Genomic DNA, 57,361 nt, shown 5'->3' with positions numbered 1-57,361 from the left:
TCTTGTGCGTAATCATCTTCTTCATGCTCAAGGGCAAAGCTCAGGTCCACAGCGCTGACTACCGACAATCTGCTAGTCAGATAGATAGGGAAGTCGCGCAGGGAAAGCCTTTGAATCAACCGTCTTGGCTGAAAAACGACGACAAAGAAAGGCTGTTCACGAACGGCGTGCTTATGTTGATTCGCCGAACTTCGGTGCCCCTCGCATTCGCCGTTAGGGGGTTCATGTCTCCTGAGTCGTCTGCGGTACTGTTCGCGCTAGTCGCGAAGATGGAGGCGCAAGGTGCCTCTTTCGCCGGCCAGCAAACCGCCGCTGCGAGATACATTGAGGAGTCGTGGAATGACTTGCTTTCCAGCGACCAGGAAGATTTTCGAGCGGCGACCGTACTAGAAGAGGTTCGGTACAAGTCGGAATTCAAGTGACCGAGTCGCTTGCCCACTGAACCGGCCGGAATGCATCTCCGGGCGATGCCTGTATCAGTTTCGCCCGAGTCGCATTCTGAATGGCACATTCATGGGGCGTAGTCCGTGCAGGCTTACCCCATTCTTCTTACCGCGCCAGCCAATCAGCGGGCTGGGCACACGCCCCGCCGGTGGCGTGTGGCCTGTCTGCTGATTGCGGACGCGCGTGATGACGCAAACCAGGCCCGGTAAGCCAAGGTTTCAGAGCGACGACTAGGCGAAAGCCATCCTGACCGTGATGACCAGGGTGACCGGGTTTCAGCCGAAACTGACGCACAAAAAGCAATGCCCCCTCCGAATGCCTTCGGCTGGGGCAATGCCCAATCCTCTTTTTCATGCGGCGACCGCGATGCTTTCAGCAACGTGCATTCCGCACGACTACCGCTTCCGAATTAAGAAGCCGTGGCCAAGGAGTTCACGAGTACAAGCGGTACGGTCTGCTCCGCAGGTACATCACCGTTCATGGCCTCGCTGACGCGTGGACCGGGTTCGCTGCCCCGTCGTCAGGAAAAGACGATGTCCTCGAATCTGTATAGCTCCGTTGAGAAAGTGATGAGCGCATCGAGCGCACTTTTTTTCCAGCCCTTTGCAACTAGGTCACGCGTGAGCTTCGCACGGAATGGACGCGTGCAGACGAAGATGACTTTGCCCCATTTCAAGCCATTGCCCAGCAGCTTCGAGCCCGCGATACTGGTCACATCGGCGGCAACGCAATCGAGCCATTTCAGCAACCTGGCATATTCTTTCGCGTTTTTTCTCGAACGCTCGATTTCAACGAGCCACAGCTTGCCATCTGCCCCACGCAACAGAACGTCCGGTTTCTTCCCCGCGATGCCCTCGACGCCACCGAGGCCCTTGCCTTGCGAGAGCTCGCGCTCCGTCGATACCTTGTAGCCATCCCGGAGCGCGCGAATGGCAACCATATTTGCAATCGTGCGGTGCCGGAAATAAGCAGAGCTAAACGCCCGCACGAGGTCCTTTCCTGTTGATGCCGTAATCCCCGCGTGTTGCAACCGGCGCGCCCCCGCCTCTGACAGCGAGTAAATCACACTGCCGTCCGGTCCCTGTCCGCGCAGTACCTGCCGGGCATCGAAAAGCCGTCTCAGCGTGCGTTGTGCCATTCGCACATCCGACGCCGTGGCGACCGGCGCTTCCAGCCTTGGCTCGCTGGTCGCGCCGCTGGACCAGACCGCCCTCAAGGCAGCGCAATCCCGGGTTCTCAAGAACCCAAATCTGTTGAGCGAAATTAACAGTCGTTGCTCCTGCTCCCTGGCGATGATGCGTCCGTCGCGGGCCTTCACGAAGTATCTCCAAAAAAGGTGTCGATATTTCGTATAGCGCCAGGACGTTGCATACCCGTGTTCGACCTCCCAGACGGCGGAGGGCGAACACGGAAGACGAAGCCGCTATCGCGGCGAGCCACCATGCCCTTTTCACAAAACTGGACGTTTTGCCGGGCATTTTCGCTACTGAACGTAGCGCATGTCCTAAACGGCGGGCGCCCCACGCTGCGCGCGGGTAAGGGGCCTGCCCGTTGCCGCTGGACGCGACGCCGGCTTTGGTCTGCGCTGTGCTTGACTCAGCCTCCTTACCCGCGCGCTGCTCGGGGCGCGGGGCATGCTGCCCCCCATCGCTCTGCCGGTCGGTAGGCCGACCTCTCGTGTCTGGGGACACGAGCGAGCGACGGCTCCCCCCAGCAGCCCATCGACCAGCCTGGGGGCCGGTGCGCTGACCTGGGCAGCGGGCTGGACGCCCTTGCCCCACGCCATGCCCTTCGGTCACGTCGCGGCTCCTCTACGTCTTCGCGCTTTCTCGCTCCGACTGCGCGCCTCTGGCTTGCAGGCCACACGCGGCTAGCGCGCATAGGTCGCGGCCTGTGGCCGCGACAGCGTCTGCGTCGTCAGGTTGGTGCTTGCACCGTCCTTCCTGATTTCGCCGCCACCCAACCGGCGACCGTACCCCAGGCGGTCTGCATGGCAAGGGCCTCCAGCGCTCCGCGCACGTCCTCACCCGGTCCCCTGCGGGGCTGCGGCTTCTGGGCGTGCCCTTGCCATCCAGCCTTCTCGCCTGGTGTCCCGGCACGCCAGGGCGACGAACTCAGGACGGACGGTAGCAAAACGGCAGCACCAACCCCACGCCGCATCCGGGAACGTGAGGGGGCTCGGAATCTTGGAACCCGGTCAGTTTGGAGAACGCATTATGGAAAAACGAGACGGTCTGAAAGACATTTTTGGTGAGGTCATTTCCGTGTATACGCGCGCGCAGGCAATCGGGGATGGCACGTTGATGGACGCGACAGCAGAAGCGAACGAAGCGGGCTTCAAAGTCCCGGTCGCAATCACGGCTGCGGTCTGGGCAGAGGTGGTTGCATGGTCAGACGAAGACAGCGCCCGACAAATCCACCAAGACGAGACCGCGCGCTTGAACGACCTACTGTGGGCTGCCATTACCCTGGCTCGCCATCACACGGGAAACCGCATGCCTTTTCAGCACCATCGCGTGCCGCGCGGTGGGGATGAGGTGTGTCGCACTCCGATAACGCTGCTGATGGTCATTGGACCGGGAGATAACGGTGAGCCAGTCGTGACTTTCATGCTCCCGAGCGACGACTGATTTCTTCCGCCCCGCTGATTTCGGCGGGGCATTTACCTACTGCTCAATAGGAGAGCAATCATGTCACATCCCCCGATTAACCCCGCAACCGGTCTGCCGATGACCGGTGACTGTTACGGCGGCGTCGACGTCGGCGGCAGCCCATACGGCACCGACATCCACACGCACCATAACCCCTGGTTGTCAAACGATTATGGCTGGATGGGCGATGGTATTTAAGCCTGCCTGGCTGTACCGCTGAACTGCGCCTCGGCGAATGAATGACCGCTCCACGCCGAGGCGCTATCATCTGAGGTTAGTCAGATGACCAGCGATGGCAAAAAGGAGCCCCGGTGAGCGACACGTCAGCCCAATACCAGCATAAACAAGAAGCGGTGCAACGTCCTGACGTAGGTGTTCAGGACCAGTTCAGCGTCAAGAGGCCGAACCGGGTCTACAGCTACGACTCCAGTCTTGACCCGGCACTGTCGTGGGACGAGAACCGCGAACGCGAACTCGGCGAGTGGCTGATGGCCTGGTTGCCCGCTGCGCGGAGGAGGGCGAGGCGGCGGTCTTTCAGTCTCCGCAAGTCTGGAAAGGAGGCGGAGTTCAGGTGCAGTCTCTCCAGGCGGCGGCGGGCCTGTGAAGCGCACCGGGAACCTCGGAGACCGTTTTGCTGGAGTTAAGCAGCCATCGGCATTCCAGCGAGTTGCTCATAGTAACGAGCTTCCGCCTCGGCCGGTGGGATGTTGCCGATAGGTTCAAGCAGACGTCGGTGATTGAACCAGTCCACCCAACTAAGTGTCGCCAGTTCGACGGCTTGCACATTGCGCCACGGGCCGCGGCGATGAATGACTTCTGCCTTGTAGAGGCCGTTAATCGTTTCGGCGAGTGCGTTATCGTATGAATCGCCTACGCTTCCAACTGACGGTTCAATCCCTGCTTCAGCTAGCCGGTCCGTGTACCGAATAGAAACGTATTGCGACCCGCGGTCCGAATGATGTACCAAACGGTTACCTTCGGCTGGTCGGCGCTCATGTAGGGCCTGCTCCAGCGCATCCAGTACGAAATCGGTGCGCGCTGAACTTGACACTCTCCAACCCACGATGCGTCGCGCGAACACGTCAACGATGAAGGCAACATACGCGAAGCCTTGCCAGGTCGCGACAAGGGTAAAGTCGGACACCCACAGTGCGTTGGGCTTTGACGCCTTGAACTGACGCTGAACATGATCAAGCGGACAAGGTGCGTTTTTATCGCTGACGGTGGTTCGCATCGACTTACCCCGCCGTACACCCTGCAGACCTAGCCGCCTCATCAACCGTTCAACGGTGCAACGCGCAATTCTGAAACCTTCGCGCAGCAACTGTCGCCAGATCTTACGCGCACCGTACACTCGAAAGTTCTCTTCCCAAACGCGACGGATATGCTGACACAACAAAGCATCACGCTGCTGCCGCGCTGGTAGCCGACGAGGATCGGCGCGGCGGGAGGCGTACAGGTAGTAAGTCGACGGGGCGATCGGCAATACTCTGCAGATCGGCTCGACCCCGTAGACCGATCGGTGATCGTCGATGAAAGCGATCATCACTTCGGTCGGCGGTCGAGCTCCGCCTGTGCGAAATACGCCGAGGCCTTGCGCAGGATCTCGTTCGCCTGGCGCAGTTCCCGGACCTCTCGTTCAAGCTCGCGAATTCGATCTTGCTCTTGCTTCGAGGGGCCTGCTCGCACACCACGATCACTCTCAGCCTGACGGACCCAATTTCTAAGAGTCTCGCGCGAACAGCCCATCTTCGCGGCGATCGACTGGATCGCTTCCCACTGCGTAGCGTATTCCGAACGGTGCTCGAACACCATGCGAACCGCGCGCTCGCGAACCTCGGTCGGATACTTCGGCGCAGTCTTGCGTTTTGCTTTGTCGATGCTTTCCATTTCCTCATTCTCTCAGGAGTTGAGGTCTCCGGAAAACCCGGTGCGCTTCACTGTTGCGCACTCTCTCAAAGCCCTTTCTGAACTGGGCGGGGAAAGCTGAGCGGCATCAACTTAGCGTGCCGACCACTCCACTGTTTGTACACGAGCGGCATTCGACCAAAGCCATCTTGGACGGCATCAAGAGCCGCAAGGCCAAAGGTACCAATCTCGACCTTTTCGGCGACCCCCAGTTGGACGTGACCGACCGGCTGGACGCCTATGAACACAAAGGGCCATGGCAGAATCGTATGATTCTGGGCGATAGCCTCCAAGTCATGAATTCGATGCTGGAATTCGAGGGCGTGGGCGGGCAAGTGCAGATGGTGTTTATCGACCCGCCCTACGGCGTCAAGTTTGGTTCGAACTTCCAGCCCTTCGTGCGCAAACGCGAGGTGAAGCATGGTGTCGATGAAGCGATGACGCGTGAACCGGAAATGGTTAAAGCATATCGGGATACGTGGGAATTAGGGCTGCATTCGTATCCGACTTATTTGCGTGACCGTCTTTTGTTAGCAAAAGAATTGTTGGCGGACAGCGGCAGCATATTTGTTCAGATTTCTGACGACAATCTGCACCACGTCCGCGAGGTCTTGGACGACGTATTTGATAAAGATAATTACTGCGGCCTCATCATTTTTAGAAAAACCGGCGGTCAAAGTGCGGAACGTCTAGGGTCGGTCTCTGACTTTCTGCTTTGGTACGCCAAGGATATTACGAAAGTAAAATTCAATAAGCAGATTCAGATTTCGCATATCCCTCCTGCGGACGAACCAAACTACGTTTGGCTGGAGCTTCCTGATGGGTCATATCGTCGAATGACGCCCGAAGAGCGACGCAGAGAAATTGCTCTTCCTGACGGGGCGAAAATATTTCGTCACGGCCCGATTGTCTCGTCGGGTGCGACAAATCAGCCGCAACTATTCAAATTTAATGGGAAGTCATACCTTCCTCCCGCCAATAATCATTGGAAGACCCACTTAGAAGGGATGGAAGAGCTAGCTAGGCAAGGACGGATTATTGAATCCGGTAATGGATTGGCATACAAGCTATATTGGGCTGACGCGCCCGAACGTTTGTCCAATGTTTGGGAGGACACTCAGTCTGGTGGATTTGTTGGTAAGCAGCTTTACGTGGTCCAGACCACGACCAAGGTAATTCAGCGCTGCATTCTAATGACCACGGAACCAGGCGACCTTGTGTTTGACCCGACTTGCGGCTCCGGCACGACGGCTTATGTTGCCGAGCAGTGGGGCCGCCGCTGGATTACCTGCGACACTTCTAGGGTGCCCTTGGCCTTGGCTCGCCAACGCCTGTTGACCGCCACGTTCCCTTACTACGACTTAAAGGAGCCGAAACTCGGCCCAGCAGGTGGCTTCGCCTATCAGCGCAAGCAAAACCGCAAGGGTGAGGAGGTGGGGGGACTTGTCCCGCACATCACGTTGAAGTCAATTGCGAATGGGGAACCGCCGGCAACGGTCGTATTAGTAGACAAGCCGGAAGAGCGCAAGGACGTGGTGCGGGTTGCCGGTCCCTTTGTGGTCGAAGCGACCATTGCTCCGGCGCAGGCAGTAGAGACGCCGGACAGCACGACCGGGGTAAAGGGCGAAAATGCAGGGCAGCCCGTCAGCGAAACTGTCGGCGGGTATAGCGACGCAGCTACCCACATCGAACGTATGACCCAGGTGCTACGCCAGTCCAAGACCGTGCGCCTGCCGGGCAACCGGGAGCTGGTGCTGGAGCAGATTCGTCGCACCAGCGACAGTGACATCCTGCACGCAGAGGCCACTGACGCAGACGGTAAGCGTATCGCCATAGTCTTTGGCCCCGAATCCGGCGCTATCTCGGCTGATATGGTATTCGAGGCTGCGCGCGAAGCCCACTTCCTGCGTTACGACCAACTGTATTTTTTCGCCTTCGCCATTCAGGCAAAGGCGCGTGAACTCATCGAAGAGCGCAACAAGGACGGCGCACCCAAGTTACGAATTCATTGCACCTACGTGGCTGTGACGCCGGACGTGGCAATGAGCGACCTGCTCAAGACCACCCGCGCATCGGAAATCTTCTCGGTGACCGGCCTGCCAGACGTGAAGCTGACCAAACTCTCGCAGAAGAACAGCGTGGGCGAAGCGCTCTATCAGGTGAATGTGATGGGTCTAGACATCTTCAATCCCGCCAACATGAAACAAGATTCGGTGGAAGGAGAAAATCTGCCGTGCTGGATGCTGGACACCGACTACGACCCGTCGGGCTCCTTTTATGCCACCCAGGTTTTCTTCCCCAAGACCGGCGCTTGGGACAATCTGCAGAAATCTCTGAAGGCTGATTTCGATGAATCGGTGTGGGCACATTTGGCAGGAACCACGAGCGAGCCGTTTGTGCTCGGCGAGCGTCGCCGTATCGCAGTCAAGGTGATTGACGAGCGTGGTAACGAGCTGATGCGCGTTATTGAACACATTGCCTAAGGAAGCGAGCAATGTCCCAAATCAACGCCGTCGAAGCACCCATCATCAATTCGCCATTCGAGGAGCCGAAGTTACACTGGCACATCGAGGAAGGGAAGCAACCACAAAAACGCGAAGGCCGTCGCCCTGCCAGCTACTTCTTCCGAGTTCCAGAGCATGCCGGCCGTGGAAAGAAGGCCAAGAAGCAAACCGTCCTCTTCGACCAGGATGCAAAAGGCAATGAGTACCTGCTCGATATACCTAACCTCATCCGTCAGCGCCTCAAGGAATGGCGTGCTCGTGAATACAGCGGCGCGACGAAAGTCACCAGGGAGCTGATAGCTCTGTGGCGCTCGACCGACCGCAAGCAGCGACTTTTCTTCGCCCAGCTTGAGGCGGTCGAAACTGTAATCCTTATCGTAGAAGGGCCGGACGACCTCAAACAAGGCGTCCGCATTCCCACCGATGAGCCCGGCGACGATGCCAGGGCAGCCGGGTACAAGGCATTCATCCGCTACGCGGTTAAGATGTGCACTGGGTCGGGCAAGAGCACGGTCATGGGCATGCTGGCCGCGTGGTCGATTCTTAACAAGGTGGCAGATTCCACCAATCCGAATTACTCGGACACGGTGCTTATCGTCTGCCCGAACGTCACGGTCCGCGACCGGCTGCACGAACTCGACCCTAGTCTGGACGAAATCAGTCTCTATCGCACTCGTGAGCTGGTCCCATTGCATCGCATGCCCGAGCTACGTCGGGGCGAAGTGTTCGTCACTAACTGGCACAACCTCGAACGCCGCGAGCTTTCCGACGTCAACGGTACGTCAGCCAAGGTGGTAAAGCGGGGCACGCCTGTAGAAAAGCGTCGCACGGTCAAGTTGGGTGGCAAAGACCAACTGACTGAGGCCGACATCCGGCAGCAGGCGGTGACGGGTGCTTTTGAAATCATCGGTGAGATTAAAGACCGCCACGGTGTTCTGACGGCTTTCGAGGTCAAGGAAACCAAATACTACGAGAGCGACACTGCATTCCTGCGCCGGGTGCTAGGCAATCGCAAAGGGCGCGGTTCCGCCATCATGGTGATGAATGACGAGGCCCACCACGCCTACCGGCGCGGCAAGGCTGAACTCGACGATGATTACGCACTTGACGAGGAAACCGCTGAGGCCGATGCACGCGAGGCCACCGTCTGGATTGAAGGCCTGGACCGCATCAACAAGGCATTGAATGGACCAAAGAACGGCGTGCGCCTCTGCGTAGACCTGTCTGCCACCCCGTTCTTCATCCAAGGCTCCGGCAACGAAGTGGGCAAGCCCTTCCCTTGGGTGGTATCCGACTTCAGCTTGCTGGAGGGCATTGAAGCGGGACTGGTAAAAATCCCGCAGTTGCCAACCCAGGACATCACTGGTGGCGAGACGCCCGCCTACTTCAACGTGTGGCGCTGGGTCCAAGAGCGCATCGAACAAGACGGCGGCGGCAAGGCGAAGCTCACACCGGACATGGTGATGCGCTATGCGACTACGCCCGTCACGCAGCTCGCCGACGAATGGCGCAAGACACTGGATATGTGGAAAGCCCAATTCAAAGAGGGATTCCGCAAAACCGATGTGCCGCCTGTCTTTATTGTTGTATGTCGCGATACAGCGCTGGCCAGGGAATTGTATGAGTGGCTGGCCAATGGTAAGCCGGACTACGGCCAGTCGCCGATTGAGTTCCGCAACTCGCCCGGCCAGGAAAATACCATTCGCGTGGATAGCAAGATAGCGGAGGACATCGCCTCAGGTGCGAGCGGTAGCGACGAAGCTCGGCGCTTGCGTTTTGTGCTGGACACTGTCGGCAAAACTGTCTGGCCTGGTGGCCATATCCCCGAGGAATACGAAGCACTCGTCGAGAAACACAACCGCAAGGCGTTGGACGATGAAGACAGCGGCTTAATGACAATAGACGCCAGCATTCCGCCTGGACGCGACGTGCGGTGCATCATCAGTGTGGCCATGCTGTCGGAGGGCTGGGACTGCAACACAGTGACCCACGTCGTTGGCCTGCGACCGTTCGGCTCCCAACTGCTATGCGAGCAGGTCGTCGGGCGTGCCCTGCGCCGCACGTCATACGCCATTGACGAGGCCACTGGTTTCTTCCGGGAAGAGACTGCCAAGGTGTTCGGCGTCCCGTTCGAGCTGATTCCATTCAAGGTGGAAGGCGATGGCGCACCACCTCCAACGCCGCCGTCGAATCAGATATACGCTGACCCAGCCAAGGCAGAATTTGAAATCACGTTCCCCGTGGTCGAAGGCTACACTGACCCCGGCATCACTCGAATTTCGTTGGATTGGGCCAAGGTTCCCACGCTTACGCTGGACCCGCTTGAGGTGCCGGACACAACGCTCATGATGGGGCTAGCAGGGGCTGATGGCCGCCTTGCCGCGTATGGGCCGGGTGCAGCGGAACTGGTGACGTTGGAAGCCTGGCGAGCACGTGTTCGCGTACAGCAGGTCGCCTTCACCCTTGCAAGCACACTCGTTCAACAGTGGCAGAAAGAAAAAGGCGATAGTATTCCTACGCATCGCCTCTTCCCGCAGTTACTGGCTTATGCGCAGCAGTTCCTTGCGACCAAGCTCGTCTGCAAGGGAAACCGCGCGCCTCAGGATGTAGCGTTGAACCCGTATTTCAGCAAAGCGGTCGGCTGCATCATTGACAACGTGCAGGCCGTCGATGAGAGCGGACAGGCTCAGGAGCGGCCTAATATCCCGGCAGGCGCAGCGGGTATGCGTTCGACACGCTTTGTTGAGTTCGCCACTGGCCGCGACCTATGGCCTGTCACCCGCAGCCACTTGAACGCGATGGTGGCGGATACCAAGAAGTGGGAGCAGAGCGCGGCCTATTGCCTCGATACGCACCAGCGGGTCCGAGCTTGGGTCAAGAACGACCATCTCGGCTTCATCGTTCCGTATCGGAAAGACGGCAACAAGCGGAGCTACTTGCCCGATTTCATCGTCGAGCTGGCGTCCGGTGAAAAGCTGGTGGTCGAAATCAAGGGGCAGGTGATTGACGACGCCCTCGTAAAAGAAGCGGCAGCCAAGCGGTGGTGCGAGGCCGTCAATCGCGAGGGTCAATTCGGTCGCTGGAGCTATCACTTGATGAAGCATCCGGCTGACCTGATGCAACTGCTCGACCACTTGGACTGAGAGAAATCCCGGTCAAGCTGGTCAGTCTGGTTAGGCGGCCACGGAACCCGCCGTTTCCGTGGCCTTTCGACTCAGGTCGTTGGGCATGGGGCGGCCCGTTTGGGGAGCCACTGCTCGCGTGGCGGCTTTCTCGCGAGCAAGCGGCGTTCAATGCAGCGACGGAGCAACCCCTTTAATATGCGTCAGCAAGAACCGAGCAGCGGCCTCGCGGGCACGCAGCTCATCAATGCCGTAATGCTGACGACAAATGCTCCCGACCGTCAGGTCGAGACAGTATGGCGCGGGACTGAACCGGGTCGGCTTGTGGTTAAGGATACGACGCAGCTTCACGGTGACCGTGGCTTCGCTGACTTCCGACGCAACCGAGAATTCTTCTAGGGTTTCGAATTCCGGCATCATGGACGCCGGTCTGTTGGATGTGCGCATATTTCTGTCCGGTCGTGTAGTGCCAACGAGAATCAGAGAATCGGTTGTTCCGGCGGCTCAACGCCGATGTCGGCGGCGAGGAGGGGCAATCATACTCAGGTCCATGGAGTCGTTTGGAAGTGGCCGATTAGGCGGGTGCATCGGCTCGCCAGCCTTTTGCGGCTTCGCGCGATTCGTACTGCAATTCCATCACGACATCCTTGTAGAGGCCGCCACGGAGGTTGGCGACCAAGTAGCCGATGCGGCGAGCACCCTTCGCCGTCACGACGAACGGCACGTTTCCGAGGCCCCAAACTCCGTCGTTTCGCTCGTTGATGGCCCGTTCAGCTCGTTTAGAAGCAGGCCGCAGGTATCCGCGCTTTACCAGGCCCAGGATGCCGACTTCCGCGAGGATGTCGCACTCCCGTTTGCTGAACGAGCGGTATGTAAAGCGAAGGTGACTATTAAAATGTTGGCTGTTGTACGTCCGTTCCAGGCACATCAACCCGAGCACCATAGTCTCCATCGGCGGGAGCGCTTCGACTTCTTTTCGACCGGAATACGGTGTGACCTCATCAGTAAAAAAGAGGCTCATCATCGTTTGCATGAAAGAGGCGCTCGGGTCGTTCTGTTTTTCTTGCGTCAGCATAGTCATTTCTCCAGCGGCAGTTTTGATAGTCAGGTTCGCGTGTGCGTTTCGCTTTTCATGGCGTCGCTTCACGGTATTGAAATCATCAGGTGGGTTGCTAGTCGGCGCGCAAGAGTGGGGTGGTGGGGTATTTGCACCCCACTGCCGGGAGAAAATCGCTTGATGGCGCATGACGGTTGCGGCCGGACTGACTGGTTTGTGCGAGAAATCGTGGGGAATGGATTGCTGTCGCAGCGTGGGGCGCAAGAACGTGTAGCCGTCTAAGCTGAGCAAGTTGCGGGTCCAAGCTGGTCAGCTTGAAGTTCTGCCGCACAAGCAAGCGTGGCGCTCGTTGGCAAAACCAGGCCATTCGTGGCGCTCACAACTTAATGGGGCGCGCCCTGTGCCCTGTATTGACGCGTGTTGACCAAATTGGGTTACACAGCGGTTACATGGAGCTGGGAAAAGAAAAAGGGTTACAAGCAATGTGCTTGTAACCCTTTGAATTCTTTGGTGGGGCGTGAGTGACTCGAACACTCGACCTACGGATTAAGAGTCCGCTGCTCTACCAACTGAGCTAACGCCCCCAACAGAAGCGAAATTATAGCGGGAGTATTTCGAAAAGCGCAAGCGTCTATCGCAAAAAATTTACGCTCACGAACGCCGCGCGGACCGCAGGGCAAAAGCCCCAAGCCGGTATCATGACGCGTCCCCCAACCGCACAAAGCCCAAAGAAATGGACGAAGCCGCCATCCGCGCGTTGCTCAACGACATCCTCGCGCCGTGGGTCCGTGAGTTGTCGCTCGCGCCCGAATCCATCGGCGATGATCGCGTCACCTTGCGTCTGCCGTACTCGGATCATTTGCGGCACGCGGGCGGCGTCATTTGCGGTCAGGTCTTCATGGCTGCCGCCGATACCGCGATGGTCGTCGCCATCTCGCACACCATGGGCGGCTTCTCGCCAATGACCACCGTCTCGCTCAACACCACGTTCATGCGTCCGGTCAAAACCGGCGACGTGCTGGTCACGGCGCGCGTCATGCGCCGGGGCCGCAATCTCGTGTTCGGCGAAATCGACATGCACGACGCCAACGGCGAACTCGCCGCCCACGCCACGACAACCTACGCACTCGTCAGCAAATAAATGTTCGATCAGGTCGTATTCGCCGGCGGCGGCAACCGCTGCTGGTGGCAAGCCGGTTTTTGGGACGTCATCCAGCCGGAATTGAGGCTTAAGCCGCGCATCATCGCGGGCATCTCGGCGGGCGCGGCCACCGCGTGCATGCTCTACACCAACGACGCGCGCTGGGTCATGAACTACTACGCGCAAGCCCTGCGCGGCAACACGAAGAACGCCTACTGGGGCAACCTGCTGCGCGGGCAGTCCGTCTTCCCGCATTACCGCATCTATCGGCAGGCACTGCTCGACATCTTCGCGGAGCGTTTCCATGAACTCGCTTCCGCGCCGGAGATTCGCATCGGCGTGTCGCATCTGCCGCGCTGGCTCGGCGCGCGCAGCGCCGTCGCAGCCGGGCTGATCGCGTACAACATCGAGAAGTACGTGCGCAAGACGCTGCACCCGACGCTCGGTCAGGCGCTCGGCTTCCATCCCGAGTTCGTGACGGCGCAGGAATGCGCGAGCATCGAAGACCTCGCGGATCTGATCCTGCAATCGTCGAGTACGCCGCCTTTCACGCCGATCCTCCGACGCAACGGCCGCCCCGTGCTCGATGGCGGCATGGTCGACAACGTGCCGGTCTCCGCGCTCGATGCATCGGCGGGGACGGTGCTCGTCATGGTCACGCGGCTTTATCCGCGCGAGCGCACGTTCGTCGTGCCGCACGGCGAGCAGCGGCGCATCTACGTGCAGCCGTCGCGCAAGGTGCCGATATCGAGCTGGGACTATACGAGCCCGTCCCAGATGCAGCATGCTTATGACCTGGGCCGCGCGGACGGCGAAGACTTTCTCGAGCGCCTTCCGCATCTGATGGATGCCGCATCGCACATTGCCTAGCCAGGCAAAAGGAGCGCGCCATGCCGAAGCAGCACACTTACGAACTCACCGTCGCATGGACGGGCAATCGCGGTTCCGGCACCTCCGCCTACGACGCCTACTCGCGCGACCACGTCGTGCGCGTCGCGGGCAAGGCCGCGATCGAGGCATCGAGCGATCCCGCTTTTCGCGGCGATCCCACGCGCCACAATCCGGAGGAACTGTTCGTGGCGTCGCTGTCGTCGTGTCACATGCTTTGGTATCTGCACTTGTGCGCGGTCAACAAGATCGTCGTGACCGGCTATGTCGACGGGGCCATCGGCATCATGCAGGAGGACGCGAACGGTAGCGGCCGTTTCGCCGATGTGCTGCTGCGCCCGCGCGTGACCATCGGCGCGGGCGGCGACACTGCGCTCGCGACGCGCCTGCACGAAGAGGCGCACCGCTTCTGCTTCATCGCGAACTCGGTGAATTTTCCGGTGCGCTGCGAGCCGTCGATCGACGTCTCGACGGCCTGACGCATCGACCGCTCAGCGGCGGCGCGCGTGCTGCAGCGCTTCGGGATTCGACACGCTCGACGTATCGCCGGCATCGAAGGCGAGGATGTTGCTGAACGCCGCGCTGAAGTAAAGCTCGTAGCTCTCGCGCTCCACATAGCCGATGTGCGGCGTGCAGATCACGTTTTCCATGCGCAACAGGCCGTAGCCCTGCAGGATCGGCTCGCTCTCGTAGACATCGACCGCGACCATCCCCGGCCGGTTGTGATGGAGCGAGTTCAGCAGCGCGTTCTCTTCGAGCAGCTCGGCGCGGCTCGTGTTGACGAACAGCGCAGTCGGCTTCATGCGCATCAGATCTTCCGTCCGGACGATGCCGCACGTCTCGTCGTTCATACGCAAATGCACGGTGAGCACGTCGCTCTGCTCGAAGAGCGCCTCGCGGGTTTCCGCAACGGCGAAGCCATCCTCGCGCGCCGCCGCCAGCGAGTGCTCGCGGCCGTGCACGAGCACGTTCATGCCGAACGCCTTGCCGTAGCCCGCCACCAGCTGGCCGATCTTGCCGTAACCCCAGATGCCGAGCGTCTGCCCGCGCAGCACTTGCCCGAGGCCGAAGTTCGGCGGCAGCGCCGACGTCTTCAGCCCCGACTGCTGCCACGCGCCCTGCTTCAGGTTCGCGACGTATTGCGGAATGCGACGCTGCGCCGCCATGATCAGCGCCCACGTCAGTTCGGCCGGCGCGACCGGCGATCCGGTGCCTTCCAGCACGGCGATGCCGCGTTCCGTACATGCATCGATATCGATATGACCGCCGCCTGCCCGGCCCGTCTGGCTGATCATGCGCAGTTTCGGGCATTTATCGAGGAGTTGCGAACTGATGCGCGTGCGTTCGCGGATCAGCACGAGCGCATCGACTTCCGACAGTCTGCTAGCCAACTGTCCGAGTCCACGCACCGTGTTATTAAAGACTTTCACTTCGTGATCATCGAGAAGATGGAAGCAGTCGAGCTTCCTTACGGCGTCCTGGTAGTCGTCGAGAATGGCGATTTTCATGGGCATTGATTGGCTTTTTGTAGGCATCGAACATGCTGCATTTTTGGTCCGGCTTGCGAAATAGAGCGGATTAACTTCGGGTAATTACCAAGAAAGCCGCACTAAATCGCAGGAACTGTAATCTCACTGCGCAGCATCAAAGCAGGGCTGCATGGCGGTGTTAAGCTTGATTTCCTCGTTTCCGAGCAAATAACCCGCTCGAGAAACAAAAAAATGCGGCGCCATTGCGGAAAACACGGTAATCCGCAAGGGGACAGGCCGCTTAGTATCTCTTTTTAACAGTTTGTTCCTTAGCGACGCAAGCCGCCTGGCGCTACGTCGCAGGGATCAGGCCCGATGACGCCGCAATCGGCAAAGGGAACCGTCTTTCGTGCGACGAATATCTTTTGAAAATGCACGGCGGTTCCGGTCGCAATGCCTCTCGCATGCAGCGTCAGGGCTCACGGTTTTCATTGCAGAAACGGAGACAACTCGATGAACCAGCCCGCAGTAGCCGAAGAAAATAAAAACAACGTCGTCGACGTCCAGGCGCCGGCCTATGTCCGGCACCGACGATTGATCCAATGGGTTCAACGCGTCGCCGCGCTGACAAAACCCGATCGCGTCGTCTGGTGCGACGGCACGCAAGCCGAATACGACCGGCTCTGCGAACAGATGGTCGCCGCCGGCACGATGAAAAAGCTCAATCCCGCCAAACGCCCCAACTCCTTTCTGGCTTGCTCCGATCCCTCGGATGTCGCGCGCGTCGAAGACAGAACGTTTATCTGCTCGGAGCGCCCGGAAGATGCCGGCCCCACGAACAACTGGATCGACCCGCAGGAAATGCGCTCGACGCTCGACGGCCTCTTCGACGGCGCGATGCGCGGCCGCACGATGTACGTCGTGCCGTTCTCGATGGGCCCGCTCGGGTCGCCGATCGCGCATATCGGCGTGGAATTGTCGGATAGCCCGTACGTCGTCACGAACATGCGGATCATGACGCGCATGGGCCGCGAGGTGTACGACGTCCTCGGCGAGGAAGGCGAGTTCGTGCCCTGCGTGCATTCGGTCGGCGCGCCGCTCGCCGATGGCCGCAAGGACGTGCCGTGGCCGTGCAACGACACGAAGTACATCGTGCATTTTCCCAAGACGCGGGAAATCTGGAGCTTCGGCTCAGGCTACGGCGGCAACGCGCTGCTCGGCAAGAAGTGTTTCGCGCTGCGCATTGCGTCGACCATGGGCCGCGACGAAGGCTGGCTCGCCGAACACATGCTGATTCTCGGCGTCACGTCGCCCGAGGGGCGCAAGCACCACGTCGCGGCGGCGTTCCCGTCGGCGTGCGGCAAGACCAACTTCGCGATGCTGATCCCGCCGCAAGACCTGAACGGCTGGAAGGTGACGACGATCGGTGACGACATCGCGTGGATCAAGCCCGGCAAGGACGGCCGGCTGTACGCGATCAACCCGGAAGCCGGCTACTTCGGCGTCGCGCCGGGCACGAGCGAGAAGACCAACTTCAACGCGATGGCGACGCTCAAGGAGAACGTGATTTTCACGAACGTCGCGCTGACCGACGACGGCGACGTCTGGTGGGAAGGCATGACGGACGCGCCGCCCGCGCATCTGATCGACTGGCAGGGCCGCGACTGGACGCCCGAGCTCGCGAAGGAGACCGGCGCGAAGGCCGCGCATCCTAACGCGCGTTTCACGGCGCCGGCATCGCAATGTCCGTCGATCGATCCGGACTGGGAGAACCCGGCGGGCGTGCCAATCGATGCGTTCATCTTCGGCGGACGCCGTTCGACGACCGTGCCGCTCGTCACCGAGGCGCGCGACTGGAAGGAAGGCGTCTACATGGCCGCGACGATGGGCTCCGAAACCACGGCCGCCGCTGCGGGGCAACAAGGCGTCGTGCGCCGCGATCCGTTCGCGATGCTGCCGTTCTGCGGCTACAACATGAGCGACTATTTCGGCCACTGGCTGAAGATCGGCGAACGCCTCGAAGCGCTCAACGCGAAGGCGCCGAAGTTCTTCTGCGTGAACTGGTTCCGCAAGGGCGACGACGGCAAGTTCGTGTGGCCGGGCTTTGGCGAAAACATGCGCGTGCTGAACTGGATGGTCGGTCGTATCGAAGGCACGGCGAGCGGCGAGGAACACGCGTTCGGCATTTCGCCGCGTTACGAGGACATCGATTGGGGCGGGCTGAACTTCACGCGCGACCAGTTCGAGCAGGTCATCTCGGTTAACGACGCCGCGTGGCGCGACGAACTCGCGCTGCACGACGAGCTGTTCACCCGTCTGCAGCAAGGGCTGCCGGACGCGCTGCCGGAAGCCAAGGCCGGAATGGAGAAGCGGCTCGCGGCCTGATTTTCGGTCGCTTGACATCGCCCAGCGGTCGACATCGCCGGGCGAAGTTCAAAAAGGTGCAGGCGGGGGAGTGTCTCTTTCCCCGCCGGCCGCCCTTCGCCCACGAATTTTTTCGAAAAGGCAACCGCCAACCGCAACTTCTGCACGATTTCCTCAGTCCTAGGATAATTCTGAATTGCCTTGCAGCAGAATTGATAGCCGCCTGGCGGCAGGAGTTGTCCCATGGATCATTTGCAGTCGATGAGAGTGTTCGTCCGCGTGGCCGATCTCGGCAGTTTTGCCAGAGCCGCGAGCGCGATGGATATCTCGAACGCGGTCGCGACGCGGCACGTCGCGGATCTCGAAGGCCGCCTCGGCACGCGCCTGCTCAATCGCACCACGCGCAGTCTGTCGCTCACGGAGTCGGGCCAGGTTTATCTCGAACGTGCGCGCCAGATTCTCGATGAACTCGAAGACGTCGAACAAATGGTCGTCGCGCGCAATCACGAGCCGCTCGGCTCGCTGCGCATCGTCGCGCCGGTCGTGTTCGGGCTGCACAATCTCGCGCCGGTATTGCAGACGTACGCGCAGCGCTATCCGAAAGTCATCCCCGATGTGACGCTCGTGGACCGCCAGGTCGATCTGGTGGAGGAAGGGTTCGATGTCGGCATCGTCATCGCGCGGCAGGTGAAGAGCGCGAGCGTCGTCACGCGGCGGCTGACGACCGGCTGCATGACCGTCTGCGCGACGCCGGCGTATCTGGAAAAGCGTGGCACGCCGACGCGTCCCGAGCATCTGCTTGAACATCCGTGCCTTAGCCTACCGTCCGAGTATTGGGGCGACGAACGCGTGTTTACCGGCCCCGAGGGCGAAGTGCGCGTGCGGCCGTCGAACGTGATCATCGCGAACAATACGGAGATGCTGCGGCAGTTTGCGCTGCTGGGCATGGGCATCGCGATTCTGCCGAGCTATCTGATCGGCAACGATACGAAGCGCGGCCAGCTCGTGCGCCTGCTGAGCGACTATCAGTTGCCGCAGGTCGAGATCAACGTCGCGTATCCGAGCCGGCGGCATTTGCCGGCGAAGGTGCGGACGTTCATCGATCACCTCGTCGAGCACTTCAGCCAGACGCCGAATCATCAGCTGGGCGAACAATGGATCCGCGACGGCATGGGCAAGCCTGTCGCGGCTGGCGCGCAGCCGCACTACGAATCCGCCGATGAACCGCAAGCGCCGCCGCCCGCGCCGCGCTCGCGTTCGATCGATGGCGAACTGGGGCCGAAGCTGTCGAAGCCGTCGCGAACGAGAGGGCGCGTGCCGGCGGCATCGCCGTTCTGAGTTCTGTTGGACTGGCAGCATGAGAAGGCCCGGGAGATTTCGTTTCCCGGGCTTAATGAGATGGTCAGCCTGACCGAGATGGCCCGATTGGCATACGCTGATCGGGCCATTTCCTTTTTTGGAGGCCATCATGGCGAACACTACGCTTATCGGCATTGATCTGGGCAAGCACTGCTTCTTTTTGCATGCGCAGGACGCACGCGGCACGCAGGTTTGGCGCAAGAAGATGACGCGCAAGCAACTCTACGGGTGCCTGGCGACCTGTCCGGTCGCCGTCTTGGCAATGGAAGCTTGCGCGGGCGCGCATTGGCTGGCACGCAAATGTCAGTCATATGGACATCAGGTTCGCTTGATCGCACCGCAGTTCGTCAGGCCATTCGTCAAAGGCAACAAGACCGACTTTGCCGATGCTGAAGCGATCTGCGAAGCTGCCTCGCGTCCTTCCATGCGTTTTGTCGCAATCAAGACCGCCGAGCAACAGACTCTGCTTGCGCTGCATCGCGTGCGCGAATCGCTTGTCGCTGAACGCACGGCAACCAGCAATCAAATCCACGCTTTCCTGCTCGAATTCGGGATCGATCTGCCTGTCGGCGCACTGGCCATCACGCGCTTGCCGGTCCTACTCGATGATCCTGTGCATGCACTGCCGCCCGTGCTGGTGGCCTTGTTGCTTCGCCTGCATCAACGTTACGCACAGTTGGGTGGCGAGATCGCCGAGTTGGAGACCCAGATCAAGCGGCAGACGAGCGAAGACGAAGCCGGCCAACGCCTGCTCACCATTCCTGGAATCGGCCCGATCACCGCCAGCAGCTTGCTCGCCATGGCCGGCGACGCACGCGCGTTCAAATGTGGCCGAGACTTCGCGGCGTCTTTGGGGCTGGTTCCGCGCCAACATTCGACTGGCGGCCGAGCGACCCTGCTGGGCATCTCGAAGCGCGGCAACAAGCAGTTGCGCTGCCTGCTCGTGCAAGGCGCGCGCGCGGTGATGCGTTATGCCGATAGACGAACCGATGCGCTGGGTCGCTGGCTGCAAGCGTTGCTGCTACGTCGTCACAGCAATGTCGTTGCCTGCGCACTCGCCAACAAAATGGCCAGAATCGTTTGGGCGATTCTGGCCAAGGGTGGCGTGTACCGGGCACAACCGGCCATCGCCTGAGAGCTTTCCGCCTGCTTTTGCGACCACTGACCCGTGATGAAGATAAACGGCTCACGGCCCCGACTGAAAACCTGAAAAACAATCCAGTCCTGCAGACTGAGGGCTTTTTAAGGACAGTTGGGTGCGGCTTCTCATCGAGGGCCGGGCGCTCTGATCCGCGCCCATTTCGAGCCCGGATACATTTGCGCAAGCCCTTTTATCTTAGGTCACAGATCGAGGTTGCAGAAACTAGGCTGACCATACATTTGCTTTTTAGCGAGCGTCGCCTTCTGCTGGCATAAAAAAGCCCGCGAATCGCTTCGCGGGCCTGATGCTTCCTCATGTCGGCGTTTAGCGCGCCGGAGCGAGTTATCCCGCCTTTCGCGCCGCAGTCTTCTTGACGGCGGCCTTCTTCGCTGGCGCTTTCTTCGCCGCGACGGTCTTCGTCGCGGCTTTGGCGCGCGTCGTCTTTGCGGCTACGGCGACGTCGCTATCGCCTTCGTCGGCGTTATCGGTCTGCGGCTCGGCAGCCGCGCCGCGCTTGGCCGCCGTCTTCGCGCCCGGCTTGGCTTCCTTCTTTTCGAATTCGAAGCCGATCTTGCCGTCCGGCTGCTTGACGAGGAACGCCTTGAAATTGCGCCCGGTCCGCGACGACTTGAAGTTCGTCAGCAAGTCCGTGCGGCCGCCGTTCAGCAGCTTTTCCATCTGCTCGCGTCCGATTTCCTGTTGCAGGATGACCTTGCCCGAGCGGAAATCGCACGTCTTCGGATTCGCGACGGAGTTCTCGCAGACATAGCTCATGCCGTGCTCGAACACCCGCGACTGGCATTTCGGACACGCGCCGACCGGCGTCTGCTCCGAGAAGTCGGGCGGTTCGCCATCTTCGCCGCCGGTGTCCTGGCCGAAGTCGAATTCGAGCTTGAAGTTCTTGATTTCGTCGTCGAAGGAGAGCTTCAGGATGGCCGAGAACGGACGCCCCATCTTGCTGCGGAAACCCGAAAGCGGCCCGATGGTTTTTTCGCGCAGCAGTTCTTCCACTTCCGGAATCTCGAACTGACGTCCGCCCGGAATCTTCGAGATCGAGAACTCGCACTTCGTACACGCGAACCGGCGATAGTTCTCCTTCACCTGTGCGCCGCAATTCGGGCACGGCGTTTCGAGCGTCGCGTAATCGCCGGGAATAGTGTCGGAGTCGTACTCTTTCGCGCGCTTCACGATGGTCTGCGTCATGCGCGCGATTTCCTGCATGAACGCATCGCGATGCAGGTTGCCGCGTTCCATCTGCGACAGCTTGTGTTCCCACTGGCCGGTCAATTCCGGCGCTGTCAGTTCCTCGACGCCCAGGCCGCGCAGCAGCGTCATCAACTGGAACGCCTTGGCCGTCGGGATCAGTTCGCGGCCCTCGCGGACCATGTACTTCTCGCCGAGCAACCCTTCGATGATCGCGGCGCGCGTCGCCGGCGTACCGAGACCCTTCGCGGCCATCGCGTCGCGCAGTTCTTCGTCTTCGACGAGCTTGCCCGCACCTTCCATCGCCGACAGCAGCGACGCTTCGTTGTAGCGCGCGGGCGGCTTGGTCACGAGCGCCTGCGCGGCGACCTTGTCGACGTCGACCTTCTCGCCCTTCTGCACCGGCACGAGGTTGCCGTCTTCGCCCGCAGCTTCGCGGCCATAGACCTGGAGCCAGCCCGGTTCGACCAGCACCTTGCCTTCGGTCTTGAAGTGATGCCCCGCGACTTCGGTGATGCGTGTCGTCACCAGATATTCTGCAGCCGGGAAGAACACCGACAGGAAGCGCTTGACGACGAGGTCATACAGCTTCTGCTCCGGCTCCGACAGCGCCTTCGGCGCCTGCAGCGTCGGGATGATGGCGAAGTGATCGCTGATCTTCGAATTGTCGAAGATGCGCTTGTTCGGCTTGACCCAGCCCTTGTCGAGCACCTGCTTCGCAAACGGCAGGTAGTTGTTGCTCTCCTTCAGCATGGTCAGCGTGTCCTTGACCGTGCCGAGATAGTCTTCCGGCAGCGCACGGGAATCCGTACGGGGGTAAGTCAGCACTTTGTGCTTTTCGTACAGCGCCTGCGCCAGGCCGAGCGTGTTCTTCGCCGAGAAGCCAAAGCGGCTGTTCGCTTCGCGCTGCAGGCTCGTCAGGTCGAAGAGCAGCGGCGACAGTTGCGTGGACGGCTTGGATTCCTCGGTGACGGTGCCGGACTTGCCCCGGCACGCCGCCACCACCGATTCCGCCGCCGCGAGACTCCAGAGGCGCGAGTCGCGCTGCTCCGGATCGTTCTCGACGCGCTTGAATTTCGGGTCGTACCAGCGGCCCTCGTAGATGCCCTTCGCGGCCACGAACTCGGCGCGCACTTCCCAATAGTCGCGCGGCACGAAGCGGCGAATCTTTTCTTCGCGTTCGACGACGATCGACAACGTTGGCGTCTGAACGCGGCCGACGGTCGTCAGGAAGAAACCGCCGCCCTTGCTGTTGAACGCGGTCATTGCACGCGTGCCGTTGATGCCGACGAGCCAGTCCGCTTCGGAGCGGCAGCGGGCGGCGTCGGCGAGCGGCTGCATGTCGGCGTCGCTGCGCAGATGCGCGAAGCCTTCGCGGATGGCGGCGGGCGTCATCGACTGGAGCCAGAGGCGCTGAACGGGCTGCTTCGCCTTCGCGTGCTGTGCGATCAGGCGGAAAATCAGCTCGCCCTCACGCCCCGCGTCGCATGCGTTGATGAGCCGGTCGATGTCCTTGCGTTTCAGCAGCTTCGTCAGGACCTTCAGCCGCGATTCGCTCTTCGCGATCGGGTTCAGGTCGAAATGCGGCGGAATGACGGGCAGATTCGCGAAGCTCCATTTACCGCGCTTGACGTCGTATTCCTCGGGCGCGGCGATTTCGAGCAGGTGGCCGACCGCGGACGAGAGAACGTACTCGTCGCTCTCGTAGTACTCGTCATGCTTCGTGAAGCCGCCCAGCGCGCGCGCGATGTCGTTCGCGACGGAAGGCTTCTCAGCGATGATCAGGGCTTTGGACATGACTCAATATGGTTGTGGTCTGGCAGCGGCCCCGTTTGGACCGCATAACGACCGCTTTATAGCACAGGCTTTGCGCGATGCGCGCCGCGGCTGCGATTAGGACGCGCGGCGAACCGGCGGTTTCCGACCGTTTCGACGCCCGTAATGCCCCGGTTTTGTCTACGCCGTAGCAAGCGCCGGGCGCAGCTTCGGCGCGCCTGCCATGTTGGGCAGCGCGGTCAGGTCGGTGAGCATCCGCTCGACGATCGACACTTGCGGCAGCACCGTGCCAAAGAAGCGCGTCGTGATCGAATCTTCGATCAGAATGGTCGGGAAATTTTCAACATCGAGGTCGTCGAAACGGTCCGCATGATTCTCGATATCGATCCACGCGAAGCAGATGTCCGGATGCGCGGCGGCGAGCCTGTCGAATCCTTCGCGATACTCCCGGCACGTTCCGCACCACTCAGCGCACAGGCATGCCACGAACAGCGTGCCGGGCTCGGCGACGCGCTCGGCGATCTGATCGGCATCGGTGTCGAGATTGAGCGCGGACATGGCGTTTGCAGAATCCTTCGTGGGGCAGGGCGTGACGGGCTAATTTCCCGCGAATGTAGCACGAGGCGACTTCACGAGCGTTCGAGCGCGGCGTAGCGGCCGCCAGGCAGCGCGGTCGCCACGCCCGCCAGTTCGAGCTGAAGCAGCGCCGCCTGAATCGCGGCCCCGTGCAGATCGGTCCGCGCAGCGAGAATTTCAAGCGTCGCCGGCGCGTGACCGAGCGCGGCGAGCACGCGTTCGGCGTCGGCGGACGGAGCCTCGGGCAGCCGCGCCGACGCCCACGACGCGCTGGCCGGCCCGGGCTGCGGGTTCGCCGTGCGATTGCTCCCGCGTCTGCGCGCTGTCGGGAAGCCGAATTCTTCGAGCACGTCTTCGGGCGTCTCGACGAGCTTCGCCCCTTGCTTGATGAGGCGATGGCATCCCTGCGACAGCGGCGCGTGAATCGACCCCGGAATCGCAAAGACGTCCCGCCCCATTTCGTTGGCCAGCCGCGCGGTGATCAGCGATCCCGAGCGCATCGCCGCTTCAACGATCAGCACGCCGCCCGACAACCCCGCGATCAGCCGGTTGCGCTGCGGAAAGTTTGCCGACCGCGCGGGCGTGCCGAGCGGCCATTCCGACACGATCGCGCCGTCGCGGGCGATCTCATGCGCGAGCGTATGGTTCTGCGCCGGATAGACGAGATCCGCGCCCGTCCCGATGACGGCGATCGTTCCCCCGCGACCGTCGAGCGCCCCGCGATGCGCGGCGGCGTCGATGCCGAGCGCCATCCCCGACACGACCGCCAGCCCCGCGTCCGACAGCGACCGCGCGAAGCGGCGCGCGTCTTCCGCGCCTTGCGGCGAAGCGTGCCGGCTGCCGACGATCGCCACGGCGCGCGCCTGGAGCACGTCGAGCCGGCCTATCGCGTAGAGCAGCGGCGGCGGATCGGGCATGGTCAGCAGGGCTTGCGGATAGTCCGTGTCGGCGAGCGTGAGTATCCGGTTGCCGGGCTCGGACGCCCATTCGCGCACTCGTTCAATATAGTCATCGAAAGAGACGCCTTCGATATCGCCGGGCGGCGCGACGACGGCTTTCGCCGCGTTTTCGTCAGCGACCTGTGCGATCGAGGCGAAACTTTCCGACAGCACTTCCAGCGGCCCGCCGAACGCGCCGAGCAGCGCGCGCAACGCCAGCGGACGCAGGCCCTTCGCATGCGCGAGGCGCAACCACGCGCGCAGTTCTTCGCCATCGGCATCGGACGGCGGCGCGGCGGTTTCGGGAGCTGCGGTATCGGTCGGCAGGGTGGCGGTCGTCATGTTAAGATTTTTGATCCCGTACATATTAAGAATCGTCGCCCGGCCGCGCTTGCGGCCCGTAGCGACGCTGTCTGGCCGCTTGCCGGCGGCGTTGAATCCCTTGGGTTCGCCCGCATATCTTCGGCATGCCGCCACCCATCCGCAACCTGGCCGAATGGCCGACTTCACACGCGTCGCGGCGCGCGTAGACAATCCGAATCATGGCTCTGCTCAACATACTTAACTACCCGGACAAGCGGCTGAACAAGGTGGCGAAGCCTGTCGCCGTGGTGGACGACCGCATTCGAAAGCTCGTCGCGGACATGGCCGAGACCATGTATGCCGCGCCCGGCGTCGGCCTCGCGGCGACGCAAGTGGACGTGCACGAGCGCGTGATCGTCATCGACGTGTCGGACACGCACGACCAGCTGATGGTGTTCATCAACCCGGAAATCGTCTGGGCGAGTGAAGTCAAGAAAGAGTGGGAAGAGGGCTGCCTGTCGGTCCCGGGCATTTACGATTTCGTCGAGCGTCCCGACAAGGTTCGCGTCAAGGCGCTGAACGAAAAGGGCGAGACCTTCGAACTGGATTGCGACGATCTGCTCGCTGTCTGCATCCAGCACGAGATGGATCACCTGGCGGGGCACGTGTTCGTCGAATATCTGTCGTCGCTCAAGCAGACGCGCATTCGCGGCAAGATGAAGAAGCTGGAAAAGGCGCTCTGAGGCGCACCGGAATCACGTTTTTTGCAGGCACGCCTGAAGGTAGCTTTCATCGATGACTCAATCGCTGCGCGTCGTTTTCGCCGGCACGCCTGAATTCGCCGCCGCCGCGCTCGCCGCCATTCATGCGGCCGGCTTTCAGGTTCCGCTCGTCCTGACCCAGCCGGACCGGCCCGCCGGACGCGGCATGAAGCTGACCGCGAGCCCGGTCAAACGCTTCGCGCTCGAACACGGATTGGCGGTCGCACAGCCGACATCGCTGCGGCGCGCGGGCAAGTATCCGCAGGAAGCGGCCAACGCCATCGACCTGCTTCGCGCCACGCCGCACGATGTCATGGTCGTGGCCGCTTACGGGCTGATTCTTCCGCAGGAAGTGCTCGACATCCCGCCGCGCGGCGCGATCAACATTCACGCTTCGTTGCTGCCGCGCTGGCGCGGAGCCGCGCCGATTCACCGCGCAATCGAAGCAGGCGACACCGAAACCGGCATTACGCTGATGCAGATGGACGCCGGCCTCGACACCGGCGCGATGATCCGCGAAGCGCGCACCAACATCGATCCCGACGACACCACCGCCACGCTGCACGACAGGCTCGCTGAAATGGGCGCGAATCTGATCGTCGCGGCATTGCGCGACCTCGAACGCGACGGCTCGCTTCCGTCGATACCCCAGCCCGACGACGGCACGACGTATGCCGAAAAGATCGCCAAGCACGAAGCGGCGCTCGACTGGCGACGGCCGGCGGAGGCGCTCGTCCGGCAAGTGCGCGCCTTCGATCCGTTCCCGGGTGCGGTCGGAACGCTCGGCGATGCCGCCATCAAGATCTGGGCGGCCCAGCCGTTGAGCGGCGTGACGGGTGAGCCGGGCGTAATCGTGGACGTATCGCCGGAAGGAGTCGTCGTCGCGTGCAGCGACGGCGCGCTCAGGCTCACGCAGTTGCAGAAGCCGGGCGGCAAGCGTCTGCCGGTGCGCGAATTCCTCGCCGGCGCGCCTTTGTCGAAAGGACAGCGGTTCACCGTTCACGGCGACAAGCGCGGCTTAGAATAAAGAGATCGGTCACAAGCCCGTCTGGAGGCTTCTCATGCTTGGCATCACCGGTTTCGCCTTCTTTCTCGTCGCCGTCTTCCTGCTCAACGTCACGCCGGGACCAGATACCGCTTACATCGTCGGACGCAGCGTCGCGCAGGGCCGGGGCGCGGGCATCGTCTCCGCCCTCGGCATCTCGGCGGGCTGCATCGTGCATACGCTCGCTTGCGCGTTCGGGCTGACGGCGATTCTCGCGGCATCGGCGACGGCGTTCACCGTCGTCAAGGTCGCGGGCGCGATTTATCTGATCTATCTGGGCGTGCGGCTCATCTTCACTAAGCACGAGGACACGAGCGACGCCTCGAATGCCCAGGCCAGCGCGAAGTCCGCGCCCAAGTCGCTTCGGCAACTCTTCACGCAGGGCTTCGTCACCAATGTGCTGAATCCGAAGGTGGTGCTGTTCTTCGTCTCCTTCTTCCCGCAGTTCGTCGCCGCCGACAGCCAGCACAAGACGCTCGCGTTTCTCACGCTCGGCCTCGTGTTCATCGCGATGAGCACGGTCTGGAACAGCTTCGTCGCGTGGATCGCGGGCAGCGTCACCGAGCGGTTCTCCGGTAAGCCGGGCGTGAAGCGGTGGCTGGATCGCGGCGTCGGCGGTGCGTTCGTCGGCCTCGGCATCAAACTGGCGACATCGCACAGATAGTTGAATTATTCGCGCATGACCCTATCTAACATTTTGCTTACAATGGCTAGCCCGGTCGACTAACCGGGCCCACCGCGCAAATTGCGCATCGTATTAGGGAGAAGGAGCTCCGCATATGTTCAACTGGGTCAAAACCGCGATGCTGATGGCAGCGATCACGGCCCTTTTCGTCGTGATCGGCGGCATGATCGGCGGATCGAAGGGCATGATGATCGCGCTGCTCATCGCGCTCGGGATGAATTTTTTCTCGTACTGGTTCTCGGACAAGATGGTTCTGCGCATGTACAACGCGCAGGAAGTCGACGAAACCACTGCGCCGCAGTTTTATCGCATGGTGCGCGAGCTCGCCACGCGCGCTCAATTGCCGATGCCGCGCGTCTATCTGATCAACGAAGACGCGCCGAACGCGTTCGCCACGGGGCGTAATCCCGAGCACGCGGCGGTGGCGGCGACCACCGGCATTCTGCGCGTGCTGTCCGAGCGCGAATTGCGCGGCGTGATGGCGCACGAACTGGCGCACGTGAAGCATCGCGACATTCTCATCTCGACGATCTCGGCGACGATGGCCGGCGCAATCTCCGCGCTCGCCAACTTCGCGATGTTCTTTGGCGGACGCGATGAAGAAGGCCGTCCTTCGAACCCGATCGCGAGCATCGCGGTGGCGATTCTCGCGCCGATCGCCGGTGCGTTGATCCAGATGGCGATTTCCCGCGCCCGCGAATTCGAAGCGGACCGCGGCGGCGCGCAGATTTCGGGCGATCCGCAGGCGCTCGCGAGCGCGCTGGAAAAGATCCACGCGTATGCGTCGGGGGTGCCGTTCCCGGCAGCCGAAGCGCACCCGGCCACGGCGCAGATGATGATCATGAACCCGCTGTCGGGCGGAAGCATCGCGAACTGGTTCTCGACGCACCCGGCGACCGAAGAGCGCGTCGCGCGGTTGATGGAGATGGCGCGCACCGGCCGGATGTAATCCACCGAACGGCGGTTCGAAAGGCCGTCCCGAGTGATCGGGGCGGCTTTTTTTGTCTGGCGTCCGTCCGTGATGCCCGTCCCCGTTGCCCGCACGACCGGAGCCCGTTTCCTCGCACGTTACAATCCTCGTTTGCGCAAGCCTAACCCACCCTACATGACCGACAAGCCTTCCCGGCGGCACGACGCCGCGCCTCAGCCGCCGCGCGGGCCGTCCCGCATGAGTGCGCCGCATCTCGCGCCCGATTCGCTCGCGTTCGCGCTCGATTGCGCGGCGCAGGCCGTCGGCGCCGTGCGCGCGGGGTCGGCTCTGCCCGCTGCGATCCAGACGGTCGTCGCGTCGGGCAAGCATCCGGGGGCGCGCGGCGCGATTCAGGACATCGCGTATCGCACGATGCGCCGCCTGGCGCTGGCCGATGCGCTGCTGCATAAGCTCGTCCGCAAGGCGCCGCCGCCGCACGTCGGCAACGTTCTGACGTGCGCCTTGGCGCTGCTCACCGACGACCAGGCGCACGCCGCGTACGCGCCGTTCACCGTCGTCGATCAGGCCGTGAGCGCAATCGCCGCGCGTCGCGAATTCGCGTTCGCCAAGGGACTCGTGAACGCGGTGCTGCGTAACTTCCTGCGCGAACGCGACGCGCTCATCGACGAGGCGATCAAGAGCCCCGTCGCGCGGTGGAACTATCCGCAATGGTGGATCGACGCTGTCCGGCGCGCCCAGCCGCAGGCGTGGGAGCACATTCTGGAAGCGGGCAACGTGCAAGGCCCGCTCACGCTGCGCGTGAACGCGCGGCACACGACTGTCGATGCTTACCTCGATCGCCTGAAGTCCGAGCACATCGACGCGCAAGCGGCCGGCCTGCACGCGGTGCGCCTGAAAACGCCGATGCCCGTCGATCGCATTCCCGGCTTCGCGCAGGGCGAAGTGTCCGTGCAGGACGCGGGCGCGCAACTCGCGGCCCAATGGCTCGACGCCCGTGACGGCATGCGCGTGCTCGACGCGTGCGCCGCGCCCGGCGGCAAGACCGGTCACATCCTCGAACTCGCGCAAGTCGATCTCGTCGCGCTCGAAAGCGACGCCGATCGCGCGAGCCGCATCGGACAGAATCTTGAGCGCCTGAAACTCTCGGCCGATGTTCGCGTCGGCGATGCCGGCGACCCTTCGCCGTGGTTCGACGGTGCGCCCTTCGATCGCATTCTCGCGGACGTGCCGTGCTCGGCGTCGGGCATCGTGCGGCGCCATCCCGACATTCGCTGGCTGCGCAGGGCATCGGATATCCCGGCGCTCGTCGACGAACAAAGACGTATTCTTTCGGCGCTCTGGCCGCTCGTCGCGAAGGGCGGCGAACTGCTTTACGTGACGTGCTCGATCTTTCCAGAGGAGGGCGAAGAGCAGGCCCGCTGGTTTGAAGCGACCCATGAAGATGCGGTACGATTGGACGCGCCGGGGCAACTGCTGCCGACGGCGGCGCGCGCGAGCGCGAGTGCGGTGCAAGCGTCACCGGACGAAACATCCATCGAACGCCACGGTCCGGGCGATGCAGAGGGCGGAAGCACGCCATCGAACCGGAACGCGGACGTCATCGCGGACCACGACGGATTCTTCTACGCGCGCTTTCAGAAACGGTGACGATAAAACGCATTTTTCCGCTTCGGCTCGCGGCCGTCATCTGGACTGCGCTGGCGCTCTGGCTGAGCTTCGCCGCAGTGCAACCCGCGCTCGCCGAAACGATCTCCGTGCAGCGCGCGTCGTTGCAGGCGGACAATACCGGCTGGAGTCTCGATGCGCATTTCGACTTCGATCTCAACAGCAGTCTCGAAGAAGCCGTGAATCGCAGCGTGCCGCTCTACTTCACCATCGACTTCGCGCTGTCGCGGCCGCGCTGGTACTGGTTCGACGAAGAGCCGGTCAACGTGTCGCAAAGCATCCGCCTGTCGTATCAACCGCTGACGAACGAATACCGCGTGTCGACGGGCGGCCTGCAGTTGCGCTTTGCATCGCTGAACGAAGCGTTGGCGGTCATCAAGCATGTCACGTCGTGGCATGTGATCGACCGCAATCAGGTGCATAGCGGAGAAACGTATAACGCATCGGTGCGGATGCAGCTCGACATCGCGCTGATGCCCAAGCCGTTCCAGATCGACGCGGTCAATAACCGCGACTGGAACCTTTCCTCGGACTGGAAGCGATTCACTTTTACGGCGGCGGAACGTGCGAAATAGATTTCGACGCGGCCGCACGGACATGAAGAGTCTTGTCGTTCGGCTGCTGGTATCAACAGTTGCGCTCACGGCGGTTCTGCTGCTCGTGATGCTCGCGCTCGCGAGCGCGAATACGGAGTTCTTCGACCGCTACTACGGCTGGCTATATGCCGCGAACGTGGTGGTCGCCTGCGTGTTCATGCTGATCGTCATCGGCCTGACGCTGATCATCGTGTCGCGCGTGAGGCAGGGGCGCTTCGGCACGCGTCTGCTTGCCAAACTCGCGCTCATCTTCGCGCTCGTCGGCGTGCTGCCGGGCGCGATCATCTACGTCGTGTCGTATCAGTTCGTGTCGCGAAGCATCGAATCCTGGTTCGATGTGAACGTCGAGACCGCGCTCACGTCCGGCCTGACGCTCGGGCGCGGCATGCTCGAAACTTCGCTCGCCGATTTCAAGAACCGCGGCCGTCAGATGAGCGATCAGCTGGCGAGCGCCGATCCGTCGAGCCTCACGCTCTCGCTTCTGCGTCTGCGCGATCAATACGGCGTGCAGGATGCCGTCGTGTTCGAGCGTCCGCGCGATCAATACAATCGAGAGGACCTCAACGCGGGCGGCGGGTCGCTGCGCGTGCCCGGCTTGCGGACCATCGCGCAGGCTTCGGGCAACATCTATGCGCTGCTGCCGACGAACGAACCCAACGGCGCAATGCTGAAGGCGGCGCAGGATCGTCCGTTCGGCGCGATAGAAGGGGAGATAGACGGCGATCCCTCATCGAACGGGCCGAAGGGCGCGCTTCGTCTTCGCGTCATCACGAAGATTCCCGACCCGACGACCACCACGGAATTCCAGCACGTCGATCGCTTCCTGCAGATCGAACAGCCCGTGAGCCAGGAGCTCGCGCGCAATGCGGATGCGGTGCAGCGCGCGTATCGCGAGTATCAGGAGAAGCGGCTTGGGCGCACCGGCTTGCGGAAGATGTATATCGGCACGCTGACGCTCGCGCTCTTCCTGGCGACGTTCATCGCGATGATGCTTGCGCTCGCGCTCGGCAATCAGCTTGCGCGGCCGTTGTTCCTGCTCGCGCAGGGCACGAAGGAAGTGGCCGAAGGCGATTACACGCCTAAACGCGAGATCAATTCGCGCGACGAGCTGGGCTTTCTCACGCAGTCTTTCAACGCGATGACGCGCCAGCTATCCGAAGCGCGGGCGGCGGTCGAGAACAACCGCATCGCGCTGGAACATTCGAAGGCGTATCTCGAAAGCATTCTCGCGAATCTGACGGCGGGCGTCTTCGTATTCGACCGGCAATTCCGGCTGACGACGGCCAATCGCGGCGCGGCGCGCATCTTCCGTCAGCCGTTCGGCTCGCTCATCAATCAGCCGCTCGACAGCATCGACGTGCTCGCCGATTTCGGCGCGATGGTGAAGAAAGCGTTCGCCGAGCGCGATGCGGCGGCGGTCGGCAGCGGTCATCCGGCGGGGGATCGCGGGCACTGGCAGCAGCAGGTCGCGGTGACGGTGCCGGGCGAGAACGATCCGCTGACCTTGCTCGTGCGCGGCACGCAATTGCTGGTGAGCACCGAAAGCGATACTGAAGACGCCGAAACGACCGGCTATGTCGTCGTGTTCGACGATATCTCGGACGTCATCTCCGCGCAGCGTTCCGTCGCATGGGGCGAAGTGGCGCGGCGTCTCGCGCACGAGATCAAGAATCCGCTCACGCCCATTCAGCTTTCCGCCGAGCGCCTGCAAATGAAGCTCGCGGACAAGCTCGCGCCGCAGGACGCGGACGTGCTCAAGCGCGCATCGACGACCATCGTCAATCAGGTTCAGGCGATGAAGCGCATGGTCGACGACTTCCGCGAGTACGCGCGCACGCCGCCTGCGGTGCTCGCGACCCTGCAGTTGAACGATCTGGTCGGCGAAGTGCTGACGCTATACGGCATCGAGGAAGGCAAGAGCCCGATCAAGGTCGATCTCGCGAAACTGCCGGTCATACGCGGCGACGCGACGCAGATTCGTCAGGTCATCCATAACCTGCTGCAGAACGCGCAGGACGCCGTCGCCGACGTACCCGAGCCGCGCGTGCTGCTTGAAACGAGGACAGTAGAATATGGCGAACCGGATGCGTCGGGGCATGCGCGCGTTGCGGTTCGGCTCACGGTATCCGATAACGGCGCGGGCTTTCCGGCGCGCATTCTGTCGCGCGCTTTCGAGCCTTACGTGACGACGAAGGCGAAGGGCACGGGTCTGGGACTTGCAACGGTGAAGAAGATCGTCGACGAGCACGGCGCGCGCATCGACATTCGAAACCGGTCCAGGACGGGCGACGTCGTGGAAGGCGCGCAAGTCTCGATTCTGTTCCTTCAACTCGCGGACGAAACCGCCGCCGATGGTGCGACGCCTTCATCCGCGACCGCCGCGAAACACGGAACGACAAAAGCAACAGTGCAGACAAGGGCAGCTTAAATGGCAACCATCCTGGTGGTAGACGATGAAATGGGGATCCGGGAACTGCTCTCCGAGATCCTGAGCGACGAGGGCCACGTGGTGGACGTGGCCGAGAACGCGCAGCACGCGCGCGAGTACCGCCTCCAGCAGACGCCCGACCTCGTCCTGCTCGACATCTGGATGCCCGACACCGACGGCGTCACGCTTCTGAAGGAGTGGGCGGCGCAGGGCAAGCTCACGATGCCGGTCATCATGATGTCGGGTCACGCGACCATCGACACGGCGGTCGAGGCGACGAAGATCGGCGCGCTCAACTTTCTGGAAAAGCCCATCGCGCTGCAGAAGCTGCTGAAGGCGGTCGAGCAAGGGCTGGCGCATGGCACGGCCGCGCCGGCCGCCGCCGCTGCGCTGAAGCCGGCGATGAACGCGGGCGTGTCGAACGTGCCGATCGCGGCTGCGTTGCCGAGCGCTTCCGCGCTGAACGCATCGTCCGGCGATGCCGGCGCGGGCGGCGCGGCGCCGGGTCAGGCGGGGCAGACGGCATCGATCTCGTTCGATATCCCGCTGCGCGATGCGCGCGATGCGTTCGAGCGCGCGTACTTCGAATATCACCTTGCGCGCGAGAACGGCAGCATGACGCGCGTCGCGGAAAAGACGGGGCTGGAGCGCACGCATTTGTATCGCAAGCTCAAGCAGCTGGGCGTCGATCTCGGAAAGAACAAGAACGAGGTTTGAGCCGTGCAGACAAGCCGATTCCGATGAAAGAAACAAAATCTTGGGAAAAGGGCTTGAGCAACACGCGGCGCTTTGCTATAGTTTCACCTCTTCGTTGGCCCGGTAGCTCAGTTGGTAGAGCAGCGGATTGAAAATCCGCGTGTCGATGGTTCGATTCCGTCCCAGGCCACCAGAATGCAAGAAGCCCGAGAGTTCATCGCTCTCGGGCTTTTTCATTTGCGGGTGCGTAGATTTAGCTAGTTGGCCGGTCGCGAGTGCATTGGCATCACGCGTCCGCAGCTCGGCGAACAATATGCCGCCATGCTAAAATTCGCGCCGAATTAAGGACTTGCCTCGTCCTCGGACCGCAAGTCCTTTTCTTTTCGATGCTCCGAATCGCGCTCGAACGCCGCGCAAACGGGCGGCGAATCTTCCGCCGATCCGCTTATCGGAGTCATAAAGGGCGCGCGCGTTCGACAAAAGCCCGCCGGCCTATACTGGATTCTCACATTGCGGATGCCGGCCGTGCCGCCCGCGCGACGCGCCACGCTCATCTCATACACGGAGTTTTCACGGTGACTCGGATAGACGCGAAGGACAGCGCCCTCGTGCTGTTTTCCGGTGGCCAGGATTCGGCCACGTGCCTCGCCTGGGCGCTCGAACGCTATCGGACCGTCGAGACGCTCGGCTTCGATTACGGCCAGCGGCATCGCGTCGAACTGGAGTGCCGCAGCGGATTCCGCGCGGAGGTCGTGAGCAAGTTTCCGCATTGGGCCGGCCGTCTGGGCGAAGATCACATGATCGACTTGTCCGTGCTCGGCGCGATCAGCGATACCGCGATGACCCGCGAGATCGAGATTCAGTCGACTGCGAACGGCTTGCCGAACACCTTCGTGCCGGGGCGCAATCTGCTGTTCATGACGATCGCGGCGGCGGTCGCGTATCGGCGCGGGCTGAAGGTGCTCGTCGGCGGCATGTGCGAGACGGATTTTTCCGGCTATCCCGATTGCCGCGACGACACGATGAAAGCGCTGCAAGTCGCGCTGAACCTCGGCATGGAAACGCGCTATGCGCTCGAAACGCCGCTTATGTGGCTCGATAAAGCCGATACATGGCGTCTCGCGGAAACGCTGGGCGGTGCGACGCTCGTCGAACTGATCCGCGTCGAAACGCATACCTGCTATGTCGGCGAGCGCGCCGAACTGCACGAATGGGGCTACGGCTGCGGCCAGTGCCCGGCATGCAAACTGCGCAAGCGTGGATACGAGGCGTATCGCGCGGGCGAGCAAGTCACCACCGAACCGGTTTAAGCAGTCATGACGTACGCAGTAAAGGAAATTTTCTACACGCTGCAGGGCGAAGGCGCCAATGCCGGACGCCCCGCTGTGTTCTGCCGCTTCGCCGGCTGCAACCTCTGGTCCGGACGCGAGGAAGACCGCGCGGACGCGGTCTGCCGCTTCTGCGATACGGATTTCGTCGGCACCGATGGCGAGAACGGCGGCAAATACCGGACGCCGGCGGAACTCGTCGCGATGATCGCCTCGCTTTGGCCCGAAGGCCAGGCGCACAAGTTCGTCGTCTGCACGGGCGGCGAGCCGATGCTGCAAATCGATCAGCAATTCGTCGACGCGCTGCACGAAGCCGGCTTCGAAATGGCGATCGAAACCAACGGTTCGATGCCGGTGCTCGACAGCATCGACTGGATTTGCGTGAGCCCGAAGGCGGACGCGCCGCTCGTCGTCACCAAGGGCAACGAGTTGAAAGTGGTGGTGCCGCAGGACAACCAGCGCCTCGCCGAGTACGAGAAGCTCGACTTCGAGTATTTCCTCGTGCAGCCGATGGACGGCCCGTCCCGCGACATCAACACGAAGCTCGCGGTCGACTGGTGCAAGCGGCATCCGAAATGGCGCCTGTCGATGCAGACGCACAAATATCTGAATATCCCCTGATAGACGATCGAGCCGACGTGCAGACGATTACCCGAAAACTCGAATTCGATGCGGGCCACCGCATCCCCGACCACCGCAGCCAGTGCCGCAACCTGCATGGGCATCGTTATGTGCTCGAGATCACGTTGCGAGGCGACCTCGTCGATGTCGAAGGCGCGCCCGATCGCGGCATGGTGATGGACTTCGCCGACGTGAAGTCGCTGGCGATGGAGCACCTCGTCAACAAGTGGGATCACGCGTTCATCGTCTATGAAGGCGACGCGAAAGTGCGCGAATTCCTGCAGTCGCTGGCGGATCACAAGACCGTGGTCTTCGACCGCATTCCGACCGTCGAAAATATGGCGGCCGTGGCGTTCCGCATCCTGGCCGATGTGTACGACGCGCATTACGGCGTCAATCTGAAGCTCAAGCGCCTGCGCCTCTACGAGACGCCTAATTGCTGGGCGGACGTCGAACGCGAGTAAGCACGCGAACACGGTATGATCGCGCGGTGAGTCGCCCACGCAGGCGACCGCATCCTCCTGCATCCGGCCCACGCCGGTCGACAAGAAATGGAGCGCGAGCATGCCGTCATCCTTCCAGTCGTTCCTCGCATCGCGCGCACGCGCCTCACACGGAGCCGCGCGATGAGTACCTTCACCAATCCCCTCAAGCAACGCCTGAGCGAACCCGGTCCGCTGTTCGGCCTGTGGCTGTCGCTTTGCAGCGCCGATGCCGCCGAAGCGCTCGCGCACGCCGGCTTCGACTGGCTGTGCATCGACATGGAGCATTCGCCCAACGATAGCCGCGACGTCGTCGAGCAGCTTCGCGCGATCGCGGCGGCGCATCTGCCGACCGAGCCGATCGTGCGCGTGCCGTTCGCCGAAGGCTGGCTCGTCAAGCGCGTGCTCGATGCAGGCGCGCGCACGCTGATGTTCCCGAACGTGCAATCGGCCGACGATGCCGCGCGCGCCGTGCGGCTCACGCAATATCCGACCGAGGCGCAGCTCGACGGTCTGCGCGGCGTCGCGGGCGCGGTGCGCGCGGCGGCATACGGTATGCGGCGCGACTACGTGGCCGGCGCGAACGCGCAAGTGGCGACGATCGTGCAGATCGAATCGGTGGCGGCGCTCGAAGCCGTCGATGAGATTGCCGCGACGCCGGGCGTCGATTGCCTGTTCATCGGCCCGGCGGATCTGGCCGCGAGTCTCGGCCATCTCGGCGACGCGAAGCATCCGGACGTGCACGCGGCCATCGAACGGATCGCGGATGCGGCGAAGCGCGCCGGTATCGCCAGCGGCATTTTTGCGCTGGACGTGGCGAGCGCGCGGCAATACGCGCAGGCGGGCATCAAGCTCGTGTCGATCGCAGCGGATGTCATGTGGCTGCTGAAGGCGACACGGCAGGCGTTGCAGGAGGCAAGAGCATGAAGCGCGGATGGCGTGGCGGCGTGGCGGCGGCATCGGCGGCGCTATGTCTGGTATGCAGCGGCGCGCACGCGCAAGGCGCGCCGAAGGCGACGGACCTCGCAACGCAGAACGCTGTGGCGGACTACAACGCGGGGAATTTCGTCGCCGCGCGCTCGGAGTTTCGCCGGGCGGCGGAGAAGGGCAGCCGCCTCGCCGAATTCAATTACGCGATGATGCTGCTCAATGGGGAAGGCGGCCCCGCCGATGTCGACGAAGGCAAGAAGTGGCTGCGTCGCGCGGCGGACGCCAACATGACACACGCGCAATACGTCTACGGCAAGATGTACGACGACGGTGAGTTCGTCGAGAAAGACCCGGCCGAGGCGCACCGATGGTTCCTGCGCGCCGCGAGTCAGGGACACGTGCAGGCCGAACTCGCGCTGGCAAACCAGTTTCTCGATGGACGCGGCACCGCGCGCGATAACACGCAGGCGTTCGCCTGGTACAAGAAAGCCGCGCAGGGCGGCGACATGACGGCGCAGTACGTCGCCGGCTCGTTCTACGAGCGCGGCGGCGACGGCGTCGAACGCAATCTCAACGTCGCGCGTGCGTACTACGCGGCGGCGGCCGCTCAGGGCGATCCGGCGGCCAAGCTGAAATATCAGCAATTGAGCGCGGAACTGGAGCGGCAGAAGCCGCAGTAAGCGGCTTTCGAGCGGCTCGGTCAGCCCTGCATCAAGCGCTTCTGTCGCGCGACGCTCATGATGAGCCCAACCGCGACGCCGAGCGTGGTCAGCGCGGTGCCGCCATAACTCATGAACGGCAGCGGCACGCCGACGACCGGCAAAATCCCGCTCACCATGCCGATATTGACGAACGCGTACGTGAAGAATGCGAGCGTCAGCGATCCGGCCAATAACCGACCGAAAAAGGTTGCGCCGTTCGCCGCGATAAACAGCCCGCGCGCAATCAGCGCCATATAGAGAAAGAGCAGCACGAGTCCGCCCGCAAGGCCGAACTCCTCCGAAAACACGGCGAAGATGAAGTCCGTGTGCTTCTCGGGAATGAATTCGAGGTGCGCCTGCGTGCCCTTCAGCCAGCCCTTGCCGAGCGTGCCGCCGGAGCCGATGGCGATGACCGCCTGAATCGTGTGGAAGCCTTTGCCGAGCGGATCGGACGTCGGATCGAGCAGCGTGCAGACGCGATGCTTCTGATAATCGTGCAGCATCGGCCAGTTGACTTCCGGCTGGCAGATGCGGTCCTGAAACACCGCGATGCTCGCCACTACGATCACCGCAGCCGCGAGCACCGGCACGATCAGCTTGAAACTCAGCCCCGCGAAGTAGATGACGAACACGCCCGCCGCGAACACGAGCACCGCCGTGCCGAGGTCCGGCTGCTTCGCGATGAGGCCGACGGGCAGCATCAGAATCAGAAAGCCGACGATGTAATCCCACCAGCGAATATTGCCCTCGCGCCGCTGGTAGTACCACGCGAGCATCAGCGGCATCGCGATTTTCATGATCTCGGAAGGCTGAATCACGACACCGACGTTGAGCCAGCGTTTCGCGCCCTTGCGCGTCAGCCCGAACGCTGCGACGGCCACCAGCAGCGCCACGCCGACGGTGTAAAGCGGCACGGCGAAGCGCATCAGCGTGGGCGGCGGAATATTCGCGAGCACCCACATCAGGCCGAACGTCAGCATGATGTTGCGCAGCTGGTCTTCCACGCGTCCCGGCATGTCGAGACTCGCGCTGTACAGCGTGACGATACCGACGCACAGCAGCAGAAAAACGATCAGCGCGAGCGGACGATCGAAGCCCGCGAACATGCGCTTCGCACGCTCGATCCACGCGTGCTTGTCGAATTGCATATGCAGTTGCATGCCGATTTCCTTTATTCGTCGATGCCGCCGGTCGGCACAAAAGTGCGCACGCCGTCGTTTCCGGGACCGCGCGCCATCGTCGGTGCGGGTTCGGCCGGCGCGTTCTTCTGTCCGCGCTTGCGAGCGGGCGCAGGCGTCGCCGACGACGCAGGCAGCGCAGCCGATGGCGCCGACGCCGCTTTGGGCTTCGCGGCGGACGGCGAAGACGCCGCAATCGCCGGAGCGGAAGCCGCCTTGGCGACGGCGGGATTAGACGCCGCCGAAGGCGAAAACGCCGGCGACTGATTCGCGACCGATGCCGGCAACGCGGCCGCAGCCGGCGGTTGCGTGCCGCCGATCACGGGCAGTCCCGCATCTTCCGTCGCGGACGCGGCGGCGGCCACGGCGGCCGCTTCGGCACCCGGCTTCATGCGGTCGATCAAGTAATAGTCGAGCACCTTGCGCGCGATTGGGCCGGCTGATTCCGCGCCCCAGCCGCCGTTTTCGACGATCAGCGCGAGCGCGATCTTAGGCTGCTCGGCGGGTGCAAACGCGATGAACAGCGCGTGGTCGCGCAGGTGTTCGGCGGTCGCGTGGCCCCTGTAGTTCGCCCCTTGCAAGGAGTAAACCTGCGCAGTGCCGGTCTTGCCCGCCGCAAGATAAGGCGCGCCGGCGAACACCTTGGCCGCGGTGCCGTTGGTGATCACGCCTTCCATCGCGCGCTTGATGAAATCGACGTCTTGCTGGCGCACCGGAATCTTGTCGCTCGGGTCGCGCACCACCGTCCGCTCCGCCTTGGTCAGGGGATTTTCGATGTCGCGCACCAGGTGCGGCTTCATCACGATGCCGTTGTTTGCGAGCGTCGACGTGGCGTGCGCGAGTTGCAGGATCGTGAACGAGTTATAACCCTGACCGATGCCGAGGCTGATCGTTTCGCCTTCATACCAGCGCTGCTGCTCCGGCTTCTTGTACGCCTTGCGCTTCCATTCCGTCGACGGCAGGATGCCGCGCGCCTCGCCCGCGATATCGATGCCGGTAATCTGCCCGAAGCCCCACGGTTTCATGAAGCCGGCCATCGCGTTCACGCCGAGATCGCGCGCCAGCATGTAGAAGTACGTGTCGTTCGACACGACGATCGCGCGGTTCATGTCGACCCAGCCCTGGCCCGAACGTACGTCGTTGCGGAAAGTGTGGCCGCCGAACGTGAAGTAGCCCGGATCCTGAAAGCCCCAGCCTGGCGTGCGCTTGTGGAGGGTCAGCGCCGCGAGCGCCATGAACGGCTTATAGGTGGAGCCCGGCGGATACGTGCCGTGCAACGGACGATTCAGCAGCGGATGATCCGGCGAATTGTTGAGCGCGTCCCACGTCTGCTGGTCGATGCCGTCGACGAAGGAATTCGGATCGAAGCTCGGAGCGGAGACGAACGCGAGGACGTCGCCGGTCGACGGCTCGATCGCGACGAGCGCGCCGCGCTTGCCCGCGAACGCCTGCTCGGCGACCTGCTGCAAACCGATATCGAGCGACAGCACGAGGTTGTTGCCCGGCGTCGCCTGCGTGCGCGACATCGTTCGCACCGGACGCCCGCCCGCCGTGACTTCCACTTCCTCGAAGCCGGTCAGGCCGTGCAGCTCCGTCTCGTAACTTTGCTCGACGCCGATCTTGCCGACGTAATCCGTGCCCTTGTAGTTGTTCGCGTCCAGACGCGGATCGTAGTGATCCGAGGCGGCGTCGTTGGCGTCGCTGGCGTCGTCGATGCGTTCCTGGTCGCGTTGTGAAATGCGGCCGATGTAGCCGATCACGTGCGCCGCCGTCGTCCCGAGCGGATATTGGCGGAACAGGCGCGCGCGAACTTCGACGCCCGGAAAGCGGAAGCGTTGCGCGGTGAAACGGGCGACTTCCTCGTCGGTCAGGCGCGTGCGGATCGGCAGGCTCTCGAAATTCTTCGAGTCTTCGAGCAGCTTCTTGAAACGCCGGCGGTCGCGCGAATCGACGGGAACGACTTGCGAGATGTTGTCGATGACTTCATCGAGCGTGCCGTTGATCTTCGACGGCGTGATTTCGAGCGTGTACGCCGAATAGTTCTTCGCAAGCACGATGCCGTTGCGATCGGTGATGATGCCGCGGTTCGGCACGATCGGCGCAACGGAGATGCGGTTTTCGTTCGCCTGCAGCGAATACTTGCTGAAGTGCCAGACTTGCAGATAGAGAAAGCGCAGGCCGATCAGCCCGAAGCAGACGAACACGAACAGCCCCGCCGCCGCGACGCGCAGGCGGAACTTCGACAACTGTTGCTCGGTGTTCTTGATTTCGGTCATGCAGGTTTCGCGAGGTTTTCGCGATGTATCGCGATTCAAGTGTAGTCCGCGCGCGGGCGTTCATGCGCCGCTCGACGCGCGGTGACGCTCAGATGGGGCGCGTGTCGTCGGGATCGGCTGCACGCCGTTGCGGCATCAGCAGCAGGAAACTCGCGATCGGCCAGAGCAGCGCTTCGACGAATCCGTTGATCAGATAGCTCCAGCCGGGAAACGCGGCGCCCGTCATCAGGCGGATCACGAACGGCACGAGATGCGCGCCGACGAGCAGCGGCGCGACGACGAGCATCTGCACGGGCAGCGACATCCACAACACGCGCCGGTGAATGGTGATCGCGCCGTAGGAGAGCAGCGTGTACGCCAGCGCGTGCTCGCCGAGCAGGTTCGCGCTGTGGACGTCCATCAGGATGCCGAGCAGAAACGCGATGCCCATTCCAACCTTGCGCGGCTGCTGGACGTTCCAGAACAGCAGCACGAGCGCGACGAAGTCAGGCACGCCGACGAGGCGGCCCCAGGGCACCAGATTCAGCAGGAACGCCGCAGCGAGGCTGAACGTGATGAAGTACGGATTGACCGGCTGAAGGATGTATTGCGGGCGATTCATCGCGCGGCTCCCGATGAAGCGGGCTTCGGCGCGTGCGCCTTTCTGTTGCGTTGTGGCGCCGCAGCACCGGATGCGGGCTTGGGTGCAGCGGGTTTCGCTGCGGGCGTTGCAGCCGGGGCCGCTGCGGACGCGCCGCTTGCCGCCGCCGCTGCCGCCGATGAGGCCGCCACGGCCGCCGATGCGCCGCTCGTCCCTGCTGCCGCTGCCGCCTTAGGCGCGGACTTCTTTTTGCCCTTGTTTTCCTTCGCTTCCTTTGCGGCCGCCGCAGCTTCGACTTCCACCGGATTCGGGGGCACGTTCAAGTTGTAGTGCAAGACGAGCAACTGGCGGGCGCCGCGCACCGCGGCGACCGGCACACATACTACGCGTGCGAATGCCGTATCCGCCTGCTTGTCGACGCGCAGCACCTTGGCGACCGCGAGCCCCGGCGGATAAACGCCGTCGAGTCCGCTCGTCACGAGTTGATCGCCGACTTGCACGTCCGCGCTGATCGGCACGAAACGCAGATCGAGCGTGTCGCCCTTCGGTGTGCCATAGATGACGCTGCGCAGACCCGTGCGCGCGATCTGCACGGGAACGGCCTGGTCCTTGTCGGTGAGAAGCGAGACTTCGGATTGCAGCGGAAAGACGCGTGTGACCTGACCGATGACGCCTTCTTCATCGACGACCGGAGCGCCGTCCTGAATGCCATGCTGCGAACCTTTGCCGATCACGACCTTCTGCGTGAAAGGATCGCGGGTGTCGTATTGAATTTCGGCGGGCGTGGTTTGCGTCGTCGCGCGGCCCTGCAGGTTCAGGAGCGCTCGCAGATGCGCGTTCTCGATCGTCAATTGCGACGCATCGCCGGCCTTCACGGACAGTTCGAGATTCTTGTCAGCGAGCTTGCGATTTTCGCTGCGCAGGCTTGCGCTGGTCACGGCAAGATCGGCCGCGCCCATGAAGATGTCCCGTGGCACGAGCGCCGCTCGCTGCAACGGGTAGAGCCCGGCGCCTAACATCCCGCGCACGATCTCGAGCGTACTGAAGCGGGCATCCGACACGAGCAGTGCAATGGCCAGCACCACGAAAAAGATCAGGCGCGCGAGCGCGGAAGGGCCTTGCTTGAACAGTGGCGGCGGACTGTATTCCATGGTCGGCGCCGAGGGCGTGAGCGGGGTGGATCGATGCTGCAGGCTTTGTCGCTGGTGGCGGGACCTGCCCTGCGCTATTTCGACAACGGCCCGGGCGGATGCCGGGCCGTGCGCGCGTTGCGTTACGCGGATGTTGTGAGTGTCGTCTCAGCGTCGCGTTGATTCAAGGACGCTGAAGACAAAGGTCACTCGTAGGAGAAGATGCTGCCCAGCTTGTCCATGCGCTCCAGCGCCATGCCCGAGCCGCGCACGACGCAAGTCAGCGGATCTTCAGCGACGAGCACCGGCAGGCCGGTTTCTTCCGCGAGCAAGCGGTCGAGGTCGCGCAGCAGTGCGCCGCCGCCAGTCAGCATCATCCCGCGTTCCGCGATGTCCGCGCCAAGTTCCGGCGGCGTCTGTTCCAGCGCGATCTTCACCGACGACACGATCTGGTTCAGCGGATCGGTCAGCGCTTCGAGGATTTCGTTGCTCGAAATGGTGAAGCTGCGCGGAATGCCTTCGGACAGGTTGCGGCCCTTGACTTCCATTTCCTTCACTTCGGAGCCGGGGAACGCGGAGCCGATTTCCTTCTTGATGGCTTCGGCCGTTTGCTCGCCGATCAGCATGCCGTAGTTGCGGCGGATGTAGTTGACGATGGCTTCGTCGAACTTGTCGCCGCCGACGCGCACCGAACCCTTGTACACGATGCCGCCCAGCGAGATGACGCCGACTTCGGTCGTGCCGCCGCCGATGTCGACGACCATCGAGCCCGTTGCTTCCGAGACCGGCAGGCCCGCGCCGATTGCAGCGGCCATCGGCTCTTCGATCAGATAGACCTGCGATGCACCCGCGCCGTGTGCCGCTTCCTTGATGGCGCGGCGTTCGACCTGAGTCGAGCCGCACGGCACGCAGATGATGATGCGCGGCGACGGCGAGAACATGCGCGATTCGTGTGCAGTCTTGATGAACTGCTTGATCATCTGCTCCGTGACGGTGAAGTCGGCGATGACGCCGTCTTTCATCGGGCGGATGGCTTCGATGTTGCCCGGCACCTTGCCGAGCATCTGCTTTGCTTCCTTGCCGACAGCCTGAATGGTCTTCTTGCCGTTCGGGCCGCCTTCCTGGCGGATGGAGACGACTGACGGCTCGTCGAGGACGATGCCTTTGCCGCGCATGTAAATCAGCGTGTTGGCGGTACCAAGGTCAATCGCCAAGTCGTTGGAAAAATAGCTGCGCAAAAAGCCGAACATTCAAAAATCCTGTCTCGCTGGGTAGCCGTGCCTCGCTAGGAGCGCCGGGGACGGCAGCGGAAAAAATAACGGTTTGCCGGGACGGCGATAAGGCCCGCCGTGAGGACAAATCCGAGCAGAAATCTACCGCGGAATTGAACGTGTCACGCAAACGTTTCTCGCAAAGCATTGAAGCAAGGAGAAAGCCGCTGACAGGTCGATCCGGATGTGAGTCGAACGTGTAATGATACCTTATAATTTGGGGGTTTCTATAGGAAAAGGACGGCACTTTTTGCCATCCTTGGCCCCGTTTCGATGGCTTTCCGCCCGGACTGTAACTGTCTGTTGCAGCGAACGTTTTCGGCGTGTGAGTTGTTCATGTTTTTCTCCGGTGATCCCATGTCTCTGACCCTGACCGACGTAAAACGCATCGCGCATCTGGCGCGGCTCGAATTGCCCGACGACGAGGCCGAACCGACGCTTGCGCGGCTCAACGACTTCTTCGGGCTCGTCGAACAAATGCAGGCCGTGGATACCGCCGGCATCGAGCCGCTCGCGCATCCCATCGACGCGATCGAGGAAGTCGCGCTGCGATTGCGCGACGACGCAGTCTCAGAGCCAGTCGATCGCGAAGAGTTCCAGCGTTCCGCGCCCGCGGTGCAAGACGGGCTGTATCTGGTGCCGAAGGTAATCGAATAAGCATTGCTGGAACGCGCGTCGAACATCGATATTGCGCGCGGCTCGACGCCGCCGCGCTCATCAGGGAACTGCAATGCATCAGAAAAGCTTGACCGAACTGCGCGCCGCGCTCGACTCGAAGGAAATCTCCGCCGTCGAGCTGGCCCAGTCGTATCTGCAACGCATCGAGGCCGCGAAGGACCTCAACGCGTTTATCGGCGTCGATCGCGAACTCACGCTCGAACAGGCGCGTGCCGCGGACGCGCTCATCGCGCAAGGGAGCGCGGGTGCGCTGACCGGCCTGCCGATCGCGCACAAGGACGTGTTCGTCACGCGCGGCTGGACGTCCACGGCGGGCTCCCACATGCTGGAGAACTACGCGAGCCCGTTCGATGCGACCGTTGTCGATCGCCTCAAGCGCGCCGGCATGGTGTGCCTCGGCAAGACCAATATGGACGAATTCGCGATGGGTTCGTCCAATGAGAATTCATACTTCGGCGCGGTGAAAAATCCGTGGGATGCGAGCGCGGTGCCGGGCGGTTCGTCGGGGGGATCGGCGGCGGCGGTGGCCGCGCGTCTCGCGCCCGCCGCGACGGGCACGGACACGGGCGGCTCCATCCGCCAGCCGGCGTCGTTCACCGGCATCACCGGCATCAAGCCGACGTATGGACGCGTGTCCCGCTACGGGATGATCGCGTTCGCGTCGTCTCTGGATCAGGGCGGTCCGATGGCGCAAAGCGCCGCCGACTGCGCTGTCCTGCTCAATGCGATGGCCGGCTTCGACGAGCGCGACTCGACCAGCCTGCAACGCGAGAACGAAGACTACACGCGCTATCTCGGCAAGAACTGGAGCGATGACGCGGCGAAGCCGCTCGCCGGCCTGCGCATCGGGCTGCCGAAGGAATACTTCGGCGCGGGCCTCGCCGACGACGTGCGCGCCAGCATCGAAGCCGCGCTGAAGGCGTACGAAACGCTCGGCGCGACGCTCGTCGAAGTATCGCTGCCGAAGACCGAGCTTTCGATCCCGGTGTACTACGTCATCGCGCCGGCAGAGGCATCGTCGAATCTGTCGCGCTTCGACGGCGTGCGTTACGGGCATCGCGCCGCGCACTACACCGATCTGCTAGACATGTACAAGAAGTCGCGCGCCGAAGGCTTCGGGCCGGAAGTGAAGCGCCGGATTCTCGTCGGCACCTACGTGCTCTCGCACGGCTACTACGACGCTTACTATCTGCAGGCGCAGAAAATTCGCCGCATCATCGCGGGCGACTTTCAGGAAGCGTTCAGGCAGTGCGACGTCATCATGGGACCGGTGGCGCCGTCGGTCGCGTGGAACCTCGGCGAGAAGACCGACGATCCCGTGCAAATGTATCTCGCCGACATCTACACGCTGTCGGTCAGCCTCGCGGGCCTGCCTGGCATGAGTGTGCCGTGTGGCTTCGGCGCGGGCGCGAACGCGAATCGCCCGGTCGGCTTGCAGATTATCGGCAACTATTTCAACGAAGCCCGGATGCTCCAGGTCGCCGACGCGTTCCAGCGCGCGACCGACTGGCACCGCAAGGCACCATCGGCATCGGGAGTGTGAACATGCAGTGGGAAGTCGTCATCGGTCTGGAAACGCACGCGCAGTTGTCCACCGTCTCCAAGATTTTTTCCGGCGCACCGACGCAGTTCGGCGCGGCGCCGAACACGCAGGCATGCCCCGTCGATCTCGCGTTGCCCGGCGTGCTGCCCGTGATGAACCGGGGCGCGGTCGAGCGTGCGATCCGTTTCGGCCTTGCGATCGGCGCGCACATCGCGCCGCGCAGCATCTTTGCGCGCAAGAACTACTTCTATCCTGACCTGCCGAAGGGCTATCAGATCAGCCAGTACGAGATTCCGGTCGTGCAGGGCGGTCAGATCACGATTCAGGTTCCGGCGAACGAGAAGGCTGGCAAGGAAGCGTACGAGAAGACCGTCAACCTGACGCGCGCGCACCTCGAAGAGGACGCCGGGAAATCGCTGCACGAAGACTTCGCGGGGATGACGGGCATCGACCTGAATCGTGCGGGCACGCCGCTGCTCGAGATCGTCACCGAGCCGGAAATGCGCAGCGCGGCCGAAGCGGTCGCGTATGCAAAGGCGCTGCATGGGCTGGTCGTGTGGCTCGGCATCTGTGACGGCAACATGCAGGAAGGCTCGTTCCGCTGCGATGCGAACGTGTCGGTGCGCCCTGTCGGCCAGAAGGAGTTCGGCACGCGCGCCGAAATCAAGAACCTGAACTCGTTCCGCTTTCTCGAAGAGGCGATTCAGTACGAAGTGCGCCGCCAGATCGAGCTGATCGAAGATGGCGGCACCGTCGTGCAGGAAACGCGTCTGTACGATCCGGACAAGCGCGAAACGCGCTCGATGCGCAGCAAGGAAGACGCGCACGATTACCGCTATTTCCCCGATCCCGATCTGATGCCGCTCGTCATCGAATCGGCGTGGATCGACAGCGTGAAGGGCGATATGCCCGAACTGCCCGCCGACATGCAGAAGCGTTTCGTCGAAACGTATGGCCTGACGCCGTACGACGCGGGCGTGCTGACTTCGTCGAAGGCGATGGCGGCTTACTTCGAGGCCGTGGTCGCGCGGGCGGGTGCGAATCAGGCGAAGATCGCGGCGAACTGGCTGATGGGCGATGTCTCCGCGCAGCTGAACCGCGAATCGCTCGATATCAGCGAGTCGCCGGTGTCGGCTGCGCAACTGGCGTTGATCCTGCAGCGTATCGCGGACGGCACGATCTCGAACAAGATCGCGAAGGACATCTTCCAGTCGATCTGGGAAGAGAAGGCGACGGACGAGGGCGCGGCGGACCGGATCATCGAGGCGAAGGGGCTGAAGCAGATTTCCGATACGGGCGCGCTCGAGGCAATCATCGACGAAGTGCTCGCCGCGAATCAGAAATCCGTGGATGAGTTCCGCGCGGGCAAGGAGAAGGCGTTCAATGCGCTGATCGGCCAAGCGATGAAGGCGACCAAGGGCAAGGCGAATCCGCAGCAGGTTAACGAGCTTTTGAAGAAGAAGTTGTCGTGAACGTGTGAGGGAGCGGTTTTGGCGGCACGCTGGAGGTGAGGTTGGTGCAGCGCTTGGGCCCGGGAGGGCTGGGCGCTGCTGTAGGGTATCGCAAGAGTTCAGTGACGATTAATTTGTCATCCTTATCGATATTGTCGAACGTGATCACTGCAGCTAATAGTGCCGTTCGATACGCCGATCGCCGAGTTCGAGATGCCACTGACCGCCGCTGTCTTGCCGCGGCATCAAGGTCTTTGAGTGGCGACCAGAAATCGAATCACCATGCACTGGACGATACACAAGGCCAGCTAAGGCGTAGCGACCGGCTACCGTCTTCGCGTGCAGACGCGTCGGTACGCGTGAACGATCATCCCGCCCCATAAGATCCTTCATCGTCTGCCATCCTTATCGTTATCTGAATTGGAATGGCGGAAAGGCTACGACAAGCCGAAGCGCTGCCCGCAAGCATCGACAAAATGTCACTGCTACAATTTCCCCGGTGCGGATGCTTCTTTCCTCCGACTATCGGCGGACGCTTGCTCAGGTGCGTGGGCGAAACCTGGCGCGCTTTCTGCGACGCCAGGCCATCCCATACCACTGAAAAGGCGAGCAGAGACATGGCGAAATACACCGACCTCGACGACTTTCGCGTCCCGTTCTTCGACGGCGGCAAGAAGCTCAAGCCATTCGATCTAGCATCCGTCGATCCCTCTGCGAAGCCCTTCTCCACCGGCACCAAAGACGGCGACCGCGCGCGTCTGGCCGAAATCGGCGCGCAACTCGACGACCTCCAGGAGCGATTGCACGCGCAGCGGCATCAACGGGTGCTGCTCGTTCTGCAAGGCATGGACACGAGCGGCAAGGACGGCACGGTCCGCGCGGTTTTCCACGACGTCGATCCGCTCGGCCTGCGCATCGTGCCGTTTCGCGCGCCGTCCGAACGCGAGGCCGCGCACGACTTCCTCTGGCGTGTCCACGCACAAGCGCCGATGGCCGGCGAATTCGCCATCTTCAATCGCAGTCACTACGAGGACGTCCTCGTGCCGCGCGTGCTGAAGCAAATCGACGCCGACGAATGCGAGCGGCGCTATCGCCATATCCGCGATTTCGAGGCGCTGATGGCGGACACGGGCACGACCATCGTCAAATGCTTCCTGCATATTTCGAAGGACGAACAGCGCGAGCGCCTGCAAGCGCGCATCGACGATCCGACGAAGCACTGGAAATTCGATCTCTCCGATCTGGAGGCGCGCAAGCTCTGGGACCATTACCAGCACGCGTATGCCGTCGCGCTCGGTGCGACATCGACGGACTATGCGCCGTGGTACGTCATTCCCGGCAATTCAAAGACGCATCGCAATGTGATGGTTGCCGAACTGCTTCTGCGTACCATGCAGGGCATGAAGCTGGAATTCCCGCCGGCGAAGGAATCGCTGAAGGGCATCAAAGTCGAATAATCAGGACATCAATAACAAGGAAGCATATGTTTCGCGTCATCACCGCTAATCTGAACGGCATTCGTTCGGCCGCCAAGAAAGGCTTCTTCGACTGGTTCGGCGAGCAAAAATCCAATGTCGTCTGCGTGCAGGAAATCAAATGCTCGCAGGACGATCTGACACCGGAGTTTCTCGCGCCGCACGGCTTTCAGGGCTACTTTCAGCACGCGGTCAAGAAGGGCTACAGCGGCGCGGGCGTCTACACGCGCCATGAACCGGACGATGTGATCATCGGTTTCGGCAGCGAAGAATTCGATCCCGAAGGCCGCTACGTGGAAGCGCGCTTCGGCAAGCTGTCCGTTGTTTCGGTGTACGTGCCATCCGGTTCGAGCGGTGAAGAGCGGCAGCAGGCGAAGTATCGTTTCATGGACGAGTTCATGCCGCATCTGGCGGAACTGTCGAAGGAGCGCGAAGTCATCGTGTGCGGCGACGTGAACATCGTGCACAAGGAAATCGACATCAAGAACTGGAAGAGCAATCAGAAGAACTCCGGTTGCCTGCCCGAAGAGCGCGAGTGGCTCACGAAACTATTCGATGAAGTCGGCTACGTCGATGTTTTCCGCACGCTCGACACGCGCCCCGAGCAGTACACGTGGTGGAGCAATCGCGGTCAGGCGTATGCGAAGAACGTCGGGTGGCGTATCGATTATCAGATCGCGACGAAGGAAGTCGCCGCCACCGCAAAGAGCACTTCCGTGTTCCGCGATATCAAGTTCAGCGATCACGCGCCGCTGACCGTCGATTACGACTGGAAACTCGCGAAGAAATAAGCGCGCTAGCGGCCCGTCTTCTTGAACCGGCCCATGCCCGCATAAGTCGGCAACTGATCGATGTTCTTGCCGATCGCCTTCGCGTAGAGCGGCATCATGTCGGGCATGCGTTTCAGCAGATCCTGCCGGCGATCCGGGCCATACGGATGCATCCAGATGAAGCCGTTGTCCGCGCGGCGCGTGGCCGAATCGACCTTGTTCCATAGCGTGACGGCGGCGCGCGGATCGTAGCCTGCGCGCGACGCGATCTCGCTGCCGATCACATCGGCTTCGGTTTCATCGGCGGGGGAGTAGCGCATGGCGAGCAATTGATCGCCGATGCCGAGCGGCGTCGAGCCGACATCCGCGAAGCCGAAAAGCTGCGGCATCGTGCCCGCGGTCAGTTGCGCGGCCTGCTGCCGTCCGAGCCGCTCGCGCGCATGTTCGCGCAGCGCGTGAGCAATCTCGTGGCCGATCATCATGCCGATTTCGTTGTCGTTCAGGCGCAGCTTCTCGATCAATCCGCTATACACGACGATCTTCCCGCCCGGCAGACAGTACATCCGAATTTCGTTCGACTTCACAACGTGCGTTTCCCACTTCCACGCCTTGGAGCGGTCGTTCCACTTCAAGGCGAACGGGACCTCGTGATTCACGATATCGTGCACGCGCTTCGCGAGCGGGTTGTCATTGCCGAGCAGCAACTTGTTGCGCTCCGCCTCGTGGATGATCTGCGCGTATTCGTCGGCGGACTGCGACTCGAGCGTCGCGGGGGGAATCAGGTTGCGAAACAGCGCCGTGTCGCCGAAGCGGACCTGGCTGTTCGGTGCGGTGTAGGCGGGCGGCGCGCGATCCTCGTCCTGGGCCCGCGCGACGAGCGGTGTCAGCGACGCAAGCGACGTGAGCGACGCCGCAGCCAGCACGCCGGTCAGCGCACGATTGGCGAATCTCCGCACCGTCATCGTTTTGATCTCCAGGGCGCGATCAACGGCAACAGTAACATGCCCGGAATCGACAGCGCGACGCAGACGAGGAAGTACTCGAACCAGCCCGTCTGCGCGACGATGAACCCGCTCGCCGACGCCGCCACGGTGCGCGGCACCGCCGCGAGGCTCGTGAAGAGCGCGAACTGCGTCGCGGTGTAGCGCGGGTCGGTCGTGCTCGCGATATAGGCGGTGAACGTCGAGAGTGTCAGGCCCGTCGCGAACGTCTCGAAGCCATACAGCACGCCGAGCGCGAGCGGCGAAGGCCCGATCTTCGCGAGCCATGCGAACCCGATGGTCGCGACGATCTGCAGCACGCCGAAAATCCATAGCCCGCGCGCAATGCCGATTTTGACGAGAAACACGCCGCCGACGATCCCGCCCGCGATGCTCGTCCAGAACGCGACCGTCTTCGCGATCACGCCGATCTGCTTCATCGTGAAGCCGACATCGAGGAAGAACTTGGTGGCGAGCGCGGTCGCCATGGTGTCGCCGAGCTTGTAGAGGAAGATGAAGCTGAGCACGAGTAGCGCGTTGCGCCAGCCATCGCGCGTCACGAACTCATGGAACGGCTCGATGATCGCGTCGCGCAGGTTCTTCGGCGGCGCGCCGTGAATCTCCGGTTCCTTGATGCACAACGTCATGATGATGCCGGGCAGCATGAACAGCGCCGTGACGATGAAAACCGTCTTCCAAGGCAGGAAGCCCGCGAGAATCAGCGCCAGCGAGCCCGGCACGAGGCCCGCGACCTTGTACGCGTTGACGTGGACCGCGTTGCCGAGACCTTGCTCGGTATCGGCGAGCAATTCGCGCCGGTACGCGTCGATGGCGATATCCTGACTCGCGCTGAAGATCGCGAGCAACAGGGCGATGCCCGCCACCATCCAAAGGTTCTGCGCAGGCGAAAAGAAGCCGAACGCGCCGATCGCGAGCGCCACGAGCACCTGCATGAACAGCATCCAGCCGCGCCGCCGGCCCGGCCGCCAGAACGGCAGGTGCGGAACATAGCGGTCCATCAGCGGCGCCCAGACGAACTTCCACGTGTAGGGAAGTCCGATCAGGGCGAACAGGCCGATCTGCTTGACGTTGATGTGCTCGGTCGTGAGCCACGCCTGGATCAGGTTGACGAGCGTGAAGAGCGGCAGGCCGGACGTGAAGCCGAGAACGACGCAAATCAGAATGCGCGTGTTCAGGAACGCGCGCCAGCCGGGATGATCTTCGTGAGCAGTAAGAGCGGGCGCCTCGTGTGGCGTGTCGGGCATGTCGATGATGAGAAGGCGTTGTCGATGCGATGAAGCCGGGACGAATCACCGGCGCTTCACGCGATAGACCGCAAGACTACCACGCCAGTTCGCGCCCCAACGGATGGACTGCCCGCCGTGCAGCACCACCCGGTCCCGAATCTCGATGCCCACTTCGGGCGCGAGCGCCTCGAAATCCTTGATGGTCAACACACGCACGTTCGGCGTGTTATGCCATTGATACGGCAGTGCTTTCGACACCGGCATGCGCCCCTGAATGACCGCCAGCCGATGCGGCCAGTAGCCGAAGTTCGGAAACGAGACGATGCACTCGCGCCCGACGCGCACCGTTTCCCGCAGGATCGCGGCGGTCTGGTGAATCGTCTGCAGCGTCTGCGAGAGGATCGCGAAATCGAAGCTGTCGTCTTCGAAGAGGCGCAAGCCGTCCTCGAGATTCTGCTGGATCACGTTCACGCCTTTCTGTGCACACGCGAGCACGCCGGCGTCGTTGATCTCGATGCCGTAGCCGTGCACTTCCAGCTCTTCGCCGAGCAGCGAGAGCAGCGAGCCGTCGCCGCAGCCGAGATCGAGCACGGTCGAGCGCGGCTCCACCCAGCGCGCGATGGCGCGAAAGTCCGAGCGCAGCGCGAGAGAATCGAGAGTGTTCTGGTTCATGCGCCGACCTCCGTGGCAATGCGTTCGTAGTAGGCGCGCATCAGGTTGTGATAACGCGCGTCGTCGAGAAGGAAGGCGTCGTGGCCGTGCGGCGCGTCGATTTCCGCGTAGCTCACCGTGCGCTTGTTGTCGAGCAGCGCCTTAACGATCTCGCGCGAGCGCGCGGGCGCGAAGCGCCAGTCGGTCGTGAAGCTCGCGATCAGATACTTCGCCTTCGTGCTGGCGAGCGTTCGGGTCAGATCGCCGTCGTGGGACTTGGCGGGATCGAAGTAATCGAGCGCGCGGGTGATGAGCAGGTAGGTGTTGGCATCGAAGTATTCGGCGAACTTGTCGGCCTGATAGCGCAGATACGACTCCACTTCGAACTCCACGTCGAAGTTGAAGTTATACGCATCGAGCGCGCCTTCGGCACGGCGCAGCGCGCGGCCGAACTTGACGGCCATGTCGTCGTCCGAGAGATACGTGATGTGGCCGATCATCCGCGCGACGCGCAGGCCGCGGCGCGGCTTCACGCCATGCGCGTAATAGTCGCCGCCGTGGAAGTCGGGATCGGAGAGAATCGCCGAGCGCGCCGTTTCGTTGAACGCGATGTTCTGCGCCGACAGCTTCGGCGTCGATGCAATCACGATGCAGTGCCCGAGCCGCTCCGGATACATGATGCTCCACGCGAGCGCCTGCATGCCGCCGAGACTGCCGCCCATGACGGCGGCGAATCGTTCGATGCCGAAGCGGTCGGCCACGCGCGCCTGCGCATGCACCCAGTCTTCGACGGTCACGACGGGAAAGCTCTTGCCGTAGGGCTTGCCGGTTGTTCGGTCGATGCTCATCGGACCGGTCGAGCCGAAGCATGAGCCGAAGTTGTTCACGCCGATCACGAAGAAGCGATTCGTATCGAGTGGCTTGCCGGGGCCGACCATGTTGTCCCACCAGCCGACGTTCTTCGGATCGTCCGCATAAACGCCCGCAACATGATGCGATGCGTTGAGCGCGTGGCACACGAGCACCGCGTTCGAGCGGGCGGCGTTGAGCTCGCCATACGTTTCCACGACGAGTTCGTAGTCGCCGAGCGAACTGCCGCTCTGCAAGACGAGCGGCTCGGTGAAGTGCAAGGATTGGGGACTGACGATGCCGATCGATTCCATTCATTCCGCCTTTGACGAAGCGGCTAAACGGTCTCGGCTGTGCGCGGAACATGGGCGCGGCTGACGACCTCTTTAGCCGCATTTATAGTGAACCGCCGGGCTTTGGCCCTGGGTTCGCGCGCCCGCAATCGAGTCAGCAAATCGGCGCGTTGTTCAATTCAGATGAGCGGTGAGTATAGCGGAAAATGTCATAAAGCCGTCAATGGCGGCGGCACGCGCGATGCCCGTTCGGACCTCGAATGAACCGCCTAGGGCACCGGCTTTACGGCTTCGCAGCAGGCCGCCCGAGCGCCCGTCCGCGCAGGCCGAGCGCCAGCGCGCGAACCGACTGCACCGTGCGATCCACGTAATGCGGCCGCCCCGCGCCCGGCATGCGAACGGACACCGCGCCGCTCGACGTTCGCGCCGCCGGCAGGTGCCCGACGATCCAGACCGTCCGAATGCCGAGCCGCCGATAGCTCTTGAGATGCCCGCGCGTATCCTCGACGAGAATGGCGTCGGCCAGGCGCACGTGCGCGCGGCGCATCGCCTGGCGAAGCATCGGTGCATCCGGCTTGGCGCGCCAGCGGTCGCCTTCACGCATGTCCTCGATGGCGATCACGCGCTCGAACAGCTTCTCGATGCCCAGTTCCGCGAGCACCGCCCGGGCATACACGGACGGCCCGTTGGTCAGCACGATCTTGCGGCCCGGCAATGCGTGCAGCATGCGCTTGATGCCGCGTTCGGCGCGCAGCATCGACGGAAGATCGGAGAACGTATGGACGACGTGCAGGAAGTCGGCGGGATCGACGCCGTGATGCTTCACGAGCCCGAGCAGCGCCGCGCCGTAACGCACCGTATAGCCGACGCGCAGCCGGTTCGCCTCGTCGATATCCACGCCGACGCGATCGATGATGTACTGCGTCATCGCGCGATTGATCGCCGGGAAGACCTGATGCGACGCGTGATGCAGCGTGTTGTCGAGGTCGAAGAGCCAGACGGGGCCGCGCGTTTTGGCGGGACGGCGGAGGGACGGGCGGCGCGAATGGGGGCGCATTGTCGGTGGCATCAAAAGAAACGCCCGCGTGGCAGCGGGCGTCGGTAGCGTCGATAAATAAGCGCGGGGCTCAGTGCGAGCGGATCATCGTGCCGAACGGCTGCTCGGTCAGAATCTCGAGCAGCACCGAATGCTCGATGCGCCCGTCGATGATGTGCACCGAGCGCACGCCGCTCTTTGCGGCATCGAGCGCCGACGAAATCTTCGGCAGCATGCCGCCGGAGATCGTGCCGTCGGCGAAGAGGGCGTCGATTTCGCGCGCGGAGAGGTCGGTCAGCAGGTTGCCTTCCTTGTCCATCACGCCGGGAATGTTCGTCATCATGACGAGCTTTTCCGCGTTCAGCACGACGGCCAGCTTGCCCGCGACCAGATCCGCGTTGATGTTGTACGACAGGCCGTCTTCACCGAAGCCGATCGGCGAGATGACGGGAATGAACGCGTCGTCCTGCAGCGCCTTCACGACAGCCGGATTGATCGATTCCACTTCGCCCACTTGCCCGATGTCGATGAACTGGCCGGGGTTGTCGCGGTCCGGCATCATCAGCTTGCGCGCGTGGATCAGGCCGCCGTCCTTGCCGGTCAGCCCGACCGCCTGGCCGCCGAAATGATTGATGAGCGTGACGATGTCCTGCTGCACTTCGCCGCCGAGCACCCATTCGACGACTTCCATCGTCTCTTCGTCGGTGACGCGCATGCCCTGGATGAACGTGCCTTGCTTGCCGATCTTCTTGAGCGCCTGATCGATTTGCGGGCCGCCGCCGTGGACGATGACCGGATTGATGCCGACCAGTTTCAGCAGAATTACGTCGCGCGCGAAGCCTTGCTTGAGGCGCTCCTCGGTCATTGCATTGCCGCCGTATTTGATCACGACCGTCTTGCCGTGATACTGACGGATGTAAGGCAGCGCCTCGGCCAGAATTTCAGCCTTCAGGGTAGGCGCGATCTGCGTGAGGTCGGGAAGGTCGGACATGGCGGCAGTCGAGGCGAAGAGCGTTTAAACACGCCGAATTGTACAGGACTGACGCAGCGCAACAGGATGGTTTTCCGGCGACGCCGCCACGCTTTCCGGCACGGCGTCCGGCGTGCAATCATCGGTGATGTTTCTGGCTGTCATCAACACGTCATCATGACGAACATCGAATCCACACGCGAACCGGCTGTCGACGGCGCGCTCGTCTGCGCACGATGCGGCGCGCCGTTCCGATGCGGTTCGCTCGCGGGCGACGCCGCCTGCTGGTGCGCGGCGCTCCCCGCGCTGCCGCTCGATCGCCTGCGGCCCGGCGAGCCTTGCCTGTGCCGCGCGTGCCTCCTTGCGCTGATCGAAAAGACGCGCGCCGCTGACTCCGATTAGCCGCCCCTGCGCCGCGCAAAGTGCGACAAATCGCGCCATCGGCGGTTTGGGGGTGCGCGCAAGCGGGATAATGCCGCATGGAACACGAAACGCCGGCAGGCGCTTGCGCTGCGCGGCACGCAATCGACGGAACATGCACCGCATAACCAATACCGGACGCGTCAACCTGGGCCATCTTTTCTGGCTCCGCTCGCTCGCGATCATCGGCCAGTTGTCGACCATCGCCGTCGTGCAGATTTTCTACGGCGCGAAGCTCCCGTTGCCCGCAATGCTGCTCGTCATCATGCTCGAAATGCTTTTCAACGGGCTGACGTGGCTGCGCGTGACGCGGGCGCGGCCCGAGACGAATCTCGAGTTGTTCGGCCAGATGTGCGTGGATCTCGGCGCGCTCTCCGCGCTGCTCTTTCTCTCCGGCGGCGCAACGAATCCGTTCGTGACGCTGTATTTGCCGTCGCTCGCGATCGCCGCGGCCATCCTGCCGTGGACGATGATGACCTGCCTCGCGCTCTTCGCCGTCGCGTGCTACGCGCTGCTGAGCTACAACTACGTGCCGCTCAACATCGAGAATCCGGCCAATCTCTTCGACTATTTCCGCACCGGCCTGTGGGTCAACTTCATGGTGAGCGTCGGGCTGATCGGCTGGTTCGTGGCCCGCATGTCACGCGGATTGCGCTTGCGCGACGCCGCGCTCGCCGATGCCCAGCAACGCCATCTGCGCGACGAACGCGCGGTCGCGCTCGGCGTGCAGGCGGCGACCGTCGCGCATGAGATGGGCACGCCGCTTTCCACTATCGCGATGCTTTCCGAAGAACTTCGCGACGCCGCCGCGCACGACGGCAACCTCGCTCCGTATGCCGCCGATTTCGAA

50 protein-coding genes, 2 tRNA genes and 1 other annotated feature (2 of these 53 only partly in view) are annotated in these 57,361 nt (G+C 62.5%); of the genes, 32 read left to right on the top strand and 20 right to left on the bottom strand.

Annotated elements, in window-relative coordinates:
• Positions 1 to 422: the 3' portion of a hypothetical protein gene (locus LDZ21_RS13530; protein ID WP_244793713.1), read on the top strand. The gene continues 22 nt to the left of window position 1, outside the view; the window shows 422 of its 444 coding nt (coding positions 23-444); its start codon lies off the left edge, out of view; the stop codon is at positions 420 to 422.
• 542 nt (positions 423 to 964) lie between these two features.
• On the opposite strand, the gene LDZ21_RS13525 is transcribed toward LDZ21_RS13530, so the two are convergent.
• Positions 965 to 1,762 carry a hypothetical protein gene (locus LDZ21_RS13525; protein ID WP_244793712.1) on the bottom strand — a complete coding sequence of 266 codons (798 nt, stop codon included), beginning with the start codon at positions 1,760 to 1,762 and terminating at the stop codon, positions 965 to 967.
• A gap of 898 nt (positions 1,763 to 2,660) precedes the next feature.
• Between LDZ21_RS13525 and LDZ21_RS13520 the strand changes: the two genes are divergently transcribed.
• Positions 2,661 to 3,074, top strand: coding sequence for a DUF6573 family protein (locus tag LDZ21_RS13520; RefSeq protein WP_244793711.1), 414 nt, complete (start codon positions 2,661 to 2,663; stop codon positions 3,072 to 3,074).
• A 60-nt stretch (positions 3,075 to 3,134) separates the two neighbouring features.
• Positions 3,135 to 3,293, top strand: coding sequence for a hypothetical protein (locus LDZ21_RS13515; RefSeq protein WP_244793710.1), 159 nt, complete (start codon positions 3,135 to 3,137; stop codon positions 3,291 to 3,293).
• Between the two features lie 442 nt (positions 3,294 to 3,735).
• Here LDZ21_RS13515 and LDZ21_RS13510 read toward each other — a convergent pair.
• Positions 3,736 to 4,985, bottom strand: a protein-coding gene (locus tag LDZ21_RS13510; RefSeq protein ID WP_425306854.1) for an IS3 family transposase whose coding sequence is annotated in 2 segments (ribosomal slippage) — positions 3,736 to 4,673 and positions 4,673 to 4,985 — 1,251 coding nt in all. Because the reading frame shifts where the segments join, the coding sequence is not laid out codon by codon here.
• Positions 4,567 to 4,683, bottom strand: a sequence feature (AL1L pseudoknot). It overlaps the preceding gene by 117 nt.
• A gap of 167 nt (positions 4,986 to 5,152) precedes the next feature.
• On the opposite strand from LDZ21_RS13510, the gene LDZ21_RS13505 reads away from it, so the two are divergent.
• Positions 5,153 to 7,486 carry a site-specific DNA-methyltransferase gene (locus tag LDZ21_RS13505; RefSeq protein WP_244793708.1) on the top strand — a complete coding sequence of 778 codons (2,334 nt, stop codon included), beginning with the start codon at positions 5,153 to 5,155 and terminating at the stop codon, positions 7,484 to 7,486.
• An 11-nt stretch (positions 7,487 to 7,497) separates the two neighbouring features.
• Positions 7,498 to 10,650: a BPTD_3080 family restriction endonuclease gene (locus LDZ21_RS13500; RefSeq protein ID WP_244793707.1), complete on the top strand. Its 3,153-nt coding sequence runs from the start codon at positions 7,498 to 7,500 to the stop codon at positions 10,648 to 10,650.
• Between the two features lie 147 nt (positions 10,651 to 10,797).
• Here the strand turns inward: LDZ21_RS13500 and LDZ21_RS13495 are convergent, their stop codons facing one another.
• The 3 genes from LDZ21_RS13495 to LDZ21_RS13485 form a co-directional block, all read right to left on the bottom strand.
• Positions 10,798 to 11,076 carry a hypothetical protein gene (locus tag LDZ21_RS13495; protein ID WP_244793706.1) on the bottom strand — a complete coding sequence of 93 codons (279 nt, stop codon included), beginning with the start codon at positions 11,074 to 11,076 and terminating at the stop codon, positions 10,798 to 10,800.
• A gap of 127 nt (positions 11,077 to 11,203) precedes the next feature.
• Positions 11,204 to 11,977: a hypothetical protein gene (locus tag LDZ21_RS13490; RefSeq protein ID WP_244793705.1), complete on the bottom strand. Its 774-nt coding sequence runs from the start codon at positions 11,975 to 11,977 to the stop codon at positions 11,204 to 11,206.
• 217 nt (positions 11,978 to 12,194) lie between these two features.
• Positions 12,195 to 12,270, bottom strand: a tRNA-Lys gene (locus tag LDZ21_RS13485).
• Positions 12,271 to 12,419: 149 nt separating this feature from the next.
• Here LDZ21_RS13485 and LDZ21_RS13480 point away from each other — a divergent pair.
• The 3 genes from LDZ21_RS13480 to LDZ21_RS13470 are packed head-to-tail and all read left to right on the top strand — an operon-like array spanning position 12,420 to position 14,194.
• Complete coding sequence (locus tag LDZ21_RS13480; RefSeq protein ID WP_244793704.1) at positions 12,420 to 12,827, top strand: PaaI family thioesterase; 408 nt, start codon at positions 12,420 to 12,422, stop codon at positions 12,825 to 12,827.
• A complete protein-coding gene (locus LDZ21_RS13475) occupies positions 12,828 to 13,697 on the top strand; it encodes a patatin-like phospholipase family protein (protein WP_244793703.1) in 870 nt (289 codons plus the stop codon).
• A gap of 20 nt (positions 13,698 to 13,717) precedes the next feature.
• Positions 13,718 to 14,194: an OsmC family protein gene (locus tag LDZ21_RS13470; RefSeq protein WP_035968552.1), complete on the top strand. Its 477-nt coding sequence runs from the start codon at positions 13,718 to 13,720 to the stop codon at positions 14,192 to 14,194.
• Positions 14,195 to 14,206: 12 nt separating this feature from the next.
• On the opposite strand, the gene LDZ21_RS13465 is transcribed toward LDZ21_RS13470, so the two are convergent.
• Positions 14,207 to 15,223 carry a D-2-hydroxyacid dehydrogenase family protein gene (locus LDZ21_RS13465; RefSeq protein ID WP_244793702.1) on the bottom strand — a complete coding sequence of 339 codons (1,017 nt, stop codon included), beginning with the start codon at positions 15,221 to 15,223 and terminating at the stop codon, positions 14,207 to 14,209.
• A 474-nt stretch (positions 15,224 to 15,697) separates the two neighbouring features.
• On the opposite strand from LDZ21_RS13465, the gene LDZ21_RS13460 reads away from it, so the two are divergent.
• The 3 genes from LDZ21_RS13460 to LDZ21_RS13450 all read left to right on the top strand — a co-directional run bounded on the left by LDZ21_RS13460 (position 15,698) and on the right by LDZ21_RS13450 (position 20,042).
• Positions 15,698 to 17,569: a phosphoenolpyruvate carboxykinase (GTP) gene (locus tag LDZ21_RS13460; protein WP_244793701.1), complete on the top strand. Its 1,872-nt coding sequence runs from the start codon at positions 15,698 to 15,700 to the stop codon at positions 17,567 to 17,569.
• Between the two features lie 222 nt (positions 17,570 to 17,791).
• Entirely contained in the window at positions 17,792 to 18,886 is a 1,095-nt protein-coding gene (locus tag LDZ21_RS13455) for a transcriptional regulator GvmR (protein WP_035968557.1), read from the top strand.
• 130 nt (positions 18,887 to 19,016) lie between these two features.
• Complete coding sequence (locus LDZ21_RS13450; protein WP_244793700.1) at positions 19,017 to 20,042, top strand: IS110 family RNA-guided transposase; 1,026 nt, start codon at positions 19,017 to 19,019, stop codon at positions 20,040 to 20,042.
• Between the two features lie 348 nt (positions 20,043 to 20,390).
• Here LDZ21_RS13450 and LDZ21_RS13445 read toward each other — a convergent pair whose 3' ends face one another.
• The 3 genes from LDZ21_RS13445 to dprA form a co-directional block, all read right to left on the bottom strand.
• Positions 20,391 to 23,048: a DNA topoisomerase III gene (locus tag LDZ21_RS13445; protein ID WP_244793699.1), complete on the bottom strand. Its 2,658-nt coding sequence runs from the start codon at positions 23,046 to 23,048 to the stop codon at positions 20,391 to 20,393.
• Positions 23,049 to 23,207: 159 nt separating this feature from the next.
• Positions 23,208 to 23,585 (bottom strand): thioredoxin family protein, encoded by a 378-nt coding sequence (locus LDZ21_RS13440; RefSeq protein ID WP_035968560.1) that lies wholly within the window; start codon positions 23,583 to 23,585, stop codon positions 23,208 to 23,210.
• A gap of 71 nt (positions 23,586 to 23,656) precedes the next feature.
• Entirely contained in the window at positions 23,657 to 24,883 is a 1,227-nt protein-coding gene (dprA, locus tag LDZ21_RS13435; protein WP_244793698.1) for a DNA-processing protein DprA, read from the bottom strand.
• A 200-nt stretch (positions 24,884 to 25,083) separates the two neighbouring features.
• On the opposite strand from dprA, the gene def reads away from it, so the two are divergent.
• From def to LDZ21_RS13365, 14 genes are all read left to right on the top strand, one after another.
• A complete protein-coding gene (def, locus tag LDZ21_RS13430; RefSeq protein WP_035968561.1) occupies positions 25,084 to 25,587 on the top strand; it encodes a peptide deformylase in 504 nt (167 codons plus the stop codon).
• Between the two features lie 52 nt (positions 25,588 to 25,639).
• Positions 25,640 to 26,632, top strand: coding sequence for a methionyl-tRNA formyltransferase (gene fmt / locus LDZ21_RS13425; protein WP_244793697.1), 993 nt, complete (start codon positions 25,640 to 25,642; stop codon positions 26,630 to 26,632).
• A 34-nt stretch (positions 26,633 to 26,666) separates the two neighbouring features.
• A complete protein-coding gene (locus LDZ21_RS13420; RefSeq protein ID WP_244793696.1) occupies positions 26,667 to 27,314 on the top strand; it encodes a LysE family translocator in 648 nt (215 codons plus the stop codon).
• Positions 27,315 to 27,429: 115 nt separating this feature from the next.
• Positions 27,430 to 28,284 carry a zinc metalloprotease HtpX gene (htpX, locus tag LDZ21_RS13415; RefSeq protein ID WP_035968567.1) on the top strand — a complete coding sequence of 285 codons (855 nt, stop codon included), beginning with the start codon at positions 27,430 to 27,432 and terminating at the stop codon, positions 28,282 to 28,284.
• Between the two features lie 156 nt (positions 28,285 to 28,440).
• A complete protein-coding gene (gene rsmB, locus LDZ21_RS13410) occupies positions 28,441 to 29,913 on the top strand; it encodes a 16S rRNA (cytosine(967)-C(5))-methyltransferase RsmB (RefSeq protein WP_244793695.1) in 1,473 nt (490 codons plus the stop codon).
• The gene (locus LDZ21_RS13405) at positions 29,910 to 30,506 is read left to right on the top strand and encodes a DUF4390 domain-containing protein (protein ID WP_244793694.1); all 597 of its coding nucleotides are present in this window, start codon (positions 29,910 to 29,912) and stop codon (positions 30,504 to 30,506) included. Before rsmB ends, LDZ21_RS13405 begins: the two co-directional genes overlap by 4 nt.
• Positions 30,507 to 30,528: 22 nt before the next feature.
• Positions 30,529 to 32,955: a sensor histidine kinase gene (locus LDZ21_RS13400; RefSeq protein WP_280519411.1), complete on the top strand. Its 2,427-nt coding sequence runs from the start codon at positions 30,529 to 30,531 to the stop codon at positions 32,953 to 32,955.
• Positions 32,956 to 33,672 (top strand): response regulator transcription factor EsaR, encoded by a 717-nt coding sequence (gene esaR, locus LDZ21_RS13395; protein ID WP_035968575.1) that lies wholly within the window; start codon positions 32,956 to 32,958, stop codon positions 33,670 to 33,672.
• 96 nt (positions 33,673 to 33,768) lie between these two features.
• A tRNA-Phe gene (locus LDZ21_RS13390) sits at positions 33,769 to 33,844 on the top strand.
• Positions 33,845 to 34,226: 382 nt separating this feature from the next.
• A complete protein-coding gene (gene queC, locus LDZ21_RS13385; RefSeq protein ID WP_244793692.1) occupies positions 34,227 to 34,961 on the top strand; it encodes a 7-cyano-7-deazaguanine synthase QueC in 735 nt (244 codons plus the stop codon).
• 6 nt (positions 34,962 to 34,967) lie between these two features.
• Positions 34,968 to 35,600 (top strand): 7-carboxy-7-deazaguanine synthase, encoded by a 633-nt coding sequence (gene queE / locus LDZ21_RS13380; protein ID WP_244793691.1) that lies wholly within the window; start codon positions 34,968 to 34,970, stop codon positions 35,598 to 35,600.
• Between the two features lie 17 nt (positions 35,601 to 35,617).
• A complete protein-coding gene (gene queD / locus LDZ21_RS13375; protein ID WP_244793690.1) occupies positions 35,618 to 36,064 on the top strand; it encodes a 6-carboxytetrahydropterin synthase QueD in 447 nt (148 codons plus the stop codon).
• A 162-nt stretch (positions 36,065 to 36,226) separates the two neighbouring features.
• Positions 36,227 to 37,009 (top strand): HpcH/HpaI aldolase family protein, encoded by a 783-nt coding sequence (locus tag LDZ21_RS13370; protein ID WP_244793689.1) that lies wholly within the window; start codon positions 36,227 to 36,229, stop codon positions 37,007 to 37,009.
• Entirely contained in the window at positions 37,006 to 37,692 is a 687-nt protein-coding gene (locus tag LDZ21_RS13365) for a tetratricopeptide repeat protein (RefSeq protein WP_244793688.1), read from the top strand. Before LDZ21_RS13370 ends, LDZ21_RS13365 begins: the two co-directional genes overlap by 4 nt.
• 20 nt (positions 37,693 to 37,712) lie before the next feature.
• On the opposite strand, the gene rodA is transcribed toward LDZ21_RS13365, so the two are convergent.
• The 5 genes from rodA to LDZ21_RS13340 all read right to left on the bottom strand — a co-directional run bounded on the left by rodA (position 37,713) and on the right by LDZ21_RS13340 (position 44,127).
• Entirely contained in the window at positions 37,713 to 38,861 is a 1,149-nt protein-coding gene (gene rodA / locus LDZ21_RS13360) for a rod shape-determining protein RodA (RefSeq protein ID WP_035968604.1), read from the bottom strand.
• Positions 38,862 to 38,884: 23 nt separating this feature from the next.
• Positions 38,885 to 41,167, bottom strand: a complete 2,283-nt coding sequence (gene mrdA, locus LDZ21_RS13355) for a penicillin-binding protein 2 (protein ID WP_244793687.1) — start codon at positions 41,165 to 41,167, stop codon at positions 38,885 to 38,887.
• An 88-nt stretch (positions 41,168 to 41,255) separates the two neighbouring features.
• A complete protein-coding gene (gene mreD / locus LDZ21_RS13350) occupies positions 41,256 to 41,768 on the bottom strand; it encodes a rod shape-determining protein MreD (RefSeq protein WP_035968586.1) in 513 nt (170 codons plus the stop codon).
• A complete protein-coding gene (mreC, locus tag LDZ21_RS13345; RefSeq protein WP_244793686.1) occupies positions 41,765 to 42,898 on the bottom strand; it encodes a rod shape-determining protein MreC in 1,134 nt (377 codons plus the stop codon). Before mreC ends, mreD begins: the two co-directional genes overlap by 4 nt.
• 185 nt (positions 42,899 to 43,083) lie before the next feature.
• Positions 43,084 to 44,127: a rod shape-determining protein gene (locus LDZ21_RS13340; RefSeq protein ID WP_004189550.1), complete on the bottom strand. Its 1,044-nt coding sequence runs from the start codon at positions 44,125 to 44,127 to the stop codon at positions 43,084 to 43,086.
• Between the two features lie 378 nt (positions 44,128 to 44,505).
• On the opposite strand from LDZ21_RS13340, the gene gatC reads away from it, so the two are divergent.
• From gatC to LDZ21_RS13315, 5 genes are all read left to right on the top strand, one after another.
• Positions 44,506 to 44,805: an Asp-tRNA(Asn)/Glu-tRNA(Gln) amidotransferase subunit GatC gene (gene gatC, locus LDZ21_RS13335; protein ID WP_035968606.1), complete on the top strand. Its 300-nt coding sequence runs from the start codon at positions 44,506 to 44,508 to the stop codon at positions 44,803 to 44,805.
• A gap of 73 nt (positions 44,806 to 44,878) precedes the next feature.
• The gene (gatA, locus tag LDZ21_RS13330) at positions 44,879 to 46,369 is read left to right on the top strand and encodes an Asp-tRNA(Asn)/Glu-tRNA(Gln) amidotransferase subunit GatA (protein WP_035968592.1); all 1,491 of its coding nucleotides are present in this window, start codon (positions 44,879 to 44,881) and stop codon (positions 46,367 to 46,369) included.
• 2 nt (positions 46,370 to 46,371) lie between these two features.
• Positions 46,372 to 47,841, top strand: a complete 1,470-nt coding sequence (gene gatB, locus LDZ21_RS13325) for an Asp-tRNA(Asn)/Glu-tRNA(Gln) amidotransferase subunit GatB (RefSeq protein ID WP_035968594.1) — start codon at positions 46,372 to 46,374, stop codon at positions 47,839 to 47,841.
• Between the two features lie 596 nt (positions 47,842 to 48,437).
• Entirely contained in the window at positions 48,438 to 49,277 is an 840-nt protein-coding gene (locus LDZ21_RS13320; RefSeq protein ID WP_244793685.1) for a PPK2 family polyphosphate kinase, read from the top strand.
• Between the two features lie 26 nt (positions 49,278 to 49,303).
• Entirely contained in the window at positions 49,304 to 50,086 is a 783-nt protein-coding gene (locus LDZ21_RS13315; RefSeq protein WP_244793684.1) for an exodeoxyribonuclease III, read from the top strand.
• A gap of 5 nt (positions 50,087 to 50,091) precedes the next feature.
• Here the strand turns inward: LDZ21_RS13315 and LDZ21_RS13310 are convergent, their stop codons facing one another.
• The 6 genes from LDZ21_RS13310 to argB all read right to left on the bottom strand — a co-directional run bounded on the left by LDZ21_RS13310 (position 50,092) and on the right by argB (position 56,112).
• On the bottom strand, positions 50,092 to 51,027 hold the full coding sequence (locus tag LDZ21_RS13310; protein ID WP_244793683.1) for a M48 family metallopeptidase: 936 nt from the start codon (positions 51,025 to 51,027) through the stop codon (positions 50,092 to 50,094).
• The gene (locus tag LDZ21_RS13305) at positions 51,024 to 52,310 is read right to left on the bottom strand and encodes an AmpG family muropeptide MFS transporter (RefSeq protein WP_244793682.1); all 1,287 of its coding nucleotides are present in this window, start codon (positions 52,308 to 52,310) and stop codon (positions 51,024 to 51,026) included. Before LDZ21_RS13305 ends, LDZ21_RS13310 begins: the two co-directional genes overlap by 4 nt.
• 45 nt (positions 52,311 to 52,355) lie before the next feature.
• On the bottom strand, positions 52,356 to 52,964 hold the full coding sequence (gene metW, locus LDZ21_RS13300) for a methionine biosynthesis protein MetW (protein ID WP_244793681.1): 609 nt from the start codon (positions 52,962 to 52,964) through the stop codon (positions 52,356 to 52,358).
• On the bottom strand, positions 52,961 to 54,106 hold the full coding sequence (gene metX / locus LDZ21_RS13295) for a homoserine O-succinyltransferase MetX (RefSeq protein ID WP_244793680.1): 1,146 nt from the start codon (positions 54,104 to 54,106) through the stop codon (positions 52,961 to 52,963). The genes metW and metX overlap by 4 nt, the downstream gene beginning before the upstream one ends.
• A 262-nt stretch (positions 54,107 to 54,368) precedes the next feature.
• Entirely contained in the window at positions 54,369 to 55,142 is a 774-nt protein-coding gene (locus tag LDZ21_RS13290) for a pyrimidine 5'-nucleotidase (protein WP_244793679.1), read from the bottom strand.
• A 70-nt stretch (positions 55,143 to 55,212) separates the two neighbouring features.
• A complete protein-coding gene (gene argB, locus LDZ21_RS13285; protein WP_035967206.1) occupies positions 55,213 to 56,112 on the bottom strand; it encodes an acetylglutamate kinase in 900 nt (299 codons plus the stop codon).
• A 66-nt stretch (positions 56,113 to 56,178) separates the two neighbouring features.
• Here argB and LDZ21_RS13280 point away from each other — a divergent pair, with 66 nt between their 5' ends.
• Together LDZ21_RS13280 and LDZ21_RS13275 are read left to right on the top strand one after the other, a co-directional pair.
• Entirely contained in the window at positions 56,179 to 56,493 is a 315-nt protein-coding gene (locus LDZ21_RS13280; RefSeq protein ID WP_342346295.1) for a cysteine-rich CWC family protein, read from the top strand.
• A gap of 133 nt (positions 56,494 to 56,626) precedes the next feature.
• On the top strand, positions 56,627 to 57,361 hold the 5' portion of the coding sequence (locus LDZ21_RS13275) for an ATP-binding protein (RefSeq protein ID WP_244793677.1). Its footprint extends 564 nt past the window's final position; only the first 735 of its 1,299 coding nucleotides appear in the window; the start codon lies at positions 56,627 to 56,629; the stop codon falls past the right edge of the window.

The sequence above is a fragment of the Caballeronia grimmiae genome (assembly GCF_022879615.1).
Taxonomy (GTDB): domain Bacteria; phylum Pseudomonadota; class Gammaproteobacteria; order Burkholderiales; family Burkholderiaceae; genus Caballeronia; species Caballeronia grimmiae.
The sequence above is the reverse complement of the archived record's forward strand: the minus strand, read 5'-3'. Positions and strand labels throughout refer to the sequence as shown.

Bases quoted from the DNA above. Each gene is read 5' to 3' on its own strand.
- LDZ21_RS13520 (WP_244793711.1), top strand. From the start codon at position 2,661: ATGGAAAAACGAGACGGTCTGAAAGACATTTTTGGTGAGGTCATTTCC.
- LDZ21_RS13515 (WP_244793710.1), top strand. From the start codon at position 3,135: ATGTCACATCCCCCGATTAACCCCGCAACCGGTCTGCCGATGACCGGT.
- LDZ21_RS13500 (WP_244793707.1), top strand. From the start codon at position 7,498: ATGTCCCAAATCAACGCCGTCGAAGCACCCATCATCAATTCGCCATTC.
- LDZ21_RS13495 (WP_244793706.1), bottom strand. From the start codon at position 11,076: ATGCGCACATCCAACAGACCGGCGTCCATGATGCCGGAATTCGAAACC.
- LDZ21_RS13480 (WP_244793704.1), top strand. From the start codon at position 12,420: ATGGACGAAGCCGCCATCCGCGCGTTGCTCAACGACATCCTCGCGCCG.
- LDZ21_RS13475 (WP_244793703.1), top strand. From the start codon at position 12,828: ATGTTCGATCAGGTCGTATTCGCCGGCGGCGGCAACCGCTGCTGGTGG.
- LDZ21_RS13470 (WP_035968552.1), top strand. From the start codon at position 13,718: ATGCCGAAGCAGCACACTTACGAACTCACCGTCGCATGGACGGGCAAT.
- LDZ21_RS13465 (WP_244793702.1), bottom strand. From the start codon at position 15,223: ATGAAAATCGCCATTCTCGACGACTACCAGGACGCCGTAAGGAAGCTC.
- LDZ21_RS13460 (WP_244793701.1), top strand. From the start codon at position 15,698: ATGAACCAGCCCGCAGTAGCCGAAGAAAATAAAAACAACGTCGTCGAC.
- LDZ21_RS13455 (WP_035968557.1), top strand. From the start codon at position 17,792: ATGGATCATTTGCAGTCGATGAGAGTGTTCGTCCGCGTGGCCGATCTC.
- LDZ21_RS13450 (WP_244793700.1), top strand. From the start codon at position 19,017: ATGGCGAACACTACGCTTATCGGCATTGATCTGGGCAAGCACTGCTTC.
- LDZ21_RS13445 (WP_244793699.1), bottom strand. From the start codon at position 23,048: ATGTCCAAAGCCCTGATCATCGCTGAGAAGCCTTCCGTCGCGAACGAC.
- LDZ21_RS13440 (WP_035968560.1), bottom strand. From the start codon at position 23,585: ATGTCCGCGCTCAATCTCGACACCGATGCCGATCAGATCGCCGAGCGC.
- dprA (WP_244793698.1), bottom strand. From the start codon at position 24,883: ATGACGACCGCCACCCTGCCGACCGATACCGCAGCTCCCGAAACCGCC.
- def (WP_035968561.1), top strand. From the start codon at position 25,084: ATGGCTCTGCTCAACATACTTAACTACCCGGACAAGCGGCTGAACAAG.
- fmt (WP_244793697.1), top strand. From the start codon at position 25,640: ATGACTCAATCGCTGCGCGTCGTTTTCGCCGGCACGCCTGAATTCGCC.
- LDZ21_RS13420 (WP_244793696.1), top strand. From the start codon at position 26,667: ATGCTTGGCATCACCGGTTTCGCCTTCTTTCTCGTCGCCGTCTTCCTG.
- htpX (WP_035968567.1), top strand. From the start codon at position 27,430: ATGTTCAACTGGGTCAAAACCGCGATGCTGATGGCAGCGATCACGGCC.
- rsmB (WP_244793695.1), top strand. From the start codon at position 28,441: ATGACCGACAAGCCTTCCCGGCGGCACGACGCCGCGCCTCAGCCGCCG.
- LDZ21_RS13400 (WP_280519411.1), top strand. From the start codon at position 30,529: ATGAAGAGTCTTGTCGTTCGGCTGCTGGTATCAACAGTTGCGCTCACG.
- esaR (WP_035968575.1), top strand. From the start codon at position 32,956: ATGGCAACCATCCTGGTGGTAGACGATGAAATGGGGATCCGGGAACTG.
- queE (WP_244793691.1), top strand. From the start codon at position 34,968: ATGACGTACGCAGTAAAGGAAATTTTCTACACGCTGCAGGGCGAAGGC.
- LDZ21_RS13370 (WP_244793689.1), top strand. From the start codon at position 36,227: ATGAGTACCTTCACCAATCCCCTCAAGCAACGCCTGAGCGAACCCGGT.
- LDZ21_RS13365 (WP_244793688.1), top strand. From the start codon at position 37,006: ATGAAGCGCGGATGGCGTGGCGGCGTGGCGGCGGCATCGGCGGCGCTA.
- rodA (WP_035968604.1), bottom strand. From the start codon at position 38,861: ATGCAATTCGACAAGCACGCGTGGATCGAGCGTGCGAAGCGCATGTTC.
- mrdA (WP_244793687.1), bottom strand. From the start codon at position 41,167: ATGACCGAAATCAAGAACACCGAGCAACAGTTGTCGAAGTTCCGCCTG.
- mreD (WP_035968586.1), bottom strand. From the start codon at position 41,768: ATGAATCGCCCGCAATACATCCTTCAGCCGGTCAATCCGTACTTCATC.
- mreC (WP_244793686.1), bottom strand. From the start codon at position 42,898: ATGGAATACAGTCCGCCGCCACTGTTCAAGCAAGGCCCTTCCGCGCTC.
- LDZ21_RS13340 (WP_004189550.1), bottom strand. From the start codon at position 44,127: ATGTTCGGCTTTTTGCGCAGCTATTTTTCCAACGACTTGGCGATTGAC.
- gatC (WP_035968606.1), top strand. From the start codon at position 44,506: ATGTCTCTGACCCTGACCGACGTAAAACGCATCGCGCATCTGGCGCGG.
- gatA (WP_035968592.1), top strand. From the start codon at position 44,879: ATGCATCAGAAAAGCTTGACCGAACTGCGCGCCGCGCTCGACTCGAAG.
- gatB (WP_035968594.1), top strand. From the start codon at position 46,372: ATGCAGTGGGAAGTCGTCATCGGTCTGGAAACGCACGCGCAGTTGTCC.
- LDZ21_RS13320 (WP_244793685.1), top strand. From the start codon at position 48,438: ATGGCGAAATACACCGACCTCGACGACTTTCGCGTCCCGTTCTTCGAC.
- LDZ21_RS13315 (WP_244793684.1), top strand. From the start codon at position 49,304: ATGTTTCGCGTCATCACCGCTAATCTGAACGGCATTCGTTCGGCCGCC.
- LDZ21_RS13310 (WP_244793683.1), bottom strand. From the start codon at position 51,027: ATGACGGTGCGGAGATTCGCCAATCGTGCGCTGACCGGCGTGCTGGCT.
- LDZ21_RS13305 (WP_244793682.1), bottom strand. From the start codon at position 52,310: ATGCCCGACACGCCACACGAGGCGCCCGCTCTTACTGCTCACGAAGAT.
- metW (WP_244793681.1), bottom strand. From the start codon at position 52,964: ATGAACCAGAACACTCTCGATTCTCTCGCGCTGCGCTCGGACTTTCGC.
- metX (WP_244793680.1), bottom strand. From the start codon at position 54,106: ATGGAATCGATCGGCATCGTCAGTCCCCAATCCTTGCACTTCACCGAG.
- LDZ21_RS13290 (WP_244793679.1), bottom strand. From the start codon at position 55,142: ATGCGCCCCCATTCGCGCCGCCCGTCCCTCCGCCGTCCCGCCAAAACG.
- argB (WP_035967206.1), bottom strand. From the start codon at position 56,112: ATGTCCGACCTTCCCGACCTCACGCAGATCGCGCCTACCCTGAAGGCT.
- LDZ21_RS13280 (WP_342346295.1), top strand. From the start codon at position 56,179: ATGGTTTTCCGGCGACGCCGCCACGCTTTCCGGCACGGCGTCCGGCGT.